45 protein-coding genes and 4 tRNA genes (2 of these 49 cut by a window edge) are annotated in these 57,671 nt (G+C 47.4%); 10 read left to right on the plus strand and 39 right to left on the minus strand.

Going from position 1 to position 57,671, the window contains the following annotated elements:
- The 17 genes from rpoC to mnmC2 all read right to left on the minus strand — a co-directional run.
- Positions 1-4,205, minus strand: the 5' portion of a protein-coding gene (gene rpoC / locus M0L20_RS08195) for a DNA-directed RNA polymerase subunit beta' (protein WP_232560322.1). It extends 145 nt beyond the left edge of the window; only the first 4,205 of its 4,350 coding nucleotides appear in the window; its start codon is at positions 4,203-4,205; its stop codon lies beyond the left edge, outside the window.
- 114 nt (positions 4,206-4,319) lie between these two features.
- Positions 4,320-8,189, minus strand: a complete 3,870-nt coding sequence (gene rpoB / locus M0L20_RS08200) for a DNA-directed RNA polymerase subunit beta (protein ID WP_248476437.1) — start codon at positions 8,187-8,189, stop codon at positions 4,320-4,322.
- A gap of 250 nt (positions 8,190-8,439) precedes the next feature.
- Entirely contained in the window at positions 8,440-8,826 is a 387-nt protein-coding gene (gene rplL, locus M0L20_RS08205) for a 50S ribosomal protein L7/L12 (RefSeq protein WP_232560324.1), read from the minus strand.
- Between the two features lie 103 nt (positions 8,827-8,929).
- A complete protein-coding gene (gene rplJ, locus M0L20_RS08210) occupies positions 8,930-9,463 on the minus strand; it encodes a 50S ribosomal protein L10 (RefSeq protein WP_232560325.1) in 534 nt (177 codons plus the stop codon).
- A 3-nt stretch (positions 9,464-9,466) separates the two neighbouring features.
- Positions 9,467-10,165 carry a 50S ribosomal protein L1 gene (gene rplA / locus M0L20_RS08215; protein ID WP_232560326.1) on the minus strand — a complete coding sequence of 233 codons (699 nt, stop codon included), beginning with the start codon at positions 10,163-10,165 and terminating at the stop codon, positions 9,467-9,469.
- A gap of 25 nt (positions 10,166-10,190) precedes the next feature.
- Complete coding sequence (gene rplK / locus M0L20_RS08220) at positions 10,191-10,634, minus strand: 50S ribosomal protein L11 (protein ID WP_232560327.1); 444 nt, start codon at positions 10,632-10,634, stop codon at positions 10,191-10,193.
- Between the two features lie 152 nt (positions 10,635-10,786).
- Entirely contained in the window at positions 10,787-11,347 is a 561-nt protein-coding gene (nusG, locus tag M0L20_RS08225) for a transcription termination/antitermination protein NusG (RefSeq protein WP_232560328.1), read from the minus strand.
- Positions 11,348-11,425: 78 nt separating this feature from the next.
- Complete coding sequence (gene secE / locus M0L20_RS08230) at positions 11,426-11,617, minus strand: preprotein translocase subunit SecE (RefSeq protein ID WP_232560329.1); 192 nt, start codon at positions 11,615-11,617, stop codon at positions 11,426-11,428.
- Positions 11,618-11,631: 14 nt separating this feature from the next.
- Positions 11,632-11,705, minus strand: a tRNA-Trp gene (locus M0L20_RS08235).
- Between the two features lie 106 nt (positions 11,706-11,811).
- Positions 11,812-12,999, minus strand: a complete 1,188-nt coding sequence (gene tuf / locus M0L20_RS08240) for an elongation factor Tu (RefSeq protein WP_232560330.1) — start codon at positions 12,997-12,999, stop codon at positions 11,812-11,814.
- Positions 13,000-13,154: 155 nt separating this feature from the next.
- Positions 13,155-13,226, minus strand: a tRNA-Thr gene (locus M0L20_RS08245).
- 59 nt (positions 13,227-13,285) lie between these two features.
- Positions 13,286-13,361, minus strand: a tRNA-Gly gene (locus tag M0L20_RS08250).
- A gap of 101 nt (positions 13,362-13,462) precedes the next feature.
- Positions 13,463-13,548 (minus strand) — tRNA-Tyr (locus M0L20_RS08255).
- Between the two features lie 197 nt (positions 13,549-13,745).
- A complete protein-coding gene (locus tag M0L20_RS08260; protein WP_248476438.1) occupies positions 13,746-14,291 on the minus strand; it encodes a hypothetical protein in 546 nt (181 codons plus the stop codon).
- Between the two features lie 130 nt (positions 14,292-14,421).
- Complete coding sequence (locus tag M0L20_RS08265) at positions 14,422-16,497, minus strand: M13 family metallopeptidase (RefSeq protein WP_248476439.1); 2,076 nt, start codon at positions 16,495-16,497, stop codon at positions 14,422-14,424.
- A 208-nt stretch (positions 16,498-16,705) separates the two neighbouring features.
- On the minus strand, positions 16,706-17,293 hold the full coding sequence (locus M0L20_RS08270) for a thioredoxin family protein (RefSeq protein WP_232560333.1): 588 nt from the start codon (positions 17,291-17,293) through the stop codon (positions 16,706-16,708).
- 91 nt (positions 17,294-17,384) lie between these two features.
- Entirely contained in the window at positions 17,385-18,056 is a 672-nt protein-coding gene (gene mnmC2, locus M0L20_RS08275) for a tRNA (5-methylaminomethyl-2-thiouridine)(34)-methyltransferase MnmC2 (RefSeq protein ID WP_248476441.1), read from the minus strand.
- A 52-nt stretch (positions 18,057-18,108) separates the two neighbouring features.
- On the opposite strand from mnmC2, the gene M0L20_RS08280 reads away from it, so the two are divergent.
- Positions 18,109-18,582: a DUF4293 domain-containing protein gene (locus tag M0L20_RS08280; protein ID WP_232560335.1), complete on the plus strand. Its 474-nt coding sequence runs from the start codon at positions 18,109-18,111 to the stop codon at positions 18,580-18,582.
- 83 nt (positions 18,583-18,665) lie between these two features.
- Here the strand turns inward: M0L20_RS08280 and M0L20_RS08285 are convergent, their stop codons facing one another.
- Together M0L20_RS08285 and M0L20_RS08290 are read right to left on the minus strand one after the other, a co-directional pair.
- The gene (locus tag M0L20_RS08285) at positions 18,666-19,319 is read right to left on the minus strand and encodes a phosphatase PAP2 family protein (RefSeq protein ID WP_248476443.1); all 654 of its coding nucleotides are present in this window, start codon (positions 19,317-19,319) and stop codon (positions 18,666-18,668) included.
- Between the two features lie 16 nt (positions 19,320-19,335).
- Positions 19,336-19,812, minus strand: a complete 477-nt coding sequence (locus M0L20_RS08290; RefSeq protein WP_232560337.1) for a gliding motility lipoprotein GldH — start codon at positions 19,810-19,812, stop codon at positions 19,336-19,338.
- Between the two features lie 108 nt (positions 19,813-19,920).
- Here M0L20_RS08290 and M0L20_RS08295 point away from each other — a divergent pair, with 108 nt between their 5' ends.
- A complete protein-coding gene (locus M0L20_RS08295; RefSeq protein ID WP_232560338.1) occupies positions 19,921-20,283 on the plus strand; it encodes a BlaI/MecI/CopY family transcriptional regulator in 363 nt (120 codons plus the stop codon).
- Between the two features lie 4 nt (positions 20,284-20,287).
- Entirely contained in the window at positions 20,288-22,066 is a 1,779-nt protein-coding gene (locus M0L20_RS08300) for a M56 family metallopeptidase (RefSeq protein WP_248476444.1), read from the plus strand.
- 65 nt (positions 22,067-22,131) lie between these two features.
- Here the strand turns inward: M0L20_RS08300 and M0L20_RS08305 are convergent, their stop codons facing one another.
- The 3 genes from M0L20_RS08305 to recQ form a co-directional block, all read right to left on the minus strand.
- The gene (locus M0L20_RS08305) at positions 22,132-23,340 is read right to left on the minus strand and encodes a PSP1 domain-containing protein (protein WP_232560340.1); all 1,209 of its coding nucleotides are present in this window, start codon (positions 23,338-23,340) and stop codon (positions 22,132-22,134) included.
- Positions 23,341-23,421: 81 nt separating this feature from the next.
- Positions 23,422-24,708, minus strand: a complete 1,287-nt coding sequence (gene purD, locus M0L20_RS08310; RefSeq protein WP_248476446.1) for a phosphoribosylamine--glycine ligase — start codon at positions 24,706-24,708, stop codon at positions 23,422-23,424.
- An 89-nt stretch (positions 24,709-24,797) separates the two neighbouring features.
- A complete protein-coding gene (recQ, locus tag M0L20_RS08315) occupies positions 24,798-27,005 on the minus strand; it encodes a DNA helicase RecQ (RefSeq protein WP_248476448.1) in 2,208 nt (735 codons plus the stop codon).
- A 107-nt stretch (positions 27,006-27,112) separates the two neighbouring features.
- Here recQ and M0L20_RS08320 point away from each other — a divergent pair, with 107 nt between their 5' ends.
- The 7 genes from M0L20_RS08320 to proC all read left to right on the plus strand — a co-directional run bounded on the left by M0L20_RS08320 (position 27,113) and on the right by proC (position 35,243).
- Positions 27,113-28,081, plus strand: coding sequence for a KpsF/GutQ family sugar-phosphate isomerase (locus tag M0L20_RS08320; protein ID WP_248476631.1), 969 nt, complete (start codon positions 27,113-27,115; stop codon positions 28,079-28,081).
- Positions 28,082-28,430: 349 nt separating this feature from the next.
- Complete coding sequence (locus M0L20_RS08325; RefSeq protein WP_232560343.1) at positions 28,431-28,946, plus strand: RNA polymerase sigma factor; 516 nt, start codon at positions 28,431-28,433, stop codon at positions 28,944-28,946.
- A gap of 282 nt (positions 28,947-29,228) precedes the next feature.
- Entirely contained in the window at positions 29,229-30,704 is a 1,476-nt protein-coding gene (crtID, locus tag M0L20_RS08330) for a bifunctional phytoene desaturase/3,4-desaturase (RefSeq protein WP_248476450.1), read from the plus strand.
- 26 nt (positions 30,705-30,730) lie between these two features.
- Positions 30,731-31,567 (plus strand): phytoene/squalene synthase family protein, encoded by an 837-nt coding sequence (locus tag M0L20_RS08335; protein WP_232560345.1) that lies wholly within the window; start codon positions 30,731-30,733, stop codon positions 31,565-31,567.
- 95 nt (positions 31,568-31,662) lie between these two features.
- The gene (gene gatB, locus M0L20_RS08340) at positions 31,663-33,168 is read left to right on the plus strand and encodes an Asp-tRNA(Asn)/Glu-tRNA(Gln) amidotransferase subunit GatB (RefSeq protein WP_248476452.1); all 1,506 of its coding nucleotides are present in this window, start codon (positions 31,663-31,665) and stop codon (positions 33,166-33,168) included.
- A complete protein-coding gene (locus M0L20_RS08345; RefSeq protein ID WP_248476454.1) occupies positions 33,165-34,301 on the plus strand; it encodes a TlpA disulfide reductase family protein in 1,137 nt (378 codons plus the stop codon). Before gatB ends, M0L20_RS08345 begins: the two co-directional genes overlap by 4 nt.
- Positions 34,302-34,439: 138 nt before the next feature.
- Positions 34,440-35,243, plus strand: a complete 804-nt coding sequence (proC, locus tag M0L20_RS08350; protein ID WP_232560348.1) for a pyrroline-5-carboxylate reductase — start codon at positions 34,440-34,442, stop codon at positions 35,241-35,243.
- 49 nt (positions 35,244-35,292) lie between these two features.
- Here the strand turns inward: proC and purB are convergent, their stop codons facing one another.
- The 17 genes from purB to M0L20_RS08435 form a co-directional block, all read right to left on the minus strand.
- Positions 35,293-36,633, minus strand: coding sequence for an adenylosuccinate lyase (gene purB / locus M0L20_RS08355; protein WP_248476456.1), 1,341 nt, complete (start codon positions 36,631-36,633; stop codon positions 35,293-35,295).
- 99 nt (positions 36,634-36,732) lie between these two features.
- Entirely contained in the window at positions 36,733-38,124 is a 1,392-nt protein-coding gene (locus M0L20_RS08360; RefSeq protein WP_248476458.1) for a DUF1207 domain-containing protein, read from the minus strand.
- A 63-nt stretch (positions 38,125-38,187) separates the two neighbouring features.
- A complete protein-coding gene (locus M0L20_RS08365) occupies positions 38,188-39,549 on the minus strand; it encodes a dipeptidase (protein WP_248476460.1) in 1,362 nt (453 codons plus the stop codon).
- Between the two features lie 130 nt (positions 39,550-39,679).
- On the minus strand, positions 39,680-40,336 hold the full coding sequence (gene plsY / locus M0L20_RS08370; RefSeq protein ID WP_232560352.1) for a glycerol-3-phosphate 1-O-acyltransferase PlsY: 657 nt from the start codon (positions 40,334-40,336) through the stop codon (positions 39,680-39,682).
- Positions 40,337-40,498: 162 nt separating this feature from the next.
- Positions 40,499-41,779: a M16 family metallopeptidase gene (locus tag M0L20_RS08375; protein ID WP_248476462.1), complete on the minus strand. Its 1,281-nt coding sequence runs from the start codon at positions 41,777-41,779 to the stop codon at positions 40,499-40,501.
- A 116-nt stretch (positions 41,780-41,895) separates the two neighbouring features.
- Entirely contained in the window at positions 41,896-43,149 is a 1,254-nt protein-coding gene (porV, locus tag M0L20_RS08380; protein ID WP_232560354.1) for a type IX secretion system outer membrane channel protein PorV, read from the minus strand.
- 113 nt (positions 43,150-43,262) lie between these two features.
- Complete coding sequence (gene porU, locus M0L20_RS08385; RefSeq protein WP_248476463.1) at positions 43,263-46,736, minus strand: type IX secretion system sortase PorU; 3,474 nt, start codon at positions 46,734-46,736, stop codon at positions 43,263-43,265.
- Positions 46,714-47,322 carry a SprT family zinc-dependent metalloprotease gene (locus tag M0L20_RS08390; RefSeq protein WP_248476464.1) on the minus strand — a complete coding sequence of 203 codons (609 nt, stop codon included), beginning with the start codon at positions 47,320-47,322 and terminating at the stop codon, positions 46,714-46,716. The genes porU and M0L20_RS08390 overlap by 23 nt, the downstream gene beginning before the upstream one ends.
- Positions 47,323-47,733: 411 nt before the next feature.
- Positions 47,734-48,225 (minus strand): GtrA family protein, encoded by a 492-nt coding sequence (locus M0L20_RS08395; protein WP_435531818.1) that lies wholly within the window; start codon positions 48,223-48,225, stop codon positions 47,734-47,736.
- Positions 48,226-48,352: 127 nt separating this feature from the next.
- On the minus strand, positions 48,353-49,759 hold the full coding sequence (locus M0L20_RS08400) for an NADH-quinone oxidoreductase subunit N (protein ID WP_248476466.1): 1,407 nt from the start codon (positions 49,757-49,759) through the stop codon (positions 48,353-48,355).
- Between the two features lie 78 nt (positions 49,760-49,837).
- Complete coding sequence (locus tag M0L20_RS08405; protein ID WP_248476467.1) at positions 49,838-51,316, minus strand: complex I subunit 4 family protein; 1,479 nt, start codon at positions 51,314-51,316, stop codon at positions 49,838-49,840.
- 51 nt (positions 51,317-51,367) lie between these two features.
- Entirely contained in the window at positions 51,368-53,296 is a 1,929-nt protein-coding gene (gene nuoL, locus M0L20_RS08410) for an NADH-quinone oxidoreductase subunit L (RefSeq protein WP_248476468.1), read from the minus strand.
- Between the two features lie 86 nt (positions 53,297-53,382).
- Complete coding sequence (gene nuoK, locus M0L20_RS08415) at positions 53,383-53,727, minus strand: NADH-quinone oxidoreductase subunit NuoK (protein WP_046577146.1); 345 nt, start codon at positions 53,725-53,727, stop codon at positions 53,383-53,385.
- 157 nt (positions 53,728-53,884) lie between these two features.
- Positions 53,885-54,706 carry a 3'-5' exonuclease gene (locus tag M0L20_RS08420; protein WP_232560361.1) on the minus strand — a complete coding sequence of 274 codons (822 nt, stop codon included), beginning with the start codon at positions 54,704-54,706 and terminating at the stop codon, positions 53,885-53,887.
- Positions 54,707-54,811: 105 nt separating this feature from the next.
- Positions 54,812-56,392 (minus strand): FAD-dependent oxidoreductase, encoded by a 1,581-nt coding sequence (locus M0L20_RS08425; RefSeq protein ID WP_248476469.1) that lies wholly within the window; start codon positions 56,390-56,392, stop codon positions 54,812-54,814.
- Between the two features lie 119 nt (positions 56,393-56,511).
- Positions 56,512-56,904 (minus strand): ExbD/TolR family protein, encoded by a 393-nt coding sequence (locus tag M0L20_RS08430; RefSeq protein WP_232560363.1) that lies wholly within the window; start codon positions 56,902-56,904, stop codon positions 56,512-56,514.
- 82 nt (positions 56,905-56,986) lie between these two features.
- Positions 56,987-57,671 carry the 3' portion of a MotA/TolQ/ExbB proton channel family protein gene (locus M0L20_RS08435; RefSeq protein WP_232560364.1) on the minus strand. Its footprint extends 26 nt past the window's final position, so the window shows 685 of its 711 coding nt (coding positions 27-711); its start codon lies off the right edge, out of view; it ends in the stop codon at positions 56,987-56,989.

Below are 57,671 nucleotides of genomic sequence, written 5' to 3' on the forward strand. Positions count from 1 at the left end.
TCTTTCAATCCTTCGAGCATGTCACGCTTACCACGGATAGACGCTTCACTCAACACTTTGGTTGTTTCCTGGAAGGAAGCCGCCGAAATGAAGCTGTCTGTACCAAGCGACGACTGTGTAATACCCATCAGCGTTGGTTGCGAAACGGCAGCCATTGCATCACGGACGGTTACCAGTGTCAGGTCACGGCGTTTCAAACTTGAGTTCTCATCGCGTAACTGACGGCTTGTTACAATCTGGCCAGGCTTGAAGTTCGTTGAATCACCAGCATCCATAACCACTTTGGCGTCGAGAACTTTGTCGTTCTCTTCACGGAATGCCCATTTATCAACAACTTGACCTTCGAGGAAGTTGGTATCGCCCGAATCGATGATTTCAACTTTCTGCATCATCTGGCGCACGATGGCCTCGATGTGTTTATCGTTGATTTTCACCCCTTGCAGACGGTAAACTTCCTGAATTTCGTTTACCAGGTATTCCTGAACAGCCGTTGGCCCTTTAATCGCCAGAATGTCGCTTGGTGTAATAGCACCGTCCGACAGTGGAGCACCAGCCCGTACAAAGTCGTTATCCTGGACAAGGATGAACTTCGACAGTGGGACGAGATACTTTTTCTTCGTACCGTCTTTCGACTCGATGAAGATCTCGCGGTTACCACGCTTGATAGTACCGTACGTAACGACACCATCAATTTCACTCACGACAGCCGGGTTAGATGGGTTCCGGGCTTCAAATAACTCCGTCACACGTGGCAGACCACCCGTAATATCGCGTGTTTTACCAACGTTACGTGGAATCTTCGCCAGCGGTTGACCCGCTTTGATCGATTGTCCTTCTTTAACGACCAGACGTGAACCAACTGGCAGGTTGTAGCCTTTTTGAAGTTGACCGTTTCCGGTTTCATCAAGGTGCAGTAGCAGCGTACTGGTACCACTAACAACGATGGCAGGGTTCTTAGCCTTATCGCGGCTTTCGATGATCACTTTCTCCTGGAAGCCTGTCTGTTCGTCAAACTCCTCACGATAGGTAATACCATCTTCAATCGCATCAAAATTCAGCGTACCGGTTAATTCGGAGAGGATAACGGCGTTATAGGGGTCCCATGCGCAAATATCATCACCTTTCTTAACCATATCGCCATCTTTCACGCGAAGGAAAGCACCGTATGGCACGTTGTTGCTGATCAGAACCTGGTTCCGGTCTTCTGGATTCACGATCCGTACTTCGCCCGAACGACCCATAACGACCGTTTGTGCGTTTCCTTCTGCATCTTCCGATTCAACCGTACGCATTTCTTCAAACTCGATCAGACCATCGAATTTCGCTTTGATCGACGCATCAACCGCAATGTTCGACGCCGTACCACCGACGTGGAACGTACGAAGTGTCAGCTGCGTACCTGGCTCACCGATTGACTGAGAGGCAATAACACCTACAGCTTCACCAATGTCTACCATCCGGCCCGATGCCAAGTTACGACCGTAACATTTCGCACAAACGCCCTGACGAGATTCGCAGGTCAGTACCGAACGGATTTCAACCGTTTCGATGCTGGTTTCGTCAATCCGAGCCGCTACATCTTCCGTAACCAGTTCGCCAGCGCCAACGATCAGTTCTTTCGAAAGCGGATCATATATATCGTGGACCGTAGTACGACCCAAGATACGTTCAGACAGTGGCTCAACGATATCTTCGTTATCTTTCAGCGCCGATACTTGCAGACCACGGAGTGTACCGCAATCATCTTCACTGATAATAACGTCTTGTGCTACGTCGTGCAGACGACGAGTCAGGTAACCAGCATCGGCCGTTTTCAGAGCCGTATCAGCCAGACCTTTCCGTGCGCCGTGCGTTGAGATAAAGTACTCCAAGACGTCGAGACCTTCTTTGAAGTTCGACAGAATTGGGTTTTCAATGATCTCACCGACTGAGCCTTGCAGGTTTTTCTGTGGCTTAGCCATCAGACCCCGCATACCACCCAACTGACGAATCTGCTCGCGAGAACCACGGGCTCCCGAGTGCATCATCATGTAGATTGAGTTGAAACCACCCTGATCAGCTTCAAGCTGCTTCATCAGCGTCTCGGTCAGACGAGAGTTCACACGGGTCCAGATATCAATAACCTGGTTGTAACGTTCGTTCTCCGTGATCAGACCCATCAGGTAGTTATCCCAAACGCCCTGCACTTCCGCTTTTGCTTCTTCAACAAGTCCCTGTTTTGCTTCAGGAATCATGACATCGCTCAAACCGATTGACAGACCACCTCTAAACGCCATTTGGAAACCAAGTTCCTTAATTTCGTCGAGGAATTGAGCTGTCCGCGCACCGCCCGAGATCTTGAAGATAAACGCAATGATCTGTTGCAGCTTTTTCTTCGTCAGCAGTTCATTGATGTATCCTACTTCTTCCGGCACCGCTTGGTTAAACAACAACCGGCCAGCAACCGTATCAAGTACTTTGTAAACAAGCTCACCATTCTCATCCCGTACTTTCACACGGCATTTGATGTTGGCATGTTTCGAAACTTTACCTTCGTTGATAGCGATGATTACTTCCTCAGCGCCGTAGAACGTCATGCCTTCACCCGCAATCGGGTATTCTGGCGTGTTCTTACGACCCTTCGTTACGTAATACAAGCCAAGTACCATGTCTTGCGACGGTACAGTGATTGGTGCTCCGTTGGCAGGGTTCAGGATGTTATGCGACGCCAGCATCAATAAAGATGCTTCGAGAATAGCTTCCTGACCAAGTGGTACGTGCACAGCCATCTGGTCACCGTCAAAGTCAGCGTTGAACGCTGTACAAACGAGTGGGTGCAACTGGATAGCTTTACCTTCAATCAGCTTTGGCTGGAACGCCTGAATACCCAAACGGTGCAGCGTTGGAGCCCGGTTCAGCAGTACAGGGTGTCCTTTCAATACGTTTTCCAGAATGTCCCAGATAACAGGATCTTTCCGGTCAACGATTTTCTTCGCTGATTTAACCGTTTTAACGATACCCCGCTCAATTAGCTTCCGGATAACGAACGGCTTGAATAGCTCAGCCGCCATGTCTTTTGGCAGACCGCATTCGTGCAGTTTCAATTCAGGACCAACAACGATAACCGAACGACCAGAGTAGTCAACCCGTTTACCAAGCAGGTTCTGACGGAAACGGCCTTGCTTACCCTTCAGCATGTCAGACAGCGATTTCAGGGCGCGGTTACCTTCCGAACGAACAGCGTTTACTTTCCGTGAGTTGTCGAACAGCGAATCGACCGCTTCCTGCAACATCCGTTTTTCATTCCGTAGAATTACTTCCGGTGCTTTGATCTCGATCAGACGCTTCAGACGGTTGTTCCGAATGATTACCCGACGGTATAGATCATTCAGGTCAGACGTTGCGAATCGGCCACCGTCCAGAGGGACAAGCGGACGAAGTTCGGGTGGAATAACCGGCACCATTTTGATAACCATCCACTCAGGACGGTTTTCGATACGGCCATTTGCCTCCCGGAACGCTTCTACCACTTTCAACCGCTTCAACGCTTCTGCTTTACGCTGTTGCGATGTATCGGTTGCCGCCGAGTGACGCAGTGAATACGACAGTTCGTCAAGGTCTACGCGCGACAACAGCATTTCTAACGCTTCCGCCCCCATCTTAGCGATGAATTTGTTCGGGTCTTTGTCGTCGAGGTGCTGGTTTGTGCTCGGCAGTTTATCGATGATATCCAGATACTCGTCTTCGGTCAGGAAGTCGAGCTGGTTGATACCGTCTTCAGCTTTAACGCCAGGCTGAACGACTACGTAACGTTCGTAGTAGATAACCTGATCAAGTTTTTTGGTCGAAAGACCTAACAGGTAACCAATTTTATTAGGCAAGCTGCGGAAATACCAGATATGCGCAACAGGAACAACCAGTTCGATGTGCCCCATACGCTCCCGGCGAACCTTTTTCTCGGTTACTTCCACACCACAGCGGTCACAGATAATGCCTTTATAGCGAATCCGTTTGTATTTACCGCAGTGACATTCCCAGTCCTTAACTGGCCCGAAAATACGCTCGCAGAACAAGCCGCCCATTTCGGGTTTGTAAGTACGGTAATTGATCGTCTCCGGCTGTGTCACCTCGCCGTAGGAACTCTCCAAAATAGACTCTGGCGATGCCAAGCTGATTGTTACGCTGGCAAAGTCGCTGTTGAGTTTTTTGTTCTTTTTGAACGACATTGGTTGGAGATTATAGGTTAAAATTTGTCACTGCTAATTACTTGATAGTCATTGACCGTCATTCCTTGTGTAAACACGGTGAACAACAATCAATGACTACAAATGATCGAATGACTATTCTAATGTTATTTCAAGTGCTAGACCACGCAACTCGTGAACAAGTACGTTGAACGACTCAGGAATATTTGGCTTCGGCAGGTTCTCACCTTTCACGATAGCCTCATATGCCTTCGCACGACCTACAACGTCATCGGATTTAACAGTCAGGATCTCCTGGAGAATGTTTGACGCACCGAATGCTTCAAGTGCCCAAACCTCCATCTCACCAAACCGCTGACCACCGAACTGCGCTTTACCACCCAGCGGCTGCTGTGTAATGAGCGAGTAAGGTCCAATCGAACGAGCGTGCATCTTATCGTCCACCAAGTGGCCGAGTTTGAGCATGTAGATAATACCGACGGTAACAGGCTGATCGAAACGCTCACCCGTCAGACCGTTGTACAAGTACGTCCGTCCGAATGATGGCAAACCGGCAGCGTCCAACTCATCGGCAACCTGCTGTTCGGTAGCTCCGTCAAAAATTGGCGTCGCATATTTCCGATCCAGTTTCTGACCAGCCCACGCCAATACAGTTTCGTAGATCTGACCAAGGTTCATCCGAGAAGGTACACCAAGTGGGTTCAGAACGATATCCACTTTCGTACCATCTTCAAGGAACGGCATGTCTTCGTCACGTACAATCCGGGCAACAACCCCTTTGTTACCGTGGCGACCAGCCATTTTATCACCCACTTTCAGCTTACGCTTCTTGGCGATGTACACTTTGGCCAGTTTCACAATACCAGCTGGTAGTTCGTCACCCACTTCGAGCGTAAACCGCTCACGCTTAAAACGTCCCGTGATTTCGCTCCGACGGTTGTTGTAGTTTTTCACTATCTGAACAACCATCTGGTTTAGCTTATCGTCTTCCGTCCAACCGTCCAGGTTAAGATCAACCAGGATATTGGCTTCTTCCGGTACAGCGTAGCCACTCTCGTCACGATATGGGTTCTTGTCAGGGAATAAATTATCCGTAATGTTTTTACGGTTGAACTTTACGCCTTTGCTGACAATCTCATCGCCAAACTTGTGTTTCACGCCGGCACTGGTTTTTCCGTCCAGCAGCGTCACCAATTTTTCGATCATACGAGCGCGGAAGTCGTTTAGCTCACGGCCATACTTCTTCATCAGCGCTTTTACTTCATCCTTATGCTTGCCACGATCCTCTTTAGCCGGACGAGCAAACAGTTTGGTGTCAATAACAACGCCTTTCAATGATGGTGGTGCTTTCTTGGAAGCATCCTTCACATCACCGGCTTTATCACCGAAGATTGCACGAAGAAGTTTTTCTTCCGGTGTTGGATCGCTTTCTCCTTTTGGCGTAATCTTACCAATCAGGATATCGCCTTCCTTCACTTCGGTACCAACCCGCACAATACCGTTCTCATCGAGATTACGAACTGTTTCTTCGCTTACGTTAGGAATTTCAGAAGTAAGTTCTTCTTCACCACGTTTCGTATCGCGCACTTCCAGTTCAAACTCTTCAATGTGGATCGAGGTGAAGATATCCTCCCGAACAACGCGCTCAGAAATTACGATAGCATCCTCAAAGTTGTAACCTTGCCAAGGCATGAAGGCAACCTTCATATTCCGGCCAAGCGCCAACTCACCAGCCTGCGTCGCGTAACCTTCACACAGCACATCACCTTTTTTAACTTTTTGTCCTTTTAGAACAGTCGGTTTGATGTTGATGCACGTATCCTGGTTTGTACGACGGAACTTAATCAAGTTGTACGTTTTGCGATCTTCGTCGAACGTAACGGCAAGTTGGTCTTCGTCAAGTTCGTATCGAACAACGATTTTCGTCGAATCAACGAACTCAATGACACCATCGGCTTCGGCAATAACTAGTGTCCGAGAATCAACAGCTACACGACCTTCCAGACCTGTACCCACAATTGGAGCTTCAGGGCGAAGGAGAGGCACAGCCTGACGTTGCATGTTCGATCCCATCAGGGCACGGTTAGCATCGTCGTGTTCAAGGAACGGAATCATGGAAGCAGCGACCGACACAATTTGGTTCGGTGCAATGTCCATAAACGTTACGTTCGAAGGTTCAGCCATTGGGAAGTCTCCTTCGAAGCGTGCTTTCAGACGATCAACCTGGAAGTTACCCCGATCATCGATACCGGCGTTAGCCTGCGCGATGTAATGCGAGTCTTCTTCTTCTGCCGTCAGATACATTACGGGTTTATCAATCGACACTTTACCGTTTTCAATAACACGGTATGGTGTCTCGATGAAGCCCATGCTGTTAATCTTAGCGTAAACGCATAGAGACGAGATCAGACCGATGTTCGGACCTTCCGGCGTTTCGATGGTACACAGACGACCGTAGTGCGTATAGTGTACGTCACGAACTTCGAAACCTGCCCGTTCGCGAGACAGACCACCGGGTCCAAGAGCTGACATACGACGCTTGTGCGTTACTTCAGCCAGTGGGTTCGTTTGGTCCATGAACTGCGACAGCTGGTTGGTACCGAAGAACGAGTTAATCACCGACGACAAAGTACGAGCGTTAATCAGGTCAACCGGTTTAAAATCCTCGTTGTCCCGAACGTTCATCCGTTCTTTGATCGTCCGCGCCATCCGCGCCAGACCAACACCGAATTGGGCATATAGCTGCTCACCTACCGTACGAACACGGCGGTTACTCAGGTGGTCAATATCATCAACAACTGCTTTTGAGTTGATCAGACCAATCAGGTATTTCACGATAGAAACAATATCTTCCGTGGTTAAGACCTTCATGTCCGATGAAATATCCAGACCAAGCTTTTTATTGATCCGGTAACGGCCTACATCGCCCAAATCATAACGCTTATCCGAGAAGAACAAACTTTGAATGATCTCACGAGCGGTTTGTTCGTCCGGTGCATCAGCGTTCCGAAGCTGCCGATAGATTTGCTCAACAGCCTCTTTCTCGGAGTTTGAGCTATCTTTCTGCAGCGTATTATAAATAATATTGTAGTCGGCCATGTTCATGTCTTCCTTATGCAGAATGACTGATTTCTGACCTGACTCAGTGATTACGTCGATATCATCCGCCGAAATAGCCGAGTCCCGCTCAAGCAAGACTTCGTTACGACTGATTGACACAACCTCACCCGTATCTTCATCCACAAAGTCTTCTGTCCAGGTACGTAATACCCGAGCAGCTAACCGGCGACCAATCGCCTTTTTTAAGTTTGCTGGCGTTGCTGGAACTTCTTCCGACAAGCCAAACAAATCGAGAATATCTTTATCCGAGCCAAAGCCAATAGCACGTAACAACGTCGTAACCGGGAATTTCTTTTTCCGGTCAATGTACGCATACATAACGTTGTTAACATCCGTTGAAAATTCGATCCAAGAACCCTTGAAAGGAATAATACGAGCCGAATAAAGTTTGGTACCGTTCGTATGCTTGCTCATCGAGAAGAACACGCCCGGCGAGCGGTGTAATTGCGAAACAATTACCCGTTCAGCTCCGTTGATGACGAAAGAACCTTTTTCGGTCATGTACGGAATATTTCCTAGGAATACCTCTTGCTCGATCGTCTCAAAATCCTCGTTATCAGGATCATTGTTCGATAGGCGCAGTTTGGCTTTTAAAGGAACTGAGTAAGTCAAGCCCCGGTCAATAGACTCATCAACAGAGTATTTGGGGGGATCAACAGAGTAATCTATGAACTCCAGCTTGAAATTCTCGCGAGAGTCCGAGATAGGGAAGTTTTCCTGAAAAACTTTAAACAAACCTTCTTCCGAACGCTGGTTGGAAGGCGTATCAAGTTGGAAAAAATCTTTAAAAGATTTTACTTGAATATCCAGAAAGTCTGGATACCCAATCACTGGCTGAATCGTCGCAAAATTTTTGCGTGTACTGATTTTCGCGTTTGTCGCCAAGATTGTGCTTCGTTTAGTTGCGTAACCGATTCTCTATGAGTGCGTTGCGAGGACTTGCTACAGCACTCGAACTAAGCGGCTATTCAGACCCCAGGCGTCACCCAACCCAAGGGGTGTGAATAGACAACGTAAGGCAATAAAAATAAGTTTGTCTTATGCAAGCATATAGACAAAAAAGTCTCCAAACAGGAAAAGACCAGACGTTGGTCTGGCCTCCCCTGCCTGGAGCGATATTCCAATAAGAGTGGGCTTACTTAACTTCTACTTCAGCACCAGCTTCTTCAAGTTGCTTACGCAGTGATTCTGCTTCGTCTTTAGCAACGCCTTCTTTCACTGGCTTAGGAGCACCGTCAACAAGCTCTTTCGCTTCTTTCAGGCCCAGACCGGTCAGGTCTTTAACCAGTTTCACGACAGCTAATTTAGCAGCACCAGCCGACTTCAGGATTACGTCGAACGAAGTTTTCTCAGCAGCAGCCGGAGCAGCGTCACCGCCACCTGCAGCACCACCAGCTACCATTACGGGAGCGGCAGCAGCCGGCTCGATTCCGTACTCATCTTTTAAGATAGCAGCCAGTTCGTTAACTTCTTTAACCGTCAGGCTTACAAGCTGCTCAGCGAACGCTTTCAAATCTGCCATTGTAGTATTTTCTTAATTTGATTGTTATACGATTTGTTTTAATAACGCAGACTCTTGTCCACGGTTGACATCGGATTTTACGAACGATCTGTTCGCATTACAGCTAAGCTGCCTCCTCGCGCTCCGACAGCGTTTTGAGGATACCGGCCAGTTTGTTGCCACCGCTTTGCAACGCCGAAACAACGTTTTTGGCTGGCGACTGCAACAGACCGATAATTTCACCGATCAGCTCTTGCTTGCTCTTCAGTGCGATGAGCGTGTCAAGTTGGTCAGCACCAATGAACAGGCTGTAATCAATAGAAGCAGCCTTCAATTGTAGCTTATCGTTTGTTCTACGGAACTCTTTGATAAGCTGTGCCGGTGCTTTGCCATTTTCAGGGTGAAACATCACCGCTGACTGACCATGCAGCACCGCTTCGTTGAACGGCGTGAAATCCGTATCTAAGGTTTCGAGCGCTTTTTTGATGAATGAATTTTTCACCACTTTATACTCGATACCCCGTTCAAAACACATCCGGCGTAGGTCGTTGGTTTCAGCAACCGTCATGCCATTGGCTTCCGTGATGTAGAAGAAGGGAATGTTCTGAAACTTGTCAGTCAATTCCTCAATAATTGCTCCTTTTTCCTCGCGTTTCATGGCTTAAACTCCGGCTACAGTCCCTTTATCAATCTTTACACCCGGACTCATCGTACTCGACAAGTTTATCGTTTTCACGTAGGTTCCTTTAGCCGATGAAGGCTTCAGTTTCAACAGGGTACTGATGATTTCCTGCGCATTTTCAGCCAGTTTTTCTGGCGTAAACGATACTTTACCAATGCTTGTGTGAATAGCTCCTTGCTTATCAACTTTGAAGTCGATTTTACCAGCTTTCACTTCGCGAACAGCTTTGCCAACTTCAGGCGTTACCGTACCTGATTTTGGGTTAGGCATCAAACCGCGAGGACCTAACACTTTACCCAGACGACCAACCTTAGCCATTACGTTCGGCATCGTGATAATCACGTCTACGTCCGTCCAGCCTTGCTCAATCTTCTGAATGTAATCGTCCAGTCCCACGAAGTCAGCGCCTGCTTCTTTCGCTTCGTTCTCTTTGTCCGGCGTGCAAAGCACCAGAACGCGAACCGTTTTACCCGTACCATGTGGCAACGTAGCAACGCCACGCACCATTTGGTCAGCTTTACGCGGATCAACGCCTAACCGAACGTCAATATCCACAGAAGCATCAAACTTCGTATATGATATCTCTTTCAGAATCTCCGCTGCTTGTTGCAGTGAGTATTCTTTGGCAATATCATACTTCGATTGCGCTTCCTTTTGTTTTTTCGTTAACTTAGCCATTTCTGTGTTTGCCTAGGCAAGTCTATTAGTTCTCGAATGGCGCTGCGCCAGTCACCGTGATTCCCATGCTGCGGGCTGTTCCAGCCACTTGCTTCATTGCTGACTCTACCGTGAAGGCATTCAAATCGGGCATTTTTGTTTCAGCAATTGTCCGAATTTGATCCCAAGATACAGAGCCAACTTTGTTGCGGTTTGGTTGAGCAGAGCCACCTTTCAGTTTAGCTGCTTCCATCAGCAGGATCGGTGCCGGTGGGGTTTTGATGACGAAGTCAAAGGATTTGTCCTTATAGTACGTAATCAAAACCGGCAATACCATACCCATTTTATCCTGCGTACGGCCGTTGAACTGCTTGCAGAATTCCATGATATTTAAACCCTTGGAACCAAGCGCTGGACCGATCGGAGGTGAGGGGTTGGCTTGCCCGCCTTTGACTTGCAGCTTTACATAGCCACCTACTTCTTTTGCCATCGTATGATAAATTTACAACTTGTCACTTACGGTTCTTAACCAGCTAGTCACATAGCTAATCCGCACCCCTTTCGCAACAAATCAACTGGTTTTGGATGGTCATCCCCTGAGGGAAGCATAGGATGCCGAACCACGGTCAGCTAATGGTTAGATTAGCTTTCCTTCTCTACTTGTGCGTAACTGAGTTCTACCGGAGTACTCCGGCCAAATATTTTTACAACGACGTTCAATTTCTTCCGGTCGTCAAATACTTCTTCTACTGTACCAATGAAACCACCAAATGGTCCATCGACTACCTTTACATTTTCACCTTTGAGGTAAGCTACTGTAGGTGTTATGATTTCCTGAGCTTCTTCCTCAATGCGTCCTAACATACGGTTAACTTCCGACTGACGCAGCGGCACCGGTACTTTGGTGGTTGTGCCAACTTGGGAGTTACCCAGAAATCCTAAGACACCTGGCATGTTTAGGATTAGATCGAGCGCACGGTTGTTACTCAGATCAGCCGAAATCATAATGTATCCAGGATAGAACGACTTCTCGCGAACACGTTTCTTTCCGTTACGCATTTCGTATACCTTTTCAGAGGGTATAAGAACCTGCGGGATAATCTCATCTAGCTTCTGCCGAATGATTTCGTTATCGAGGTACGATTTTATTTTTTTCTCCTGCCCCGATACTGCCCGAATAACGTACCACTGTATGCCGCTCATATTGGTAAAGATTTATGATTGTTGATCTGTTGACGTATGATTTCTGTCAATCATAAATCAGCAATCCCAAATCATACGTTAGAATGACTGATAAAATAAGTTCAGCCCGTTCTCAAATACTAAATCAATTAACCCGACCAATAGCGCAAAAATCAGCGATGCTACTAGTACCAGTGTAGAACTGGATTGTAGATCGCTAAATTTAGGCCAAGTCACGTTATGCTGAACCTCTTCCCAAGAAGCTTTCAGAAACGAAACAAACTTGTCCATTGTATGTAAGGGATTGGCACGGGTGGAGAGATTCGAACTCCCATCAACGGTTTTGGAGACCGCTATTCTACCCTTGAACTACACCCGTAGAGAACCGAATCAATGTGCCTGTGAATTCGGACTGCAAAAGTACTGAATAAAAGTAAAAAAACAAGTGCATCTCTGTAGAAATGCACTTGTTTTTAAGCACTTAGTTAATCGAGGATTTCTGTTACCTGACCAGCGCCCACGGTACGACCACCTTCGCGGATAGCGAAACGGAGACCTTTTTCCATAGCGATTTTGTTGATCAGCGATACTTCAATCGTGATGTTATCACCTGGCATCACCATCTCAACGTTTTCAGGAAGAATGATCTCACCCGTTACGTCAGTGGTGCGGAAATAGAACTGTGGACGGTACTTGTTGAAGAATGGGGTATGACGACCACCTTCTTCTTTCGACAGTACGTAAACCTCAGCTTTGAACTTCAAGTGTGGAGTTACCGAACCGGGTTTGCAAATAACCATACCACGACGGATATCAGTTTTTTCAATACCACGGAGCAGCAGACCTACGTTGTCACCAGCTTCGCCACGGTCCAGAATTTTCCGGAACATTTCAACACCTGTTACAACTGACTTCAGGTTCTCAGCACCCATACCTAGGATTTCGACTGGCTCACCTGAGTTGATAACACCCCGCTCGATACGACCTGTAGCAACTGTACCACGGCCTGTGATCGAGAACACGTCCTCTACTGGCATCAGGAACGGAAGATCCGTCTGACGAGGAGGAAGTGGGATAAAGCTATCAACGTTATCCATTAGGTCTTCAATGGTTTTTACCCATTTCGCATCGCCGTTCAGGCCACCGAGAGCCGAACCTTGAATAACTGGGATATTGTCACCGTCGAAGTTATAGAAGCTCAACAGTTCGCGGATTTCCATTTCTACGAGTTCGAGCAACTCTGGATCATCCACCATGTCCACTTTGTTCATGAACACAACGAGCTGAGGAACACCTACCTGACGAGCAAGCAGGATGTGCTCACGAGTCTGAGGCATTGGGCCGTCCGTTGCCGCTACCACGAGGATAGCACCGTCCATTTGAGCAGCACCCGTTACCATATTTTTCACATAGTCAGCGTGGCCCGGGCAGTCAACGTGCGCATAGTGGCGGTTAGCCGTAGCGTACTCAACGTGCGATGTATTGATGGTGATACCACGCTCTTTTTCTTCCGGAGCGTTGTCAATCGAGGAGAAGTCCCGAATTGCGGCCAGACCCTTTTCGGCCAGCACTTTCGTAATGGCAGCCGTCAGCGTCGTTTTACCGTGGTCAACGTGACCAATCGTACCGATGTTTACGTGCGGTTTCGAGCGGTCAAAATTCTCTTTTGCCATGTTTTTAAAACGCTATTATGAACTGTTGTTTGATATTGGGTGAACTCGCTGAACGTAAAGTAAGCCAGACGATATCGCCCAATGAGGTCTGACACCGTTTTGGCTTGAAACCGCACGGGCGGCCCCGGTAATAAAGACTCCGCAAAAGAGCCTTGAGCCGTTACGGGGACTTGAACCCCGGACCTCTTCCTTACCAAGGAAGTGCTCTACCGCTGAGCTATAACGGCCTGTTAGTCATCGAAAAACAGTAAACAGCTGTCGGCTGTTTTCTGATGATTAACGTGTATGGAGCGGAAGACGGGTCTCGAACCCGCAACCTATAGCTTGGAAGGCTATCGCTCTACCAATTGAGCTACTTCCGCAAAAAAAGTTTTCAGCTTTTGTATTTCATTCGCAATTCCACATACACGCGTAGAACTACAACTGAAAATTGGGCGAACCCATCAAAAACTGAAAACTAAAATGGTGGGGAGTGGAGGATTCGAACCTCCGAAGGCGTACGCCAGCAGATTTACAGTCTGATCCATTTGGCCACTCTGGAAACTCCCCGAAAACAAACTTAAAGAACATTTCCTCGCCCCTTTCGGGTTTGGAGTTGCAAAATTACACAGTTTTCTTTCGTTGTCAACAATTGGTTGAAAAATTATTTCAAGAAAGTATCAAAAAAGCCTTTGATTGCCTTCTTAGGCGCTAATTTCCCTATTCTACTATCGTTTCACACCAATAGAAATTATCCTTTACACCTATTATTCCAACAGTTGAGTTAGTTGTTTACCACTGGAATAATACATTTCGGTGATGCGCCACCGGCCAGCTAACTGTTGCAGATCAATCTTAACTTCTTCTGGCTTTCCGTTATTTTGGTACGTAACAAACACAACCGCCTTTGTTCCCCCCACGGCTGCGGGTTCCACCCATGTTTTTTTGACCGCAGCATCGGGCGCATTGAACAACAAATTGATTTTTGCTCGATTAACCTTACCTGACGCTTTTTGACCATCACTCCAGATCAAGTCAGCGGTTGGTTTGGCAAAGTACTGATCAATTAGTGCCCGGTCTTTCTTTTCCCGGAATGGGTTTTCTTTTACGTTGTGTTCAAAATAAAGGGCTCTTACTAGCCGGTCTGCCGCTGACCGTGGTGCATCTGGTCCCGGACGCTTCGTTAAATCTACAGCGCTATCTGGTTTTTCAGTGGCCAACGAAGTATTTGCTGTGGTGGTTGCTTCTTTCTGTTTAGGCTGGCAGGAAAAACAAACTACTACCGAAGCAACTATTAGCTTGTATGCGTTCATACGATGTATCTGAGTCAAGTTTAGCGTTGAAACTCGCTGGCAAGATAAAAAGTAAATCGGTGATAGGGCAACGAGTTGTTACACTCATTGACTCTACCACCGATTTGTTCAGCAAACTAAATGGTTGATTTTACCAGACTTTAATCCGCTCGTTTTTAGGCTTATACATTTTATCGCCGGGCTGAACATTGAACGCCTGATACCAAGCGTCAATATTGGATACAGGCCCATTGGCGCGGTACATGCCAGGCGCGTGTGGATCAGTCATAATTAACTGGGCCTGCGTTTCTGGTAGCACGTTGATGCGCCATACCTGCGCCCATGACAGAAAGAACCGTTGATCAGGCGTAAAGCCATCAATTTTCGTTTTTGACTTCCCCTGCGCCGTTTTCTTGAAAGCATCGTAGGCAATTGCCAATCCGCCCAGGTCGGCCAGGTTTTCACCAAGCGTTAGTTGTCCGTTTACTTTAATGGAATCAAGCACTTTGAATCCAAAGAACTGCTCTTTTACCTGGTCAGCGCGCTTTTTGAAATTGTCTGCGTCATCTTTAGACCACCAGTCTCGGAGTGTACCATCAGCATCGTACTGACGACCTGAATCATCGAATCCATGCGTCATTTCATGGCCAATCACTGCTCCGATACCACCGTAGTTGATAGCATCATCTGCTTCGAAATCGAAGAATGGGAATTGCAGGATCGCTGCTGGAAAGGCAATCTCATTGTTAACCGGACTATAGTACGCGTTAACCGTCGGTGGTGTCATGCTCCACTCCGTTTTATCAACGGGTTTACCCAAACGATTAATCATGTAATTGTACGACCACTTGCTGGCTGACTTTACATTCGCGTAGAAATCATTCCGGTTGATAGTCACACCTTCGTAGGATTTCCATTTATCTGGGTAAGCGATTTTACGCTTGAACGAGGTTAATTTGTTCAAAGCACGTTTTTTTGTTTCATCGCTCATCCAATCCAGGCTCTTGATGTGCTCTTTGTACGATGCTTCCAGATTATCCACCAGGGTCAGCATCCGCTGCTTGGCTTCGGGCTTGAAGTACGTCTGTACATAAAGTTGACCCAGCAAATCACCCAGGGTACCGTCAACTAAACTGCTGACGCGCTGCCAGCGCGGGGTTTGCTCTTTCTGTCCGCTCAGCACTTTTGTAAAAGCAAAATTCTGTTTTACAAATGCATCGCTCAGATAAGGTGCCGCATTTTTCAGAATGTTCCAGCGCATATAGGTCCGCAGATCTTCTATAGGTGTAGCCGCTATCAAGCTATCAAGAGAGCGGAAGAAAGCTGGACTTTGCACCAAAACCGTATCCTGTCCTTTAGTACCGTATCTGGTGAGTTGATCAGCCCAGTTGATACCAGGTGTCTGCTGGCTAAAGGCACTAACGGTAAACTTATTGTATGTTTTGTACGGATCACGCATTTCAACACGCGGCATCTGGGCTTTTGCCAAGGCTGTTTCCATACGGACAATTACATCGGCATCCTGTGAAGCCTGAGTTGGCTCTTCGCCAATCAGCGCAAACATTTTGATGAGGTTGTCGTGATAAGCGTCACGGATTTTCTGGCTTCGTGGATCGTTTTTCAGATAATAGTCACGATCAGGAAGCGACGTCCCGCCTTGTCCAAACTGAGGTAAGTATTTATTGACGTTTTTCCGGTCAGGGCTTACACCAAAGCCAAAAAGCATACCATTCCCCTGGGTTCGCTGGTAAGCCAGTTCGTCGAAGAAAGCAGCTTTGTTATTAACCTTGTCAATGCGGGCCAAGTCAGACTTAATTGGATCAAACCCTTGCTTTTCGAGGGTTACACTATCCATGCCGCTCATGTAATAGTCGCCTACCATTTGATAGAGACGACCTTTCGTCGTTGTTTTTGCGGCATCTTCGAGCAATGACTTCATTGCATCCAGACTTTTATCCCGCAATTCATTAAAACTTCCCCACGATGTTTTCGACGCTGGAATTTGGTTTGTTTTCAACCAATTGCCATTGGCATACTGGTAAAAATTAGTACCCGGCTTGATGGACAAATCCATATTTTGCGGGTCTATAAATTTGCGGGGTGGAAGAGTTGATCGAACAGCTTTATGATTGTCTGCTTTTGGGGAGGGGATTGGCGTCCGACCACCTGCTGTTACGGAGCCAACAGCAACGGTAAGAGCCGATAACAAAATCAATTGTTTATTCATGTAATCTCATGAGTTGGGTTAATGAAGACTACAAAAATACTCTACAAAAACGATATAATCTCTTTTAAAGAAACCAGGTTTTATTGAGTCATTTTAGTCTTATCAGATTGCCTTTCGCATCACGCCAGTTTGCTTTAAACGAAAAACGATCCGGGTGGCTAGAACGAATAAATCTGTTCCAACCACCCGGATCGTTCAAACTTTCAGACTACTTACCGGCCAGCGATGCCTTAAACTCTTTGGCGTATGTACCTGCCTTATATTGGTCGAAGGGTTCCTTCTGATGATAGTCTCTCCCGAAGTACGTAATTACTTGGTGAAACGTACGTGGTTCCAGATAACCAGCAATGGGCTGAATGAGCTGAAATTTCTCATCCAAAAAAACCGTCGTTGGATAGCTCATCTGGTTTCTCAGCAACGCAGCAGCCAATTCATGCACTCCGCGGCCGCCGGTACTCACGTATTTGAATGTTTCTTTACCCAGCGTTATATCCTGCGTTTGCTCAGCGTTCAACCGAACGGCATAATAATTTTCGTTGACGTAATCGACAATAGCGGGCTTCGAAAACGTCTCGCGATCCATAACCTTGCACCAGCCACACCAGTCGGTATACACATCGACCACAAACTTCTTCGGTTTCTTCTTGGTGAGCGCATAAGCTTCCTGAATAGTCAGCCACTTAATGTGTTTGTTCTCAACTTTAGGGCTGCTCGCCGGCTCAATGGGCAATGTGGTCCGAAAGGCGCAGATCGTGAGTACCACAAAAGCGGCACAGAAGATGAGTAAACGGTTCATAGTCTTGTTGGATCGCTAAAGTATTTGTTTCTAAAATAACGCCACCGTGTCGATAAAATTAGCTGATTTCTATTTTTTAATACGGTTGAGGTTACGCCGGATTTATGGCTCTTAGAATGTCTCGTTTACGCGGTGGACCCGGATGCTTTTCAACGAGTAAACCAGCTGAGCGCATGTTTCGCTGAACGTAACTCTTCGAACAATAAGTCGTCAGTAATCCTCCGGGGAGCAATAAGCTTGCCATTTGCCGAAAGATCTCCGGCTCCCATAACTCAGGCTGAGCCGTCGGGGCGAATGCGTCGTAATAAATTAAATGAAAGCGTTCGTCCGTCTGTAAAGTCTGTAGGCTACCTTCTAGTTTCGTTAGGGTAAAAAACGGATTGATGGGAACCGGGACATTCCAGGGTGACTTGTGCAGATCAGTCAAGTAAGACGTACCCAGAAGCTGGTCGTAATTCAGCTGGTGAGCCTCCTCTACCGCCAACGGATACGCTTCAATAGCCGTGTAATGAACTGGGCGCTTGTACGCTTCTGCTTCCCGTGCTGTCAACAAGGCATTCAATCCCGTTCCAAACCCCATTTCAAAGATGCGCAACGGTTCGTCGGTAAACGTTGCAAGAGCCTCTAACAAGCCTAGTTCGATGTAAACCCGCTGCGATTCCTGGTAAGCTCCGTGAATCGAATGGTATGTTTTATCAAGTACATTGTTTACGGCGGTGTGCGAACCATCAGCCGTGAGTATTAACCGAACATCTGCTTTCATACGCTATTGATTTTTGGGCTATTTTTGCAGTCCCAAAACATATATTTCACTAATGATTCAACGCGTTCAAACGATATTTTTGTTTCTTATTGCCGTTGCTATGGTTGTTGCCCTAGCCAATCCACTGTGGGAAAAATCAGGATCGAAGTCACCCGAGATGGCGCACCTGACCGCCTTGCAGTACAGTGAACAGACAGGAATCACTACTTCCGTGACCCCGATCTGGTACCTGGGCCTTTTACTGGGACTAGTCGCTTTGTCGTCAGTCTATGCCCTTTTTCAGTATCGTAACCGCCTTACCCAAACCGCTCTTTGCGCCGTAAATGCACTGATGCTCACGGCTATCATGGGCATTGTCCTGTACCGGACGCTCTATACCGGCAAAGAGTACGGTAACCCAGCGGACCAAGGCGATTTTCTTCCCGGCTTTTATGCGATCATTGCTGCTCTGGTGTTTAACGCCTTGGCAAACCGGTTTATTCGTCGGGACGAAAAACTGGTTCGTGGTTCAGACAGACTGCGGTAGACAATAACATACACGAATCAAATAGGTCGCCCTTTCAATATCAGTTGAAAGGGCGACCTATTTCTTTGCCATACGCTGACTTATCAGGAAATGTCTTTATCGATTGATTCTTCAACGGCCTTGCTTTTCATCCAGTCGTGCAAAAACAAATAGATGATTACTGACGACACGGTACCGACTATCGAACCAACATACACATCTTCCACAAAATGCTGAAACAGATATACGCGTGAATACCCAGTCAGGATACACAATAGAAAGAAAAAATAACCGCGATTTTTGCGGGCGTCAAGGAAAGCGAGTAAGCCAAACACCGCAAAAGCCGAAGTCGTATGCCCCGACGGAAAACTGTTGTAACTGTAAATATCCAATCCTTTGATGAGGTGATATTCATACGTTGAATGCTCGAAGAACTTCAACGGTCGGGGCGAATTAGGAAACACGACTGTCTTCAGGAACAAGGAAGTCAGCGAAGAAAGCGCAAAACTAGCAAAAGCGACAAAGCCGACCCGTCTGTTGTAAATGAGCAGAATAACGCAAACAATCACAAAAAAAGCCCCATCTCCCATGTACGTTAAATAAGGAAACAGCTCATCAGCCAGCAGGCTATTGCGTTTGTTGACCCACTGCATCAGTTGCTCCTGCGTGTAGAGCAATTGTAATGCGCCCACAACGACCAGGAATACCGCGTAAGGCAAAAAGAAATAACGATTTTTTCGCAGGAAATTAGCTAGCATTATCGAAAATCCGGGATTAGTTGGCAGACGTCGCTTTCTCGACGGTAATGCCCACACTTAAAATATTCAGCAGAGGGTCCTGCCGCATGTACTGCTTAATCTGCATGGTGTATTTTCCCGGCTTGGGAAAGCGGTAGTCGCGCTTCATCAAAAATTTGTGATCGAACAGATCACCTAGTCCATCCCCATTCGGCTTCCCCGTTTTCGGGTCCATCAGAATCAGCTCGTCCAGCCGCGATTCGATTTCCTTACCACTGGCATCCCGCAGATAGCGAGTTAAATAAAGATTGTAATAGCCGTAAGATAAGCTGTTACGCAGGTTGTAGTAAATGTTGTAAGGTATTGAAGCATCCGTTATTTCAAACGTAAAAGTGGGTGCGTTTTTGATGTACCACTTCCCATCGTCGATATCTGTGTATTCTTTGTAGACTGCATTCGTGTCACAACCGCATACGAACAACACGGTGACTATCAATAAACTTAATCGTTTCATACCTCCTCTTAATAGTTTGCAAAACTACAACGACCCAACTGGCTTTTCAAATCAGAAGAAACTACAGAAATAGTTTGCAAACGACGGTAATAGTTCTAGATTTGCTTTATGGAAAAATTAACGGCTAAAGAGGAAGAAGTGATGCAAGTGCTGTGGAAGATGCAACAGGGCTACGTAAAGGATATGGTGCCTCAGTTTACCGATCCTCCATTGCATTACAACACAGTGTCAACCATTGTTCGTAATCTGGAAGAAAAAGGGTACGTTGGGCACCGCGCTTACGGGAACACGCATGAGTATTATCCCATCGTCAGTAAGGAAACCTATCAGAACCGATTTGTGCTCAAGAAAGTGGTTGGCGATTACTTCGACAATTCTTACAAGAAACTGGTGAGCTATTTTGCGCAAAACGAAAAAATTTCGGCGGACGAGTTGCGGGAGATTCTGGCAATGATCGAGAAAAAGAAATAGCCGTATGGAAACCCTGCGTTATGTACTGCTGGCTAATGGGCTATTGTGCCTTGTAAGCATCGCTTTTTATGTACTGCTCCGACGCGAAACCTTTTTCGAAGCAAACCGAATAGCGCTCTGGCTTGGACTACTATCTGCCCTGATCTTACCGTTGGTGCAGCTACCCGACTGGCGACCGCAGCCGGTTCGGAAAGTAATGCAGAAAACAGCGCAGGTTATTATTCCTACGGTATTACCCGACCGCCCCCCGACGCAGCCAGAAGTGACCATCACGTTTCCCAATGGCCACACGTACAGGGCTCTCACGACACAAGACACAAGCTTTACGTGGTCGTGGCAAGTGGGTTTAGTTGCTATCTACTTATTCGGTACGCTGTGCTTATTTGTTCGTTTTGGTTTTCGGCTCCGCTCGCTGGTCCAATTGATTCGTCAGGCTAAACACGAGATTTACGAAGACTTTACGCTCGTTCGTAGCGAACAAACTACCTCGCCCTTTTCTTTTTTCAATTGGGTTGTACTTAATCCAGACCAACATGCTCCTGACGAGCTGGAGCAGATTTTACGCCATGAACGTGTTCACGTCCGCTCCTGGCACAGTGTGGACATGCTATGTACAGAACTGGTTTGTGTTGTGTTCTGGTTTAATCCAGCAGCTTATTTATTCAGGTATTTGCTTCAGCAAACCCTTGAGTACAGCGCCGACCGGATAGTACTGGCCGAAGGTATTGATTCAAGAACGTATCAATACAATCTGGTTAAAGTGAGCTTATTGACGCAACAGCCGGTTTTTACTAATCAGTTTAGCGGCCCCACACTCCACCAGCGCATTGCTATGATCAACAAACAGCGTTCGAATGTACTGGATTATGGACGGTATGTTTTTTGGTTTATGCTCATGGGAGTAATGATGATGGCCTGCCAACACATCCAGTCAGAAGAAGACAAACCGGCTACCAAAACAACGTTTCCCTTTCCTATTACCAACGCGACACGAGCCTTAGCCGCTCAACTTGACCAACCAAACATGCCTTGGTTCCGCCAGGCGACTCTGGAGATTAACAACCCGCCTATCGTCGATATCTTAAACGGCAAAAAAGTTATCCGGTATTCAGGCATAAGCTATCCCAGAATTTTATGCCTACGCAACAATCATCTGGCGTTTAAATTGCAACCGGGGGAACAGGTTAAGCTGTTCATCAATGGACAGGCAAAACCTGATCAGGCTTTGTCGAGTCTTACTTTCGAAGAGATAGGGGATCTGTTTCTTTACCAAAAATGGGAGGACGCGAAAGAAGCCGATCAGTTTCCTGAGACGTACCGGTTATTTATCAGTACAACGCACAAAACACCGGAGACTGACCAGGCAAAATATCTTCTGAGAAGTAAATGGAAACAGTATATGCAAGCAATGGCGGTATCTGACTACCCACTCGGCACATCACATTTCTTTTCCATGAATCAGGTGCTGGAAGCAACCTTTTTCAGCAACAAACAAGCCTTCGTAAAGCGTACGAAAGACGATCACCTGATGCTGTACGACGACTATGCAACCGATATTGACATCTACATCAATGGGATTCCCGCCCGTCCTAAAAATCTTGAAGGCGTTCATGTACGCGAAGTAGACAAGCTGTATACGGGCGAACGGTCATTTGAAAAATGGACTACCGATAATCCTGAGCGGAAGCCCCGCTTTGTGCTCTATCTTCAGACAGCGCCCAAGCGAGCCAAACGTGATAGCAGCTATTACGTATTCAGCCCATTTTACTCGGGCGATTTTTAACGCTTTCGACCAAATAAGATAACAAGCAAAAAATAACCCCGGCCATGTGATGACCGGGGTTATTCTTATTGTGCTTTACCGTTTGAGAGCGGTTTAGTTACCTTATCCCCTGCTCCTTTCGGCTTTTTCTTTTTCTTCTTGCTCGTCCGCGTTGCGTATTTAGCATCTAGCTTTTGAAGATCGCTGTTAAGGGCAGCAGCGGTAGCAGGCTCCTTCTCACCAATGGGCGTTAACACATCGAACGATTCCGGAATAATTCCCCGCTTATTTAGTTCAGCTATCTCCAGAACACGCTCAATAGCCAACGGATACCAGGTGCTTTCCGTGCCGTAGCCAAACCACATTAGTTTGCGGAAGATATCTGTCTTTTGCAGATAAGCGCGTCCTTTTTGGGTTTCAAGCGGTTTATCAATCGTCGGAATGTCGCGCAACGCGTCTATGTACGTGTCTAGCTCGTAGTTTAAACAGCACTTCAAACGTCCACATTGCCCCGAAAGCTTTGCCGGATTTAATGACAAATTTTGGTACCGCGCAGCAGATGTGGCAATGTTTTTAAAATCAGTAAGCCAGGTTGAACAGCAAAGTTCGCGTCCACACGATCCGATTCCGCCTAACCGACCCGCTTCCTGCCGCAAACTAATCTGACGCATTTCGATGCGAGCCTTAAATTCGCTGGCCAGCATCTTGATGAGTTCCCGAAAGTCGACCCGCTCTTCGGACGAATAATAGAACGTTGCTTTTGTATTATCGGACTGAAATTCGACGTCCGACAATTTCATGTTCAGCTTCAGTTCGCGAATAATTTCTCTGGATCGGTACAAAGCAGGAAGATCCCTTAAGATTGCCTGTTCGTGCCGTTCCATATCTTTAGGCGTCGTCAGTCGATGAATAACTTTCGTATCATCGTTTATCTTGACACCTTTCTTTTTCACCTGTAGCCGTACCAGTTCGCCTTGCAGCGAAACAGCGCCAATGTGAAAACCCGATTGCATTTCAACGACTACATAGTCGCCCGTCGTTAGATCAAGTTGGTGAACATTGCGGTAGTACTCTTTTCGCCCACCCTTGAACTTCACCTCAACCACGTCATATTTTAAGCCCGGCATCGCGATATCGCTTAGCCAGTCAAACGAATTTAGCTTATTACATCCTCCGGTGCCGCACCCTCCGCTACCGCATCCGCCAGTGGCCGTTTTCTGCGGTTCCCCGCCGGGCCCATCGGATGCTCCTCGCTGCGTGCCACAACCGCCAGTTGTGCAGGATTTACAACCCATATTGATCTATAAATTACGGCGTACAATTCCCGAATAACCCGTACCAAGATCGCACATTGTATTCCGTAAATTGCAAACCAGTTAATCAGCGTACCGAATCAAATCAAGACCAATGTCTTTTCGGTACTGCTTTCCTTCAAACTGAACCATTCGAGCCGCTTCCTGCGATTTTCGAACGGCATTCTCAAGCGAATTAGCCTGAGCCGTTATGGCCAGTACTCGTCCGCCATTAGTTAGTACCTGGTCACCGTTAGCCAGCGTCCCAGCATGAAAAGCCGTTACATCTTCCAAACGTTCCAGATCCAAAATGATTTTACCTTTCTCGTAAGCATCCGGATAACCACCCGATACCACAACGGTTGTTACAGCCGTCTGGGGCGAAACCTGCATGGTGATTTTATCCAACGTACCCTCAGCCGCTGCCGCCATCAGTTCAACGAAGTCCGTTTGAAGCCTCGGCAGGACAACTTCGGTTTCGGGATCACCCATGCGGGCGTTGTATTCGATAACGTAAGGTTCGCCATTTACTTTCATCAAACCGATGAAAATAAATCCTTTATACTGAATACCTTCTTTCAGTAAACCAGCCAGCGTTGGTTTCACCACTTTTTCTTCTACTTTCCGCAGGAACGTATCCGTAGCAAATACCACTGGCGAAACTGCGCCCATACCGCCGGTATTTAGGCCGGTGTCGCCTTCGCCAATCCGCTTGTAGTCTTTGGCTTCAGGCAGAATTTTATAATTGACGCCATCGCTCAATACGAAGACAGACAATTCGATACCGCGCAAAAATTGCTCCACGACTACTTTACTGCCCGCATCGCCAAACTTATTGCCATCGAGCATATCGTTAAATGCCTTTTTAGCATCAGCTACCGTCTCGGCGATGATCACGCCTTTACCAGCCGCTAACCCATCGGCTTTTAACACAATTGGCAGCGAATGCTTCTCCAGGTAAGCTAATCCTTCGTTAAGCGTTGCCGCAGTGAACGTCTGCGACGAAGCCGTTGGAATGCCGTAGCGAGTCATAAACTGCTTCGAGAAATCTTTGCTTCCTTCCAACTGAGCTCCCTGTGCATCAGGGCCGACGATTCGCAGGTCAGCCAGATCGGGTTGCTGTCGAATGTAATCGACGACACCGTTTACCAGCGGTTCTTCAGGGCCAACAATTAGCAGGCTGATGTCATTAGACCGTACAGCGTCGGCAACTGCCGAAAAATCATTATAACTAATTGGTAAATTGGTAGCTACCTGCGCCGTTCCAGCGTTACCCGGAGCAACAAAGAGCTTATCACACGACGGGCTTTGCGACAATTTCCACGCAAACGCATGTTCGCGACCACCCGAACCTAGTATTAGTATATTCATCAAGTTTTCAACTACCAGTTCTCAGCTTTCTATGCGTTAAAGCGGTACAACTTGCTTTTCACGTTAAAATCTGAAAACTGATAACCGTTTTAATTGGCTACTTCAGACAGGAATTTAATACGCATCAACCGTAAATCCTGTTCCGTAAAATCATCTCCTCCAAATTCACGCATGGCAACGGCAATGTTGTCGCTCTCGGCCTGCATGAAGTACTCGTAGATTTCGTCCTGCCGGTCCTCGTCCATGACCTGATTGATGTAATAATCGAGGTTAAGTCTAGTTCCAGAGTAACAAATGTGCTCGATTTCTTCCATCAAATCCTCCATCGAAAGCGATTTCGACTCGGCGATTTCTTCCAGATCGACTTTGCGGTCAATTTGCTGGATTATATAAATCTTAACCTTCGACTTGTTGACCGTCGATTTGATAACGACATCCTTCGCTGTCTCAATATCGTTGTCTTCGACGTACTTGGTTATCAAGTCGATGAATGGACGACCGAATTTCTGCACCTTCCCCATACCGACGCCGTTGATTTGCGCCATCTCTTCGCGAGTGGTTGGGTAGGTCGTAGCCATTTCTTCCATTGACGGGTCCTGGAAGATGACATACGGTGGCAGATTTTTCTCTTTGGCGATCTTTTTCCGGAGCGCTTTCAGCAAGCCTAGCAACTCCTCATCGTAAGCGGCCCCACCTGACGAAGGTGCCGAATCCTTATCGTCATCTTCTTTCTGCTCAACAACTTGATCATAGTCATGATCTTTCGAGAGCGAGATGGGATACGGATCTTCGATGTAGTTCAGCCCCCTCTGCGTTAACTTGAGAATACCGTAATTATCGACATCTTTTTCGATGTAGCCGTAAATGGTAATCTGCTTTAGCAGCGAGCACCAGAATAAAGGGCTTTCGTTGAACTCCCGACCTTTGCCGTAAACTTCCAGACGGTTATGCTCGTAGCTGGTTACGTACTGGTTATTCGTTGCCGTCAGTACGTCACTCAGGTGAGCCACGTCAAATCGCTGATCGGTTTGAAGAACGGCCTGTAAAGCCAGTACAACCTCATTCTGCACCTTGAATTTTTCGGCCGGCTTTATGCAGTTGTCGCAAAACCCACAGTCTTTTTCTAGATACTCACCGAAATAGCCTAACAGTTGACGACGACGGCATACACCCAGATTGGCGTACGAAACCATTTCGGTCAGCAAATGTTTGGCGTTATCGCGCTCGGTAACAGGTTTATCTTTGTTGAATTTCTCCAGCTTGACGATGTCGTCGTAGCTGTAGAACATAACGCAGTTGCCTTCCAGTCCATCGCGACCAGCCCGGCCCGTCTCCTGGTAATACCCTTCGAGCGATTTTGGCGCATCGTAGTGAATGACAAAGCGAACATCAGGTTTATCGATTCCCATCCCGAACGCGATGGTCGCGCAGATAACATCAACGTCTTCATTCAGGAAAGCGTCCTGATTAGCCATTCGGGTTTGCGGATCAAGCCCGGCATGATACGGCAACGCCTTGACGTCGTTGACGCTTAACAACTCAGCAATTTCTTCAACCGTTTTACGACTTAGGCAATAGACGATTCCCGATTTGCCTTTGTTTTGTTTAACGTATTTGATAAGCTGTTTTTTAGCGTCGATCTTCGGCTTGATCTCGTAGTAAAGGTTTTTTCGATTGAAGGACGTTTTGTAAAGGTTGGCATCCTCCATTTGCAGGTTTTTCTGTATATCCTGCTGTACTTTAGGCGTAGCGGTAGCGGTAAGCGCAATGACAGGTAAGTTACCGATGTTGTCGACGATGCCGCGTATTTTTCGGTACTCTGGCCGAAAATCATGACCCCATTCAGAAATACAGTGTGCTTCGTCAATGGCAACGAATGAAATATTGGCTTTCTTCAAAAAATCCAAGTTTTCTTCCTTTGTCAACGATTCCGGCGCAATGTATAGTAGTTTAAGCGAACCATTAAGCGTATCTCTCTTTACTTTGTTCATTTCAGCCTTGGAAAGCGTCGAGTTTAGAAACTGCGCGTTCACGCCAAAGGCATTTAATTGATCAACCTGATTCTTCATCAGGGCAATCAACGGCGAAATGACAACGGCTGTGCCTTCACTGACAATAGCCGGTAATTGATAGCACAGCGATTTTCCTGCACCCGTAGGCATGATAACGAACGTATTACGGCCCGCCAAAATGCTGTGAATAATGGCTTCCTGATCGCCCCGGAACTGACTATACCCAAAAATCTCTTTTAGCCGCTCTTTGATGGTCACATGGACCGTCTGATCAACCTGCATCATTCTACAAATCGTACAAAAGTTACCTTTACTCTATTCGCTTACCGTATCTTTGCTACTAAAGTAAGCGAATATACACAGCAAACTGTTCTTCATCGCGAAAACTGATGTTGAAAGTATTAAAAAATTCCAAAACAATTGCTCAGCAGGTATTACTAGCCGAGGCTGATGCCATTCGTCACGCAGTTGACCTACTCGATGACCAGTTTGACACAGTCGTTGACACAATTCTCAACTCAACAGGTAGACTAGTTGTAACCGGTGTTGGCAAGAGTGCGCTGATCGGTCAGAAAATTGTGGCAACCATGAATTCTACGGGCACGCCCGCCCTGTTCATGCACGCAGCCGATGCGATACATGGCGATCTGGGTATGATTCAGGCGGATGATGTTGTCCTAATCCTGTCGAAAAGTGGTAATACCGCTGAGATTAAAGTATTGCTGCCTTTGTTAAAGCGGACAAGCGTCCGGATAATTGCCTTAGTAAGCGATCACGAATCCTATCTGGCGCAGCATGCCAACTATGTGCTCCGGGCCTTTGCTGAACGGGAAGCAGATCCTATGAATCTGGCTCCAACGACAAGTACAACGGTTGCGTTGGCTCTGGGTGATGCGTTAGCCATTAGTCTATTGGAAGCTCGTGGTTTCACTCGTCACGACTTTGCGCGGTTCCATCCAGGAGGGTCACTCGGTAAAAAGCTGTATTTGAAAGTCGCTGATATCTTTCCGCACAATCAATGCCCACAGGTGTTGCTTGATACATCAGTCAAAGATGTAATTTTCGAGATTTCGGCAAAACGATTAGGTGCAACAGCAGTCATCAATGCCGATGGCCTGCTGGAAGGTATTGTAACGGACGGCGATATCCGTCGCATGGCCTATCAGCACGATACATTTTGGGAGCTTCGGGCGCGCGATGTAATGACCGCTATGCCGATATGCGTTGAAGCTGACGAATATGCCATGGTTGCTCTCCAGCTAATGCGGGATCGGGATATTTCGCAGCTGATTGTTACCGAAAACAATCACGTGAAGGGATTTATCCATTTACATGACTTACTCAAAGAAGGGCTAGTATAGCTTTCTAACTCCCTTTCTATTGCCTTCTGCGTTACAAACACATCGTAATGCGGGAGGCTTTTCTGTTAAATTAGTAAGTTGACTACTTGAGGAAAACACTGTGGACTTCTCGTTTGTTTTGTTGAAGTCTTCCACACTTCTCTTTCCACACTATGTGGGAATAATTCCACAATGGACTAATCAACCATTACGTTTTCTTTTTCTGGCACAGAAAAAATATACGCACTAAACTGCTGTTTTTTAGACCGTTACCTGCTGATCAAGGGATAGGATTCAAAATAAGCAAAGGCTGGTTGCTTTTTTGTCTAGTACCTTATCAAATCAGGTTCAACAAAAAACATTTGTAATCATGACTGCGCTCGAATTCACTCATCATATCGGAAAAGTGTCCAAATCGTTGCGCCCATTCGCGCTGCGGCTCACGAAAGATGTTGAAGATGCCAACGATTTGCTGCAAGACACTCTTCTGAAAGCTTTTACCAACCGTGACAAATACACAGATGGTACGAACCTGAAAGCGTGGTTGTATACAATCATGAAGAACACGTTCATCACCAACTATCAGCGAATGGTTCGGAAAAATACATTCATCGACACGACAGACAATTTACACTATATTAACTCGACAGAAAGCAGCACGGATAACCTAGCTTATTCGTCATTCGCTCAAGACGACATCAACCGGGCAGTGAACGGCCTCGATGACACATATAGAACACCGTTCATGATGCACTTCCGTGGTTTTAAATACCATGAGATTGCAGCTAAACTTGACATCCCCATTGGAACGGTTAAAAACCGCATCCACATCGCAAGAAAAGAGCTGAAAGACCAGTTAAAGGTATACGCTCACTTCAACAGCTAAAAAATATTTGCAGATAAGATTGTTTTCTGCGAGACTTTTGTGACCTTGGTCCGTCTCAACCGTATTGATTGAGTAGTTTTTGGTTAAAAAAGAGGAAGGTTCGGAAAGTTGGGTAGGATTCTGCCCAACTTTTTTGTTTTATAAAATTTTGATAGGCAGTAGATTAACAGAATTTCATCTAATAGGCATCGCAATTACGTCAGCACTATGGTTAAGTATTAAAACAAAAAGGTTAACTAGCCACTTACTCGTGTAGCCAGTTCCTCAATCAATCATTCTGTAATGCCTCAGCGCGTCCTCGTTATCGGTGCCGGATTTGCCGGACTAGCCGCTGCAACCAGCTTAGCCGATAAGGGCTACGATGTTACGATACTTGAAAAAAATAATATGCCCGGCGGGAGAGCACGGGTTTTTCGAGCCGACGGATTTACGTTCGACATGGGACCTAGTTGGTACTGGATGCCCGACGTATTTGAAAACTATTTTGCCCGCTTCGGCAAAAAGCCGTCCGATTATTACAACCTAGTTCGGCTTGATCCTTCTTATACCGTTGTATTTAGTGCTGACGAGGCCATTGACCTACCTGCTGGTCAGGAAAATTTAGAAAAGCTTTTCGAACAGATAGAGCCCGGTAGCGCTCTCCGCCTACGTGAATTCCTGAAACAAGCGTCGTATAAGTACGATGTTGGTATGAACAAGTTTGTCTGGAAGCCAAGCCGTTCTATTACGGAGTTTTTAAGTCTAAAATTGCTTTACGACGTTACTCGACTCGACGTCTTCCAATCCTTTGCCAGTCACGCCCGGAAATTCTTTAAAAATTCTCGTTTGTTGGAGATTATTGAATTTCCAGTTTTATTTCTCGGTGCTACACCTGGCAACACGCCTGCTATGTACAGCCTGATGAACTATGCGGAAATGGCAATGGGTACCTGGTATCCGATGGGTGGAATGCACGAGATAGTCAAAGCAATGGTTAGCTTAGCCGAGGAAAAAGGCGTCAAAATACTATTGAACCAGACTGTACAAGAAATCGGTGTTACGCAGGGACGAGCACACCGTGTAGTTACCGATCAGGGTATCTTTGAGACAGACGTGGTTGTGGCCGGAGCTGATTATAATCACGTTGAGACAAATTTAGTAGATGCGGCTTACCGTAACTACGACGATCGGTACTGGCAGACGCGGGTTATGGCACCTTCCTCACTTCTATTCTACCTGGGCGTAAACAAGCGGGTCCCGCGTTTGCAACATCATAACTTGTTTTTTGATGAGGACTTTTCGTTGCACGCGCAGGAGATCTACGAAACGCCCCGTTGGCCAACAAAACCGCTTTTCTACGCATCAGCCCCATCCAAAACGGACCCATCTGTCGCGCCAGAAGGTTGTGAGAACTTATTTTTACTGATTCCTGTAGCGCCTGACCTGACCGACGACGAAGCCACACGCGAACGCTACTTCAATCTTATCATGGATCGGCTGGAAGCCTACGTAGGTGAAGACGTTCGCAGTTATGTTGTCTATAAGCGGAGTTATGCTCATAAGGACTTTAAGAGCGATTATAACGCTTTCCGGGGAAATGCGTACGGCCTGGCAAACACACTTAAACAAACGGCCCTGCTCAAGCCATCGTTAAAAAACAAAAAAGTGAACAATCTGTTCTACACGGGTCAGCTAACCGTTCCGGGCCCAGGAGTTCCACCATCTCTCATCTCAGGTCTCGTCGTTGCCGATGAGGTAGAAAAAGATTTTTTCAACTAATAGATCTAACCCCTCCTGTTCAATCTATGATGGCGTTGTTCAACACAACCGCACTGAAATGTAGTAAGCTAATTACAGAACATTACAGTACGTCGTTTACTCTAGGCATTAAAACGCTGGACCGCAAATTTCATTTGCCGATCTACGCCATCTATGGATTTGTTCGGTACGCTGACGAAATTGTCGATACATTCCATGAATACGACAAGAAGACGCTGCTCGATCGCTTCAAGTTTGATACTTACCAGGCAATCGAAGAGGGAATCAGTCTAAATCCGATCCTGCAATCTTTCCAACTCGTTGTAAAACAGTATAAGATTGAACACGAATTGATCGAATCATTCTTGAAAAGTATGGAGATGGATTTATACTTTCAGGATTATGACGCCGAGGGCTATAACGAATACATTTACGGTTCTGCCGAAGTAGTTGGCCTAATGTGCCTGCGCGTTTTCTGTGAGGGAAATCACTCTGAATTTGACCGACTCTGCGAACCCGCTCGAAAACTTGGTTCGGCTTTTCAAAAAGTAAACTTCCTTCGTGATCTGAAAAGTGATTTTGTCGATCGGGGGCGAACGTATTTTCCCGGCGTCAATTTTAGTGAGTTTGGCCGTGACACAAAGCAACTGATCGAAGATGACATTCAGCGCGATTTCGATGAAGCCTATAAAGGCATTCTGAATCTGCCACGAGGGGCTCGACTAGGCGTTTATCTGGCTTACGCTTATTACCAGACGCTGTTTAACAAGATTAAGCAATTGCCCGCTTCCCGAATACAAAACGAGCGGATTCGCGTGCCGAACCCCCAAAAGTTTGCCCTGCTGGCCCAAACGTATCTGAAGTTCCGACTCAACGTTATTTAACGAAGCAAACGGCTCTTTGTAAGTTATCACCTTACTGGTAGCCAGCCCTGCCTGCCTTTTCGCTATCTTTGCTGTAAATCATATAGTTTCTGTCAATGGTAGCCGAAGCGAACTCATCGCCAGAGGTGCTGGCACAAGCAGCCAAAACCCGCTACGAAGCGGTCATTGGCCTTGAGGTACACTGCCAGCTATTAACCCAAAGCAAAATCTTTGCTGCCGACGCGAATGCGTTCGGTGCTGAGCCGAATACCAATATTAGTGTTATTACGCTTGCCCATCCAGGCACGCTGCCGAAGCTAAACCGCAAAGCAGTTGAGTACGCCGTTCGGATGGGATTGGCTTGCGGTAGCGAGATTACACGCCACAACATTTTTGCCCGCAAAAATTATTTTTACCCAGACCTACCCAAAGGTTATCAGCTTTCGCAGGATAAAGGCCCGGTTTGTGTAGGGGGTGGCATTACGGTAAAGGCCAAGCATCCCGAAACGGGCCAGTTGTATCAGACAACCATCCAGTTACACCACATTCATCTGGAAGAAGATGCTGGAAAGTCAATTCACGATGGCGATGAATGGGCGACGCAGCTCGATTACAACCGTGCTGGTACACCACTCATTGAGATGGTTACGGAACCTTGCATCCGAACAGCCGACGAAGCAGGCCAATACTTAACCGAAGTTCGACGACTGGTACGGTATTTGGACATCTGTGATGGAAACATGGAAGAAGGCTCGCTCCGTTGCGATGTCAACGTTTCGATCCGACCGATAGGAACAACTATATTAGGGACGAAGGTTGAGGTTAAAAACCTAAACTCGATCCGAAACGTAATGCGCGCCGTCGATAGCGAGTTTCAACGGCAGGTTGACGTCATTGAATCGGGTGGACGCATTACGCAGGAAACCCGTACGTTCGATGCCGCTACGGGTCTAAGCTACGCCATGCGTGAGAAGGAAACGATGAACGATTACCGGTATTTTCCCGATCCTGACCTTACTCCCGTCGTTATTTCGGACGCATGGCTGGCGGATATCCAGACAAAAATGCCGGTGCTTCCTGCTGAGTTGTACCAAAAGTTCACGGCCCACTACGGACTGCCCGACTATGATGCAGCTTTACTGACTGATTCCAAAGAACTGGCCGAATACTACGAAGCAATTTGTGCCCATACGGCCAATTACAAAGCAGCTTCCAATTGGATCATGGGCCCGGTGAAAGGCCAACTTAACGAGAAGGCCCTGCGCGAACGGCAGTTTCCGATTTCGGCAGAACGCTTAGCATCACTGATTACCCTCATTGATAACGGAACAATCAGTCAAACCGCTGCGCAGCAGGTATTTACGCTGATGGTTGCCGAGCCTACTGCTACAGCGATGGATTTAGCTCAAACACAGGGTTTGATACAGAATCGCAATACTGACGCGTTACAATCGTTGGTAGAAGAAGTACTGGCAGCCTGGCCGGATAAAGTAGCCCAATACCGCAAAGGCAAAAAGAATTTGCTAGGCATGTTTGTGGGCGAAGTAATGAAAAAATCGAAAGGCTCTGCTGACCCTAAATTGGTGAACGAACTCGTAACGAAGACATTACAAACAACATGAAAAACCTGTTTTTGACTGTAGCTGGTTTTTTACTCATTGGTTTCGCGACCAATGCCCAAACAACAAAGCCGTTTACCGTAACAGGCACGGTAAAAAGTGCAGCACCCGGTAGCTTTGTTTATCTGGAAACCAATTCGCAGCCGACACGTAAGTTGGATTCGGCAAAAGTGGACGCCGGTAACAAATTTACCCTGACAAACAAAGTAGCGGATGGTGGCGAGGTGTTTGTCTTGAATGTAGGGGGCGGTCAGAAAATGGCTTTGCTGGTAGAAGGGGGCGAGACGCTAAACGTGACCGCCGACGGCTTCCGAATGAATGCTAAAACCGGTCAGGAAGGAAAAGCAACTGTTACGGGCTCCAAAAACATGGAGTACTACGATAAGCTCATGACGCTGCGCACCAATATGGAAGCGAAGGTAGCAACCTGGAACAAGCAGGTTGCCGCAGCTACCGAAAAGAAAGACAACAAACGGATTGCCCAGATCGAGCAGGACTATCAAGCCGCTGAGCAGGATGTTGTCAACAAAGTAAAAGCCATGCTTCCCGAAATGGGAACGTCGCTTGCGTCATTGTTTGCGCTTAATTTTATCGACATCAAAAACGATTTTGATACGTACGATGTGCTGGCGCAACGCTTTGAAAAAGAAAATCCAAACAGCCCACACGCAAAATCGCTGATTGGCCGCGTAGCCCGCATAAAAGGAGTTATGGTCGGTGCCCAAGCCCCCGAAATTTCGCTTAGTGACACAACCGGTACCCCGGTTCCGCTATCGTCTTTACGCGGCAAATACGTTCTGCTTGATTTCTGGGCGTCATGGTGCGGCCCCTGCCGGATGGAGAATCCAAACGTCGTTCGTATGTACAACAAGTACAAGGACAAAGGATTTGCGATCTATAGTGTGTCGCTCGACCAGACAAAAGGCAACTGGACAAAAGCGATTCGCAACGATAACCTTGCCTGGACGCACGTTTCCGATCTGAAATTCTGGCAATCGGCGGCAGCACAACAATATGGCGTTCAGGCAATTCCGGCGACATTTTTGCTCGATAAAGACGGAAAAATTATTGCCAAGGATCTTCGTGGCCCCGCTTTAGAGCAGAAACTCGAGGAAATCCTGAAAGGCGGACAATAGGTTGCCAACAAGTTAGTAGCTTTGCAGGGTCAGGTCTCACAACCTGACCCTTTTTGTTAGCTATCTGGCTTCCACAGAAGATTGCCGCTTCATCACTCGCTCCGTTACTAATTCGTATACTTACTGATTCATTGGAATATGAAAATTGCTATTGTTGGCTGCGGCAACATGGGAATGGCTTTTGCTAAATCGTTTTTGCAGTACGATCTGGTAAAAAAAGATGACTTGTTACTGATTGAGAAAAGCGCTGATCGCTCCGAAGCGTTGAAGAATGAGAAAGCAGGCGTTGTAGTTGATACCATCGGGCCGCGCGTTGGCGAAACCGACTTAATTATTCTATCTGTAAAACCGCAGGATTTTAGCAGTGTCCACGAAGCGTTGCAAAGCGTTATCCAGCCCAATCAGATCATTTTGTCGATTATGGCTGGTATTCCTATTGCACAAATTCAGGAAAAGTTAAAGCACCCGCTTGTTGTTCGCGCTATGCCTAACACACCCGCTATGCTTGGTATGGGCATAACTGGCTTTACGGCGGCTAAAGAAGTTGATTTAGCTGGTCTGCGTCGCGTCGAGAATCTCATCAACGCTACGGGCCGGTCTATTTTTCTCGACGATGAAGCCATGCTCGATGCGGTAACAGCGCTTAGTGGAAGCGGGCCAGCATATTTCTACTATGTTGTCAAAGCGATGATCGAAGCAGGCAAGCAAATGGGCTTTGATGACGCTGTAGCAGCCTTATTGGTTAAACAAACCATGCTGGGCGCTTATCACCTTATTAATACTGCCGATAAATCGCTGGACGATCTCATCAAAGCAGTAGCGTCTAAAGGGGGAACTACCGAAGCTGCGTTACGAGCCTTTGAAGCAGGTTCACTCAGCGATACACTCGTAGATGGTATCAAGGCGGCACAAACACGGGCCACGGAACTTTCGAAAGGATAAGTAAATCAGCTGGAAGTGGCTTCCAGCTGATTTATCACTGTGCATTCTATTACAGACCAGTGTAGCTAAACGGCGTTATAGCTCTTAGTTCGTTTTTGACTGATTCTGAGACATTCAAACCGTCTATAAACTCACGAATCGTATTAGCCGTAATCTTCTGGTTCGTGCGCGTCAATGCTTTCAAGGCTTCATACGGCTGAGGATAACTTTCCCGACGAAGGATCGTTTGTATTCCTTCCGCTACTACGGCCCAGTTGTCTTCTAGATCAGCCTGGATGGCAGCCTGATTAAGTTCAAGTTTGTCCAGACCCTTTAGCAACGATTTCAAGGCGATAACCGAATGAGCAAAGGGAACACCAAGACTCCGCAAAACCGTCGAATCGGTCAGGTCACGTTGCAGCCGGGAAATAGGCAGCTTGCCGGAAAGGTGTTCAAACAAGGCATTCGCAATACCCAGATTCCCTTCTGAATTCTCGAAATCAATCGGGTTAACTTTATGCGGCATGGCGGATGAACCAACCTCACCTTCTTTCAACTTCTGCTTGAAGTAGTTCATGGACACGTATGTCCAGACATCGCGATCCAGATCGACCAGGATTGTATTTAGGCGTTTGAAGGCATCAAGTATTGCCGCCAGCATGTCGTAATGCTCGATCTGCGTGGTAAACTGACTACGGACCATACCCAATCCTTCGACAAATTTATCCCCAAACTTTTTCCAATCTTCGTTCGGATAAGCGACCGTATGGGCGTTGAAATTGCCCGTAGCGCCACCAAACTTCGCTGCCGTAGGAATACCCGCCAGCAAGTGTAGCTGCTTTTCGATCCGTTCAACAAACACCATCAGCTCTTTACCCAAACGAGTAGGCGATGCAGGTTGTCCGTGGGTTTTAGCCAGCATAGGAATATCTTTCCACTGCTCGGCCAGTTGCTGTAACCGAACAAATACCTGGCGATAAAGTGGAGTAATTTCAACATTCAGCGCATCATCCAGTAGTAAGGGGATGGCCGTGTTGTTGATATCTTGGGAGGTCAGCCCAAAGTGAACAAACTCCAGATAAGGTTCAACCGCTGAGTCTTTCAGTTTTTCTTTGATGAAGTACTCAACTGCTTTTACATCGTGATTGGTCGTTTTTTCGATTTCCTTGATGCGCAATGCATTAGCCTCCGAAAAGTTTTCGTACAAAGCCCGTAATGCCGGAAACTGCGCCGGTTCAACGCCCGCCAGTTGCGGAATCGGCCACTCGCAGAGCGCGATAAAGTATTCGATCTCGATACGAACCCGGTAATGAATAAGACCGAATTCTGAAAAGTAAGGGGCTAGTGCCTCAACCTGACGCCGGTAACGACCGTCAACAGGTGATATCGCCGTTAATGCTGTTAAATTCATGGAGTTAAACAAAACACAAAGGTAAGACAAACGACTGTAACGGTCGTATTGCCTTACCTTTCAGGATAGTTATCTTTTAAACTGTGACTAGCTTTTCAATCAGAAAGGGTTCAGATACAAACCAACACCTAACCATTCTGTCTGCTGATTCTCGTATTGACTGTAAGGACGGAAACCAGAGTAACCTTCCAGTAAGAATGTCAGGTTGTTTTGCGTACGGCCTACCTCAACCCCAACACCCGCGTGAATGCCGGGCCGGAAATCGGTTTGCTGCCAGAACTTAATGTCTGCTCCACCAACCAGTCGCGCGGCTTTGTCCGATGGCTTTTTGTAGAAAGCGCCTAACTGTGCACTGAGGAGCTTACGTTCTTCTGTTTTCCGTAGCACAATGCCAGCACCACCGTACAACCGCCAGTTGGTGACGTTCCGGCTGTAAGTTACATCAAGCTGTTCGTAATTGACGGAGTTAGGTGTCGGAGCCGTGATCTGATTGCGGTAGATATAATCGTCCCCAAGGTGAGACGATATGTGATACACACGGAAACGGTAGTTGTTGGCGCCACGACGGACATTGTAGATGATACTAATCTTGTAGTCATTATTCATGATCTGCCGACGCGCTTTATTCAACTTATCATCGTGGAATGCCTCAAATTGGGTAAATGACGCCAGATCAAGCACCCATTCTGTTGAACGGCCCGGCTCTGTAGTCCGGCGATAGAACGGCTTGGCAAAACCGAACGCAAACGGAACGATACTTCCTTTGTACTTATTTCCTTCTGTATAGTACAGCGGCAGAACACTGCCGTAGGTCTGTGCTTCGAGTGGGTCAAGTAGAATTGGCTCGAAAAGATGCCCTTTGGGCAAAAACTCCCGGCGTGGTCTGGCGACGGTAGGATCGCTAACAGGAGCCATAGCTGACGCAGAATCGACAGTCTGTACAACCGGTTTGCGTTCTCGCTTGGGTCGTTGTACTTTCTCTACCTTTTTAGGAGCTTCAACGGGTGCTGGCTCTGGCGAAGTTGGCACCGGCGCGGGATTAGCAGCTGGAGTTTCTACAGCAGGTGCTGGCGTTTCTTTCCTGCGTTTTTCGCGTTTTTCCTTGCGAGACGGTTCAGCAGGGGCTGGAGCTGGTGTTGCAGGCTCAGCTACAGGTGTTGGCGCAGGAGTAACGAGCGTTGACGTTGGTTCCGACTTTGATTTGCCTGCTTCTTTTTCTTGCTGCTGACGCTCCTTTTCGGATTTCCTGGCTTGCTTCTGCCGTTCTTTTTCGGCCTGTTTAGCTTCGTACTCCCGCTGCTTTTGCGCCCATTCAGCACGAATCTGTCGCTCGCGCTGTACTTCGCGGTCTATCTTCTCTTTCTGGCGCTGTTCAGCTGGTGTTAGCGTCCGGGAAGCTGGAGCTGTTGTTTTGGGAGCAGCCGGTTGCTGGGCGAATGCCAATGATCCAAACTGAATAATGAGTAGTAAAGCGAGTACTATTTTATTCATAGAATACGTACAAGTTATGCCGACGTGGCTGTACCAACCACGTCGGTTAAGGCAAGATTAAGATCAGCGCTTTAGTTCAGCGTAATTTTTGTAGAAATAAGGAATCGTTTCAATCCCTTTATAGAAGTTGAATAAGCCGTAACTTTCATTTGGCGAGTGGAGCGCATCACTATCCAGGCCAAAGCCCATCAAGATCGATTTAACACCCAGTTCTCGTTCAAAAAGCGCGACAATCGGGATGCTTCCTCCTCCTCTCGTCGGAATCGGCTTCTTGCCCCATGCGTCTTCAAAGGCTTTACTAGCCGCTTCAAATTCTACCGAATCAACTGGTGTTACGTAAGGCAGTCCGCCGTGATGCGGTGTCACCTTAACTTTCACGCTCGCGGGCGCAATAGCAGTAAAATGCTTCGTGAACAGCTCTGTTATTTCGTCGGGCGTCTGATTCGGTACCAGCCGCATACTGATTTTAGCAAATGCTTTCGACGGGAGTACGGTCTTGGCTCCTTCGCCGGTATAGCCGCCCCAGATTCCGTTTACGTCCAGCGTTGGTCGAATGGATGTACGCTCGTTGGTTGAATAACCGGCTTCACCCGCTACGTCGTTTACGTCCAGATCCTGCTTATAGTCTTGCAAATTAAACGGTGCTTTAGCCAGTTCAGCACGTTCAGCTTCGCTTAAATCGGCGACGTTGTCATAAAAGCCAGGAATAGTAATACGGCCCGCTTCGTCGTGCAACGAGGCAATCATATCGCACAAGACATTGATCGGATTGGCAACACCACCGCCATATACGCCCGAATGAAGGTCCCGGTTTGGGCCCGTTACTTCAACTTCCACATAAGACAGACCGCGCAAGCCTGTTTCTAGCGAAGGGGTATCATTGGCAATAATGCTTGTGTCGGAGATCAGAATCACATCTGTTTTCAGCATATCCCGATGCTCAGCGACGAACGTACCTAAATGATCAGAGCCAACTTCTTCCTCTCCCTCGATCATTACTTTCACATTACAGGGCAATCCATCCGTAGCGATCATCGCTTCGATTGCCTTGACGTGCATGTAAAACTGCCCTTTATCGTCGCAAGCACCGCGCGCGTAGATGCGCTCGTTACGGATAGTCGGTTCAAACGGTGGTGACTGCCAAAGTTCATACGGATCGGCGGGCTGAACGTCATAGTGGCCGTACACCAGGACTGTCGGCAAGGCAGGATCCACGATTTTCTCCGCATAAACGACCGGGTGGCCAGGTGTTTCGTACAAACTGGCGTTATCCAGACCGGCTGCCGCTAGTTTATCTCTGACAAATTCGGCGGCTCGCCGAACGTCTCCTTTAAATTTTGAGTCAGCCGAGACAGAAGGAATAAGGAGCAACTCCAGGAGTTCATCCAGAAAGCGCTGTTTATTGGCGTCAAGATAAGTAGTCATAGTATTATGTATGATAAACAGCTGTTTATCTTAAATCATATTTTCTATAGCACACAGAAAAAGTTCGCCCCGAAGTTAAGCACATTTCGTGCAACGTCGGGGCGTTCAGTATCAACAATAAATAGGTTTCTTATTCTCCGCGCTTTTTCCGTAGCCGAATAAGCACGGTACGGTTTTCCTGACCGCGCATCAGACGCCCGATGTTTTTCTGATGAGTAAGCACAACCATCAAAAACACAACAAAGCCAAAGACAATGAGTAAAGGACTTTCTTTTTCACCAAAAACGCGAAGCAGTAACAAGACGGGAAACGCCAGAGCGGCTAAAATAGAACCTAATGATACGTATTGAGAGGCAATTACTACCAGCAGAAAAATACCGATGCAGAGCAGGGCCATTTCGGGATGAATAGCAAGGACCATTCCCAGTAATGAGGCCACACCTTTTCCGCCCTTAAAACCGGCAAATATTGGATAGAGGTGACCGATTACCGCCACTAAGCCAAATACAATCTCGAAGGTCATTATCTCGTTCTGGGTGATCACATCGAGATACCAGAGCAGATTAGCCATGATGGCAGCCGTGTATCCTTTCAATACATCGACCAGCATAACAATTGTACCAGCCCGCTTTCCCAGCACTCGGAATGTGTTTGTGGCACCAGCGTTGCCGCTACCATGCTGGCGAACATCAACACCAAAGAAACCCAGTCCATACCAAACGGCGGTCGGAATAGAACCAAGCAAATACGCTACTACTGTGGTAATACTAATAAATAAAACGTTCATTAACGCAGATTTAGTAAACGATTGTTAGCAAAGCGGATAAGCGACAAGTAGTACGAACGGCGGAATTACGGAATGTAACCTCAAAATTAGGTCATTGTTACGGAATCAACAACTTTATATGCTTTGTAACAATTTAACCGCTCAATAAATTTCTAAATGGCCCTATTTTCCACCGACTATCACTTCCCGTAAGCTTCCTTCAGTGAGATACTTGACGGCGGTTTCCATAATCTCGTCCGGAGTTACGGCTCGTAGTCGTTCAATGTATTTTGTCAAGAAATCAGCGGGCATACCGTCTAATAAAATCACTTTGTAACGATCAGCGATTTCAAAGGGTGTGTTCAATGAACCGACAAACTCACCGGCCATGAAGTTTTTTACGGTCTCCAATTCGGTTTGCGACACAGGTTCGGTTTGCAGAATCCGGATTTCCTTTTGAATCTCGTCCAGTGTCTGCTGCGTATTTTCTTTATTGACGTCCGTTCCAATCAGGAAATAACCGTCGTGTCGAAAGGATGGCATATTCGACGAGATTCCGTAGGTGAATCCTTTTTCCTCCCGGATGTTTTTCATCAGCCGTGAACCGAAATACCCTCCCAGCAATTCGTTGGTGACGAGCATTTTGAAAAAGTCAGGATGCGACCGGGTAAATAACCGACGGCCCAGCCGGATCGACGACTGAACGCTATCTGCTTTCTCGGCTAGGACTGGCTGACCATCCTCCGTGCTTAACCCAGCAACGACTGGCGTTAGGCTTTTCTCCTGAATTGGCAACTGCCCAAGCTCCCGATTGATTAACAATATTTCGTTTTCTGACGCCTGACCAGCCAGCAGAATCTGGTAAGGCCGGTTATGGATAACACGATCGTAAAACGCAACAATATCTTTCTGGGTAAGCTGCTCAATCGAGTCAGGTCGCTGGCTACGACCATAGGGATGTTGCGGCCCGAACAGTTTTTCCCGAAACAGTACTCCGGCTAGATAAGCATTTTTCTCGTAATTGACCCGTAGATTCTGTAGCGTGATGTTTCGCAGATCGTCCAGTTCTTTCTGCGGAAACGTAGGCTCTGTCAGCAATTGACGCAGAATAGGCAATATGTTGGGCAGAAACTTGGTCAGGCAGTACACAACAACGCTGGCTCTATCAGGACCGCTGTTTAGTTCCAGGAAGGCACCATAGCGATCGAAGTATTCGCTGATTTGGGCAGATGAGCGATCGGGCGTTCCTTCCGATAACATTTTCAACGTAAAAAAAGAGGTACCTGGCACTTCTTCGTACCAAGTACCGGCTTCGATAATGCACTCTATCCGAATAACGGGCTGTTGAGGAACTTCAATTAAATGGAGTGGAATACCATTATCAAGAATGTGCGTTTGAACGGATGGAAGGCGCACTTCCTGAATAGCCTGAAAGGCGGGTGACTGCGTTCTGTCAAGTACCATTTACTACCTATTGATAAAGAAAATGGCATCTCAGCTCGAAATGCCATTTCACGTAATGATTTGCGTTAAGATTGGTTTACCCATCGCAGTTCTTTACAAACGACCAGGCTTACCAATTAATAATTTGTATCGTCGCCCGCTGAGTCGTTATCATTATCAGCTCCCACGGCATTCGATCCGTTGAAGTTGAAAAGCAATGAAATACGGAACGTGTTGGCTAACGGACTTCCTTGTTTTACAGGTAGAAGATAGGAGAAATCAACCCCGAATCGCTCTTGCAGGCGCAGACCAATACCCGTTGTAAAATACTTGCGTCCTCCTTTGATATTTGATTCGCCGAAATAACCAGCCCGAACCGCAAACTGATCATTATACCAGTATTCAACACCCGTTGAAACCGTGAACTCTTTTAGCTCTTCGCTCAGACCACCGGGAGCATCGGCAAACGAACCAAATACAGCGCTGAAGTAATTCCGGTTGGGGTCTTTGCCGCGCGAAATCTGATACTGAGTCGGGCTAGTTCCCGCTACTGGGATCGGGTTGCCATTCGCATCCCGTGCGTATTCCGGTGGCGTAGGCACCATTAGTTTATTGACATCGAAGACAAAATTGAACTTGTTATACTGGTCAGCATAATAAGTCAGTGCCGTTCCCAAACGTAGATTTGTTGGAATAAAGTACTGCTCCTGGCCACCATAGTTGATACGACCACCCAGGTTGGAAAGCATACCCCCAAACGCCCAACCGATACCTCTACCCGTAGCATTGTCACGCGCTTCATTCCGATAAAATGCGCTAATGTCTGCCGCAGCGGTAGCACCTGGCTTCAAACCAGGGTTAGACGAACCCGATGCCAGGTTAGAATTCAAATATTTTAGATCAACGCCGAGCGAGAAATTTTGCGAAAGACGCTGTGAGAACGTAGCCGTAACGGCGTATTCACGCGAATTGAACGTACCCGCAGCTACACCCGTTGCCGTCGTAAAATTGACCGTTCCTAAATCGAAGTACATTAAAGAACCACCGATAACGGAATTTTTACCAATTTTCGAGTAGCCTGTCAAATAAGTGTAGTACATGTCTCCGATCAGGTCGCGGAGCCAGGGCGTATACGAAATAGATGCCCCCTTCGATTGCTTGGCAAAAACCAGTTTGGAAGGATTCCAGAAGATAGCATTCGCATCGGCATCACCCAATGCCACCCCGGCTTCACCCAATGCACCCGAACGAGCATCTGGCGTGAAATTAAGGAATGGAACTGCCGATGTAGGGATACTTAACTGTCCTGACAGAAGGTTTACCTGGGAAAAAGCGACGACGGGAAAGAAACTGCAAACGCCGAGAATAACACGGAAAAAGTTACGCTTCATACAAAGTGTGTTGGTCAACAACAGCGACTGGTTAAGTGAATAGGACAGTCCTGAACGGTCAAAATTACAACGATTCGTTGGATTAGAAAAAGCAGGTTACTAGAACCACAAAATCATTTCGATAAAATTAGTCGACTACTGCCATCAGTCACTGACCCATCGGCCGCTGACTGTATACGCAATCTGACTATATACAACCCATTTGGTACGGATTGGCCTGAATCAGTCGACCCATACCACGTCCCAATATCGAGCTTAGTTGGACAATCACTGCACTGGCCTGTTCGTTGATTTAGTAAACGGCCATTTTGATCGACTATTTGCCAAGTCCAGTCGAGTGGTTCACCACCTCGATTGTGTTCGACACTTATTGTTGAGTACGTCGTTACGGGGTTCGGACTAGCTTGTAATCCTCGAAGAGCCAATGCTGGCTTACCCGAGACTACTATGCTCAACGTGCCTTCTGTTGAATTATTGTTTATATCCCACGCTTTTACCCGGACAATATACGCCCCAGGAGTAACATCCAGGAAGGTATAAACAGCCTGTCCCTGCCGACCATCACCACTGGTCGAAACATACGCGTCGTTAAGCACAACAGGCGATTGATCCCCAATCCGAATAGTCAATTCATGGCCCAAACCAGCCCGTGCCGTATTGATTCCCTGATTATCCTGCAAGCTAATGCGAACCGTTACGTCTGGTCCAGCCACGTGAACCTGCTCCCCATCCAAGACTCCTCCTTCAACGTGTAACTGAACAAGGGGCGGTTGGGTATCCAGACTATCGACTACCAGGCTTCCCCCTACCCGTAAGCTATCGTAGCTGCCAACGGCGTCAAGCAAGCTATCGGATCGGACAGCATACGCGTATAACTTAGCCATTCCCACCGTGTACGAAATATCTTTAGGCATCACAAAACGAACGGCAAACTGACCATTTTTTACGGCTACCTGTCCTGCGAACAGTGTACTTGTGTACGCTTTGAAATTCATCTTAGCGCTTTCGGTACCGAGTGTCGTTTGCGTGGTTGCTTTGTCGTAGAGCGTAAGCTGTAACGTTCCCGTAAAATCATTTAGGCGCCCCCCTCCCTGTTGAATTTCACCTGATAATTCAACCGTTTCCAACGCGCGTAGTGTGTCGGCATGATCAGCGGTAACAGTTCGTCCATTAACCTTAGTGAGCATGACCTGAGCCTGGGGGTACGCCAAACGCATGGACGGATCGCCCAATAAGGCAAAGTTGCGGTTGACAGGGCCGACCAGACTATCATTTTTTGTCAGCCTCATCACATCCCCTAATCGGGGCATCTGACCATTGATCGGCGTAAAAGCGAATTTGCAAAACGCCTTATTCAGAACAAGGTTCGTATTGGCATACACAGGTCGCGTTGTGGTTAACAGGCCAATTGCTCCACCCAATCGACTTAGCAGCGCTAATTCTGCCCCGGAGTTGCTGGCCGGATCATCGTAGCGACCAAACTGACAGGTAGCGGTCACAAATAAGGGAAGGCGACGATTTTTCCACGACAAAATATCCTGAAGTGTTACAACCTGTTCATCCGCCAATGTCTCTACGCCACCATGACCGCTATAGTTGATGATCAATCGACCATCAGCAACGGCCCGATTGATTAGCTGGTTAACAATTGGCGATTTTTGTCCGCTGGCCGTAGTCTCTTGCGGATACGCATCCAAAAACACGCGTTCCGGTCGGAATGAAGGAGCATTAGTTTCCGTCATGGTCGCTAATGAATTAGCATCCTGCTGATGGATGTTGTAATCACCATCGTCAGCAACGAACATAACCCGTGTTTGCCAGTCACCAGCCAGCGAAGGATCGGAGCTATAACGAATCAGCTTATCCACCACCGTTTTAGCCTCATCAGTCGACTTGACAGGCAAGCGTCCAACGCCAATGTCCATTTTGTAGTCACCTGCGTTTGTTTCAGGCCATTCGCCTTCGTTACGATCCATAAACCCAAAATAGTCGTCGGATGAGTAGCTCAGAACGGGGTGTAACGATTCGTTACTTTCGTAGACCGGCACGGTATTAGCAAGCTGACTAGCGCTGAGTAGCCGGTTTATATTCCGATAATCGTACGTAGCATCACCAAAGAGCAACAAATAGCGCAGTTGACCAGGCGTTTTTCGGTAAAAATAGCGCACCATATCCCGAATAGCTGTCGGGTCAGGTTTTCCAGAGCCAAACTCATTATAAACCTGTTGCGTTGTGACAACCTGCACCGTCAACTGATCGTGTTCACGCCGAAACGTGGCTAATCGCTCGGCTTCGGCTCGCCATGCAGCTGATGTAACAATCAATAGATTGGGCGTAGTTAAGCTGGCAATATTTTGATTGGCAACTGAAGCCAGAGAAACCGGCGTTTTTAGCTGATTATCAGTGAATAAATAATAATCAGCGCGGTTTGCCGATACCCATCTTGCCTCAGATGCTGGCGAAAGCGAGTAAGCCTGACTAACTGGAACAAGTGGATTGTCTAAATTCCATACTCGTAACGTAGCTGCTGACTGTCGAACAGCACACTGGCCAGAATCCAACTGCCGCACCCAAGTTGGCTGATCGTACTGCCGAAGCTCTCGTCGGACCTGAATGCCAATATAATTCAGATAGCCCAGTACTGAGATTGCTCTATTTTTCTGAAACGAAATCGTTACGCGTAAGGGATTTGCAACTGTCGCCGGTTTGACAGAAAAGGTATCCGTTCGGAGAATACCCTGGTAGTCGTACTCATAGCCAGAAATGCTCGACATCAGTTGTGTCCCAACAAACTGATCGTTTAATCGCACGCGAAATTGCGTGGTAGCCGAAGCCCCGGCTACTACAGACGAGGTAATCCGAACTGGTACACTCGCTACAACACCAGGAACATCGAAAGGGATTGTCTTAGTGGTATCGTTCGTCATGATCTCACCTAACCATTCGCGTCCTGAGCGCACAGAGGGTATTTTTACCAAATCTTGCTCATGAAACTGATAATCATCGAATGTCGTAACCGTGGCCGTACTGCTCAATGCACCGGCTGGACGTTCAGCAATGCGTAAGCCCTGACCGCCACCGACGGTTAGGAAGTAGAACGTTGTATCGGTGTAGGGATTGATTTGGTGTTTGAAGCGTCGGGCAAGCGAGTCATACCGAACGATATGTGGACTTTGCCCAAAAAATAACAAAGCATCTCCCGCGTCAAATCGTCCATCGGCTTCGCCATTCACGAGTATGGCATTTTCTAGAAGATCAGATGCACGTTGGGCAGCATTTGGCTGGGGCAATACCGCGCCACCGTTTCCATACAGCCTCAACGTACGGGGGTCAGCGCTAGCGAAGGCAGGATTTATGCGGGCTAATGTTGCCTGATCTAATCGGTAAACGCCGGATTCTACAACGCCAATCTTGATCCAGGTTCCTTCCTTCAGAACCGACTGAGCATGACCGTTCGGCAAACTAGCAATCGATAGCCAGACCGTTAGACTAATGATCCACTTAACCGAGTTTGTACAAGACTCTCGTGTACCATTTACCCAATAAGTATCGACCGTAAACCGCTTAGTATTGTTCCACCCATGCATGAGCTAAAATTGCGTATGACTTTCCTGTCGATACTTCTTTACAAACGATACGAGTTCGACGTAACGTGCCCCGCACAAAGGTCTTTTTATCAAATTGAAACGATTCTCCCTCCGGCACATCGCGTAACAGCGTTCGATTGTGGCTAATGCCGCTCAGGGATACATTATCGACTTTACGCAAAGCAGTCATCAGAGCCGGGTTTGCATATGTAGTAGCGGCTGGCCTGATCATGTATCGTTGAAGTGGATAAAGAATATCCACGGGAAAGACAGCTTCGGTCATGAGCGGTTGCATAAGCCGCTGAAAAGCTATCTGCCAAGCTTTCCCGTGTGGTTGAACCCGCCTTCGGTAGGCACGATTTACCTCAGCATGAGCCACCTCATGGACATACGTAATCAGGAAAGCGTACGAATTCAAGTCTGCGTTTACCGTAATCTGCGTTTTGCCATCAGGAAAAACACGGAAATCACCCAGACGAGTCCGGCGTGGTTTTACCACTCGAAAATTGAACTTGTATTGCTGCCACAGCTGGCGACAGTAGCCATCTGTTCCTAGCGGAAAATAGGTAGTAAAAACGTCGGACAAGGTCAAAATGAAAAAAGCCTTATAAAAATAAGGCTTTTTAATTCGATAAGGAAGTCAACGAATTACTTCGCGCTGTCACTAGCCATTGTCGAAGCTGAATCCGTCGTCATCGACGAATCGGTAGCCATCGTGGTCGTGTCAGTCGACATCGTAGAGGTAGACTCAGTTGTAGTTTCTTCCGTTTTTGGTTTGCTTTGGCAAGCAGCGAAAGTTAACATGCTGCCTACAAATAAGAGAGCGAATACTTTTTTCATTGTCCTTGAATGATCTTTGAGATTTGCACTGCAAATATACTTTTTTTCTTAGTAATGCAAACTTTACTCTTCTTAGAATCTCTCAGCGGGAAGAAACCGAAGAAAAGTCCAATTGTCAATTATACATTTCAAAGACTTGTGTGAATAAGCAACGGACTTAAACCTTCTCTTTCTCTCGCTGTGAACGTAGCCGAATCTTATCATACATGCCGGTACTACGAAACGTAAGCAGTTTATGACCAAAATAATTTGCCATGAAGCTCATGCCCATGCCGACAACGTGAGAGCCTTTCTCTCGCCAAAGCTGGGGGGCCTTCGGAAACAAAGGATTGGCAAACCACTCCAAGGTGTATTTAGACACGTACACCTGGACGACAAGCGCTACCAAAGCAATAAATAAGAATTTAACGATCTCGCGGCCTGTGTTTCCGGTCTTAGCTGCCGAGAAAGCAAAAAGCTTTGTGGGGATAAACGTTAGAACGGTAGCAGTAAGATAGCCCCAGAGAACACTCGTCGCGTAGTCGAAGTAATTACGGTAAAAAATCTGGCTTATAAAGTTGATGGACGCTCCGAGCAAAGCCGTCAGAAAGAACGAAAAAATATTCTTGAATTCTGTAGGTTTCGGCTGTTCTATACTGCTCACGTTCACGTTCTGGCCAGGAAAAAGACAGTTGATTTGTCTGGTGATTTATCGTTAAAAGTACGACTTTGACACCAAACGTGGTCCAAAGCGAACGCTTTTACTTAGGCTATGGGATTAAATAGTTGGTTACTAGTTAGAAAAGACCTTCTAACAAACCTGGAGCAATTCCCAGCCCAATTGTTAAAATAGTGGCTGCGAGTAGCACGTATTGGTAAAATGGAGCTACCCGGATCGGCTCAGTCGCGCCCTCCCGGAAGTACATGGCAATGATAACCCGGAAGTAATAGTAAATACCAACGGCAGACATCAACACCGCTACTACCAATAACCAGATTTGTCCTCTTTCAACGGCTGTTGAGAACATATAGAATTTCCCCCAAAAACCGGCAGTTAATGGAATACCCGCCAGCGACAGCATTGAAACAGCCATTGCAAAGCCCAGGAGCGGATTTTGACGAGCGAGGCCATTGAATGCGTCAAAGTTTTCGCTCGTTACACCCTCACCCGAAAACGTCTGCGTGCTGCGCTGTTGGGCAACTAGCAGTAGAACGCCAAACGCCGAAATAGTAGCCACTGAGTAAGCCAGCGAGTAAAACACGATAGCCTGTTTAGTTTGTGTGCCTAAAGCCGCTAAGCCCAGCAACAGATACCCCGCATGCGAGATGCTCGAATACGACATCATGCGCTTAAAGCTGTTCTGGTAGACGGCTGTTATGTTGCCCGCAACCAGCGTTATAGCCGTAATGATTGCTAAAATGGTCCACCAGAAAGAGTAAACACCGACAAACGACACGGACAACAGCCGGAAAAGAGCGGCAAAACCTGCCGTCTTGACAACGGTTGACATAAACGCAGTGAAAATGGTAGGTGCGCCGTCGTACACATCGGGCGTCCAGAAATGGAACGGTGCGGCCGAAACTTTAAACAACAGGCCGATCAAGAGCATGAGCAGCCCCACGTACAGCAGCAAAGAAAGACCCATCTGCGCGTTAGCCGCGTAACCTCGGATGCCTGCTAAGGTAAACGAACCAGTTGCTCCGTATAACAGCGCAATGCCAAACAGCAGGATACCCGTCGTAAATGCACCCATCAGGAAGTACTTCAGCGCGGCTTCGTTGGAACGAAGGTTGCGCTTGTCACTACCGGTAAGCACGTACATGGCAACGGATAAAATCTCGACACCGACAAACAGCATGATTAGGTTTTCGAAATCAACCATCATGATCGCACCAACCAGCGAAAACAATATAATACTGTAATATTCAGCCGGTTGCGCTGACTCATCATCCATAAATTTGCTTGACAGAGCTACCACCATAAAGGCTGACCCGAGTATAATGGCCGTTAAGACCATAGTCAGGTTGTTGGTCCGTAGCATGTCGTTAAAGTACAGGTATGTCTTGTTCCAATCAAGGAAGTTAACGACTAACGCCAGCGACAGGAAGAGCAGCGTTGCAGGTAATAGCACCGTCTTTGACTTAAGAAAGCCAAGGAACAGAAGTACAATGCCAAAAACCGATAACAGAACGATGGGAAGCATATTTGTCTGATTTTCCGTTTTCAGTTGACCAGTGCGTACTGTGAGGCATTACCTGATTAACCGAAAGCTTTTCTGTGTTTATTTCAAGGAAACCGCCGTTGTACCGATGTACTTCATCAGATTAGCGACAGCCGGTTCAGTTACTTTTAAAAACGTATGAGGATAAATGCCAATCCAGAATACCATGACGACAAGGGGGATAAACACCCAGCTTTCGGAGCTAGTCAAGTCGGCAAATGATTCGGTGCGGGAAGAGGTTGGACCAAACATGCTTTTCTGGAACATCCGGAGCATATATACCGCACCAAAAATAATGGTAAACCCTGCGGCCAGACCCAGGTAGTGGTTATACGTGAAGACACCGTGCAGCAACAGGAATTCGCCCACAAAGCCATTGGTAAGCGGTAGGGCAACGGAGCCAAGCAGCATAACCATGAAGAAAACGGTCAGCTTCGGCGTTGTGCGGGTAATACCTCCCAATTGATCGAGCTGACGGGTATTGGTCCGTAAGAAGATCACGTCAGCCACGAAGAACATACCGACAACGTTGATGCCGTGCGCCAACATTTGCACCAGAGCCCCCTGCATACCGGTTTCAGTCTGCGAAAAAACACCAGCCGCCATCAGTCCCACGTGTGAGAACGACGAATAAGCAATCAGTCGTTTCATATCTCGCTGACGAATGGCAATGATCGATCCGTAAAGAATGCCGATTACCGACAGGATAATTGCCGTTTTCCCCCAGGTTTCGACACCAAGTGGTACCACAGGAAGGATAAACCGGATCAGGCCATACACACCCATCTTGAGCATAATACCGGCTAGCAGCATTGTTGCTGGAGTCGGCGACTCGACATACGTATCAGGCTGCCACGTATGAAAGGGGAAAATGGGCATCTTAATGGCGAACGCAATAAAGAACGCCCAGAATACCCAGTTTTGCGCTTCGGGGGTCAGCTTAAGCTTGTAAAAGTCTACGATAGCCGAAGAGTGAGGAGCGGTAGCCGTTGCGGGTGTTTGGTAATACAGGTACACCAGCGCAAGCAGCATGAATAAGCTACCAAAAATCGTGTAGACAAAGAATTTGAAGGTAACAGGAATACGGTTTTCTCCGCCCCACATCGCGGCCAGAAAATAGATCGGAATTAGGGCTGCTTCAAAAAACAGGTAGAACAGGAAGCCGTCGCGGGCGGTAAACACACCCACCAAAGCAGCCTGCATATAAAGCATCAGAGCGTAAAATAAATTAGGCCGCTCATAGCTCCGGTCAAACGTAGAAAGTACAATAAATGGTACGATCAAGCCAGTCAATAACACCAGCAGGACACTGATTCCATCGATACCGGCGCTAAACCGAATACCTAACGAACCAATCCAGGGGTAATCGAAACCAAACTGTGAGGTATAATCCGGCTGGAACCTTGAGAAAGCAAAGCCTGCTACTGCTAATTCAATCAATGCAGCAACCAACGCTACTTGTTTTACCCGCTCTCCCTGAAGCAACAAAATCAACGTAGCAGCGACGACCGGGAAAAGAATCAGGAATAGTGTAAGCATATAATGAGTGTCGATGGGCGATTACGAGTACTCGTAATTCGTTGTAGCTAACTAAAACCGAATGAAAAACCGCAGCGCAAAAATGGCGGCAATGCTTAACACCATGGCGAACACGTAGAAACTGATGGAGCCATTCTGGAGAAGCCGAAGTTGGGCTGAACTTTGACGAACCAGCCAGGCAACCCCATTGACAATACCGTCAATAAGTCCTTCACCGAAGCTGTATAGGGCATCTCCCAGACCACGAATGGGCCGTACAATAATCGTTTCGTACAGTTCGTCTACGTAGTATTTATTGTACACAACCTGTTCGGGCAATGAGCGTTCTGCACTATCAGGAGCAGGAACCGCCCCACGGCTGATGTAGGTGACGTATGCGATCACCAAAGCGAGTAAAGCAACACCTGCCGAAACCGCCATCAGGATATATTCGGTACTATGCTCGATTGTCGATTCGGCAAATGCTTCTGGATTTACCTGACGCGACCCTTCAAACAGCGGAGCCATGAAATCACCAAGCCAGCCCGAACCCGGCAGGTTCAAACCACCGCCAATGGCCGATAAAATAGCCAGAACAACCAGCGGAGCGGTCATCGTAGCGGGTGACTCGTGCAAGTGATGCCGCTGTTCTTCTGTTCCCCGGAACTCACCAAAGAACGTCAGGAACAACAAGCGGAACATATAAAAGGAGGTCAGACCGGAGCCTAGTACACCAAGAGCCCACAATAGTTTGTTATGTTCGAAAACGTGCGCCAGGATTTCGTCTTTCGAGAAGAAGCCAGCAAACGGCGGCAAACCGGAAATGGCGATTGTTCCGATCAGAAACGTAATAAACGTAACAGGCAAGGCTTTGCGCAGGCCGCCCATTTTCCGAATGTCCTGTTCGTCGGACATAGCGTGAATAACGCTACCCGCTCCCAAAAACAACAAGGCTTTAAAGAAGGCGTGGGTAATTACGTGGAACATGCCCGCCGTATAAGCCGTTGCGCTCAAACCTAGAAACATATAACCCAACTGCGAAACCGTCGAGTAAGCCAGTACTTTCTTGATGTCGTTTTGCAGAAGGCCAATGGAAGCCGCCAGTAAAGCAGTAGCAATAGCGATGTAACCAACGATTTCCAGCGTCAGCGGAGCCAGCGTGTAAAGAACGTTTGAACGAACGACCATGTAAATTCCCGCCGTTACCATCGTCGCTGCGTGGATCAGGGCCGATACGGGCGTTGGTCCCGCCATAGCGTCCGGAAGCCAGGTATAGAGCGGAATCTGAGCCGATTTACCCATCGCACCGACAAACAGCAGAATGGTAATCAACAGGATGGTGCTATCACCCATCGGTAAGCTCGTCGCTTGCTTAAACACATCGACATACTCAACCGTACCGAATGTGTTGATGAGCATGAAGATACCGAGCAGAAAGCCCAAGTCACCAATTCGGTTCATGACAAAGGCTTTGCGAGCGGCATTGTTGTAGCTCGTGTTTTTGTTCCAGAAGCCGATCAGCAGATAAGAACAAAGTCCAACGCCTTCCCAGCCAATAAACATGATGACGTAGTTCGACCCCATCACCAGCAAAAGCATGAAGAACACGAACAGATTCAGAAACGCCATGAATTTGCCGAATCCTTCATCGTGGCTCATGTAGCCAATGCTATACAAATGGATGAGCGTTCCAACGCCAGTCACGACCAGCAGCATCAACAACGATAACTGGTCAATCTGAAAGGAAAAGTTAATGTGAAGATCCCCGACGCTGATCCAGTCAAACAGGGTTGCGACAAGCGGCCCGGCATTGTCTACACGTCCGGCGTTGCCGATAAATGCGCCAAACAAATAAGCCGATGTCAGAAAAGAAGCTAGTACAGCAACTGTAGCGATGACTCCGGCTAAGCTCTTGGGTACCCGCCGAAAGCCAATACCGTTGATAAGAAAACCAATCAACGGAAAAAGCGGAATTAATGCACTGAGTAATTCTATTTTCATTAGTTGTAAGTCGATAGTCGTTGGTCAGTAATCAGTATTGTGACGAATAAGTCAGTTTTTCTACCGAATAAGCACCGCTGACTGTTTTACCATTTCAACTTATTAAGCAATCCAACGTCAATGGATCGGGTATTTCGATAAATCATAACAATTATAGCCAGACCGACCGATACTTCGGCAGCCGCTACAGCCATAATAAAAAAGACGAAAACCTGCCCCGACGAGTCAGAACGATAGGAAGAGAATGCGATGAGTAATAAGTTGACGGCGTTGAGCATCAACTCAATCGACATAAAGATGATGATAGCGTTGCGCCGGGTCAGTACACCAATGATGCCGATGACGAACAGCGCGGTGCTGAGAATCAGGTAATACGTGAGCGGTATTTGCTGAATGACTTCCGGAATGAGGACGTCCTGCGTGGGTTGCATGGCTTGCCGGTTAATAGAAAGTATGGCAAATGTAAAGATTATTCGGGCTTGCTCAAATTCGGGCAGCCAGGGTAGACCGTGAATTTGGGCAATTAATAAGGCTATAGTCCAAATTGGAGCATTATTTTTACCACATTCGGCCTTGAATTCTACTTATTTACTTTTTCGCATGGCCGTTGCTGAACATTCTCAACCGAATTTCCGTTAGCCTCCGCTTGGTATCGAGTGGAAATTCGCCCTTCAACATCCAATCGTAGAACGAAGGCTCTTTCTTCAATACTTCCAGCACAGGCAGTCCTTTGTGTTTGCCAAAATTGAAAACCTCTTCGCCTTTTTCGTTGATAACAATCCGGCCAGCTAAATCGACATTTTTGTTGGCGGTCAGGCTGTGAAGCATATCCACATCGTTGTCAAAAACAACGTCCTGTCCGCTATCTGCTTTGGCGACCATGCCCATGTAACGCTGCACCTGCGCATTAAGCACTTCCAGCGACGCAATCGTGTCGGCTTCGGCCCCGTGCGCACCAACTAACTCTTTGTTGCAGTAGAATTTGTAAGCCGCCGACAGATTACGTGGTTCCATGAGATGGAAAATACGTTGCGCATCGACCATTCGACGGTTTTTCATGTCAAATTCGACATTAGCGCGTAAGAACTCCTCGACCAGTACGGGAACATCGAACCGGTTGCTGTTGAATCCTGCCAGATCGCAACCGTCCATAAACTGCGCTAATGTGCGAGCGACGGATTTAAAGGGAGGAGCATCCTTTACATCATCGTCATAAATGCCGTGAATCAAGCTCGATTCCAACGGGATAGGCATCCCGGGGTTAACGCGCTGGGTTTTAGTAGCTACTTCACCATTTGGTAACGCCTTAATGATGCAAATGTCAATAATACGGTCTTTCGCTACGTTTACGCCAGTCGTTTCGAGGTCAAAGAAAGCGAGCGGTTTTTTGAGTACAAGTTGATGCGTCATAACCAAACCGAATAAACAACACGGTTAGGCCACAAAGGTAAACTGTTTGATGGACAAGTTATGCGCAAGCAATTAACTATGCGTTAATTACACGATCAGGCTCGTTTAGACTTCTTTCAACCGATCTAACCAATTGACACCCTGCCGGACCTCATCGACCGATGGCATACGACCAGCCTGCATCAGTTCTCGGATGGCAATAATATCCTGATCGCGCTTTAATCCAGCCGCTGCCTTAATTTGATTTTCCTGTACGTAGAAGGCGAGAAACGATTCATCAGTTTGCGGATCACCGTCGTAGATGATATCGTCAAAATGATCGGCGTGGCCAACGTAATTAATTCGTTTGCCGAGTTGATTGGTCCAGAAAAAAGGAACTTCGTGGTAAGGCTGCTCCCGACCAGCCATGTTCAAGCCAGCAACATAGCCTTGTACGCCCGCAACTTTCCAGTGTTCAATTCGTTCGCTACCGTCTGGAGTCGGATAGTGAGCGATGTCGCCAGCCGCATAAAGATCATCTGCCAGCTTGAGGTAAGCGTCCGTTTTGACCCCGCCGTCTTTTTCGAGTGGAATACTTTTCAAGAAATCCGTCTTTGGATGTACACCTAAACCCAACAGGACAAGATCAGCCGGAAGCCGCTGCCCATTATCCAGCAGTACTGCCTTGACCGCATCGTTGCCTTCTACCTGTGCTACTTTACAGCCCAAATGAAAGCGAATACCTTCTTTTTCGTGCCAGCCTTGCATCAGCCGGCCGATTTTCTCGCCTAGTGTTTTGCTAAACGGTACAGGCTCCGGGCTAACCACGTCTACTTCGCAACCTAGCTTGTGCATACTCATGGCTCCTTCCAATCCAATAAACGAGCTACCCACAACAACGACGCGCTTTCCTGACTGTCCCAGTTCGCGAAGACGCTGGCTATCGTGCAGTGTACGGAGGGTATAAACGCCTTGCATATTGACGTCTACATCCGGCAGCAAATTAGGCTGGCCACCTGTGCAGACCAGAGCCTTATCGTAGGTCAGCGTTTCGCCGGAAGCCAATTCGATTTGCTTTGTAGTAGGATCAAGCGAAGCAACACGCTGGTTTGTCCGGATGTCGATGCCATAATCCTGATAGAACTCTTCCGTACGAAGTGGCATCCACTCGTCAGGCGCTTCCCCTTGCAAATAGTCTTTCGAACAGTTGGGCCGGTCATACGGTCTTTCCTGGCTTTCGGTAAGCACCGTAATTTTGCCCGTAAATCCGCCTTCCCGCAAACCTTCTGCAGCAAAGGTCGCGGCTCCTCCTCCACCCACGATAACATAGGTTTCCCCATTCGTGGGATCAGGCGTAACCATTGGATTTTCGAGACTTTCCTTATTCGTTGTCAGGCGGACAAACACCTGATCGTTTTCGATTCGCACCTCGTGCGTGGGTAATCCGTTGAGGGCTGGTGCTTCTAACCGATGCCCGTCTCTAACATCGAAGCAGGCATTATGCCAAGGACAAACGAGCCGGTGTCCGTTGAGTAGTCCCTTTGCTAGTGGGCCCTGATAGTGCGTGCATTTCGGATGAAGCGCGTAAAACTGGCCATCAGCGCGGGCTAGCAGCACATCCGTATCACCCACTTGAACTTCTTTCAGTTGACCATCAGCAAGGTCATCAACGTGACAGACGGCGGCTTCGGTGTAATCAGCGATCATAGATATAGACAACGGTTAGGTCCGGTGTCCTATAAACTGCGAAGTCGAGTCAATTGATTGAAGAGAATAAAAAAAGCCGTTGCAGTGCTGCAACGGCTTACCACTCTTTCAAAATTGTCTTATTTCGACGTTGCCATCACCATTTTGATGTTCAGCTTGGCACCCGTTTGTAACACATCGACCAGATCCTGGACCGTCAGCGATTTGTCAAACCGTACGACAACCGTTGGCTCGGCAATGCCAGCCATGATTGTTTTTAGCTCCGTTTCCAGACTAGCGGCATCAACGGGCTTTTTATCGATGAAATACTGCTTTTTATCATCGACCGACAACGTCACCTGTTTTTTGCTCAACTGCTGCGACGATGACGCTTTGGGCAGCATCAGCTTGATAACATTCGGATTTGCTACCGTCGAAATGATGAGGAAAAACAACAGCAGGAAAAACATGATGTCGTTCAGCGACGATGTCGCGACCTCGGCAGCAAATTTATTTTTTCTTCGAAGTTTCATAGTAAGTAAGGCACCAGATAACGGCTGTTAGCCCGAAAAGTACCAGTTGATTCGGCTCATGCTACGCCCGGACCCCGGAATCCTATCGCATCCGAGCGGGTTCAGCCGTCGGTTTCTGGAGAACTTCGATAAACTCAAATGCATTCATCTCCAGTTGAAGCGTGAACCGCTCAATCATCATGTTCAGCAGGTGATACCCCGTGTACGAAATAACCCCAACAATCAGACCAGCACCGGAGGTGATCATTTTCTCGTACAGACCACCCGCAATGATACCAACGCTGATGTTGTCCGATAAAGAAATATCGTAGAAGATACGAATAATCCCGGAGATGGTCCCGATAAATCCGAGCATCGGAGCGATACCGGCAATAATACCCAGGTAGCCCATGTTTCGCTCTAGACGCGACAATTCGATCTGGCCAACGGTTTCAATCGTGCTTTCGATTTCCTTGATTGGCGAACCAATCCGACCGATTGCTTTTTCGAAAACGCGTCCCATGGCGGTACGCTGATTCTTGGCAAACGACTCCGCCGATTTTATATTTCCCTGCGCCACCATATCCCGAATATTATCGACAAAGTTCGGGTCGCTTTTCGTTTGGGAGCGAATCACAAAATAGCGTTCAAAAATCAGGTAAAGCGCCGAAAAGAACAGCAGCGCAATGGGTATCATAACCCAGCCGCCCTTGGCAACCAGATCAAATAACTGTAAACTTTGTGGTTGGGGGGCCGCCGTGGCTGACAACGACGCGGCCGTGGTGTCA

This window comes from Spirosoma liriopis (assembly GCF_023196085.1).
Classification (GTDB): Bacteria; Bacteroidota; Bacteroidia; order Cytophagales; family Spirosomataceae; genus Spirosoma; species Spirosoma oryzicola.

What these genes read in the sequence shown, in the direction of transcription:
- porU (WP_248476463.1), bottom strand. Translation starts at nt 46,736, where the DNA reads ATGCATGGGTGGAACAATACTAAGCGGTTTACGGTCGATACTTATTGG.
- M0L20_RS08360 (WP_248476458.1), bottom strand. Translation starts at nt 38,124, where the DNA reads ATGAATAAAATAGTACTCGCTTTACTACTCATTATTCAGTTTGGATCA.
- M0L20_RS08400 (WP_248476466.1), bottom strand. Translation starts at nt 49,759, where the DNA reads ATGCTTCCCATCGTTCTGTTATCGGTTTTTGGCATTGTACTTCTGTTC.
- rplJ (WP_232560325.1), bottom strand. Translation starts at nt 9,463, where the DNA reads ATGAAACGCGAGGAAAAAGGAGCAATTATTGAGGAATTGACTGACAAG.
- M0L20_RS08335 (WP_232560345.1), top strand. Translation starts at nt 30,731, where the DNA reads ATGATGGCGTTGTTCAACACAACCGCACTGAAATGTAGTAAGCTAATT.
- M0L20_RS08405 (WP_248476467.1), bottom strand. Translation starts at nt 51,316, where the DNA reads ATGCTTACACTATTCCTGATTCTTTTCCCGGTCGTCGCTGCTACGTTG.
- M0L20_RS08325 (WP_232560343.1), top strand. Translation starts at nt 28,431, where the DNA reads ATGACTGCGCTCGAATTCACTCATCATATCGGAAAAGTGTCCAAATCG.
- recQ (WP_248476448.1), bottom strand. Translation starts at nt 27,005, where the DNA reads ATGATGCAGGTTGATCAGACGGTCCATGTGACCATCAAAGAGCGGCTA.
- nuoK (WP_046577146.1), bottom strand. Translation starts at nt 53,727, where the DNA reads ATGCAACCCACGCAGGACGTCCTCATTCCGGAAGTCATTCAGCAAATA.
- M0L20_RS08270 (WP_232560333.1), bottom strand. Translation starts at nt 17,293, where the DNA reads ATGAACCGTTTACTCATCTTCTGTGCCGCTTTTGTGGTACTCACGATC.
- M0L20_RS08295 (WP_232560338.1), top strand. Translation starts at nt 19,921, where the DNA reads ATGGAAAAATTAACGGCTAAAGAGGAAGAAGTGATGCAAGTGCTGTGG.
- M0L20_RS08420 (WP_232560361.1), bottom strand. Translation starts at nt 54,706, where the DNA reads ATGACGCATCAACTTGTACTCAAAAAACCGCTCGCTTTCTTTGACCTC.
- M0L20_RS08345 (WP_248476454.1), top strand. Translation starts at nt 33,165, where the DNA reads ATGAAAAACCTGTTTTTGACTGTAGCTGGTTTTTTACTCATTGGTTTC.
- rplK (WP_232560327.1), bottom strand. Translation starts at nt 10,634, where the DNA reads ATGGCAAAAGAAGTAGGTGGCTATGTAAAGCTGCAAGTCAAAGGCGGG.
- proC (WP_232560348.1), top strand. Translation starts at nt 34,440, where the DNA reads ATGAAAATTGCTATTGTTGGCTGCGGCAACATGGGAATGGCTTTTGCT.
- M0L20_RS08265 (WP_248476439.1), bottom strand. Translation starts at nt 16,497, where the DNA reads ATGAATAAACAATTGATTTTGTTATCGGCTCTTACCGTTGCTGTTGGC.
- M0L20_RS08425 (WP_248476469.1), bottom strand. Translation starts at nt 56,392, where the DNA reads ATGATCGCTGATTACACCGAAGCCGCCGTCTGTCACGTTGATGACCTT.
- tuf (WP_232560330.1), bottom strand. Translation starts at nt 12,999, where the DNA reads ATGGCAAAAGAGAATTTTGACCGCTCGAAACCGCACGTAAACATCGGT.
- M0L20_RS08305 (WP_232560340.1), bottom strand. Translation starts at nt 23,340, where the DNA reads ATGGGTTGTAAATCCTGCACAACTGGCGGTTGTGGCACGCAGCGAGGA.
- M0L20_RS08280 (WP_232560335.1), top strand. Translation starts at nt 18,109, where the DNA reads ATGATTCAACGCGTTCAAACGATATTTTTGTTTCTTATTGCCGTTGCT.
- mnmC2 (WP_248476441.1), bottom strand. Translation starts at nt 18,056, where the DNA reads ATGAAAGCAGATGTTCGGTTAATACTCACGGCTGATGGTTCGCACACC.
- M0L20_RS08290 (WP_232560337.1), bottom strand. Translation starts at nt 19,812, where the DNA reads ATGAAACGATTAAGTTTATTGATAGTCACCGTGTTGTTCGTATGCGGT.
- nusG (WP_232560328.1), bottom strand. Translation starts at nt 11,347, where the DNA reads ATGAGCGGCATACAGTGGTACGTTATTCGGGCAGTATCGGGGCAGGAG.
- M0L20_RS08430 (WP_232560363.1), bottom strand. Translation starts at nt 56,904, where the DNA reads ATGAAACTTCGAAGAAAAAATAAATTTGCTGCCGAGGTCGCGACATCG.
- plsY (WP_232560352.1), bottom strand. Translation starts at nt 40,336, where the DNA reads ATGAACGTTTTATTTATTAGTATTACCACAGTAGTAGCGTATTTGCTT.
- secE (WP_232560329.1), bottom strand. Translation starts at nt 11,617, where the DNA reads ATGGACAAGTTTGTTTCGTTTCTGAAAGCTTCTTGGGAAGAGGTTCAG.
- M0L20_RS08300 (WP_248476444.1), top strand. Translation starts at nt 20,288, where the DNA reads ATGGAAACCCTGCGTTATGTACTGCTGGCTAATGGGCTATTGTGCCTT.
- M0L20_RS08285 (WP_248476443.1), bottom strand. Translation starts at nt 19,319, where the DNA reads ATGCTAGCTAATTTCCTGCGAAAAAATCGTTATTTCTTTTTGCCTTAC.
- rplL (WP_232560324.1), bottom strand. Translation starts at nt 8,826, where the DNA reads ATGGCAGATTTGAAAGCGTTCGCTGAGCAGCTTGTAAGCCTGACGGTT.
- purD (WP_248476446.1), bottom strand. Translation starts at nt 24,708, where the DNA reads ATGAATATACTAATACTAGGTTCGGGTGGTCGCGAACATGCGTTTGCG.
- M0L20_RS08365 (WP_248476460.1), bottom strand. Translation starts at nt 39,549, where the DNA reads ATGACTACTTATCTTGACGCCAATAAACAGCGCTTTCTGGATGAACTC.
- nuoL (WP_248476468.1), bottom strand. Translation starts at nt 53,296, where the DNA reads ATGAAAATAGAATTACTCAGTGCATTAATTCCGCTTTTTCCGTTGATT.
- porV (WP_232560354.1), bottom strand. Translation starts at nt 43,149, where the DNA reads ATGAAGCGTAACTTTTTCCGTGTTATTCTCGGCGTTTGCAGTTTCTTT.
- M0L20_RS08375 (WP_248476462.1), bottom strand. Translation starts at nt 41,779, where the DNA reads ATGGTACTTGACAGAACGCAGTCACCCGCCTTTCAGGCTATTCAGGAA.
- rplA (WP_232560326.1), bottom strand. Translation starts at nt 10,165, where the DNA reads ATGGCTAAGTTAACGAAAAAACAAAAGGAAGCGCAATCGAAGTATGAT.
- gatB (WP_248476452.1), top strand. Translation starts at nt 31,663, where the DNA reads ATGGTAGCCGAAGCGAACTCATCGCCAGAGGTGCTGGCACAAGCAGCC.
- purB (WP_248476456.1), bottom strand. Translation starts at nt 36,633, where the DNA reads ATGAATTTAACAGCATTAACGGCGATATCACCTGTTGACGGTCGTTAC.
- M0L20_RS08260 (WP_248476438.1), bottom strand. Translation starts at nt 14,291, where the DNA reads ATGAACGCATACAAGCTAATAGTTGCTTCGGTAGTAGTTTGTTTTTCC.
- crtID (WP_248476450.1), top strand. Translation starts at nt 29,229, where the DNA reads ATGCCTCAGCGCGTCCTCGTTATCGGTGCCGGATTTGCCGGACTAGCC.